The organism is Bradyrhizobium sp. S3.2.6 (genome assembly GCF_040546885.1).
Lineage (GTDB): Bacteria > Pseudomonadota > Alphaproteobacteria > Rhizobiales > Xanthobacteraceae > Bradyrhizobium > Bradyrhizobium cytisi.
On sequence record NZ_JBEPOS010000002.1, the window covers coordinates 1 to 57671 of the forward strand.

The window sequence follows — 57671 nt, forward strand, 5'->3', positions numbered from 1 at the left end:
TTCTTCGACGTACCGATCGGCATCATCGACCAGAAAACACACAAGCTCCGGCGCTGCGCTAGCGCAGCGCCGGAGCCGACCAAATCATGAACAGTGTCACCCATCCATCCGGTCTGTTCTGTTACCAATCCATCCGCTGGACAAGGCACCTGCGTTCGTCACTTTGTCCTCCTCACGATGGCAATTGGCCGCGAGATGCGGTTAGATGCCCGCGCGTCAGGCCGGGAGGATGCAAATGACCGTGATTTCCAGCAATGAGCCGAAGGACGCAACGCCGGCAGTGATTGCGCAGCAAACGGCGATGCTGAATGCGCTGCCGTTTTCCGACACGCGGGATTTCGACGACGCTGCGCGCGGCTTTCTCGGCACCATCGAGCAGGCGAGGATTGCGAACCCGCAGGGGCGGACGGTCTGGAGCCTCGAGCCCTATGGCTTTCTGTCCACTGATGAGGCGCCACCGACGGTCAATCCGAGCCTGTGGCGGCAGTCGCGGCTCAACATGCAGCACGGCCTGTTCGAGGTCGTGCCCGGTGTCTACCAGGTGCGCGGGCTCGACATCGCCAACATGACGCTGATCGAGGGCGACAGCGGCGTCATCGTGGTGGATACCCTGACCTCGATCGAAGGCGCGCGCGCCGCGCTCGATCTCTACTTCAGTCATCGTGGCCAGCGGCCGGTCGCGGCCGTGATCTTCACCCACACGCATACCGACCACTGGGGTGGCGCGCGCGGCGTGCTGGAGGAGGATGCACTGGCGACGGGGCGCGTGCCGATCATCGCGCCGAACCTGTTCATGGAGCATGCCGTCTCCGAGAACATCATCGCGGGACCGGCGATGCTGCGCCGGGCGCAATACCAGTTCGGCCCGTTCCTGGCCAAAGGCGTGCGCGGGCAGGTCGACTGCGGCCTCGGCAAGACCATGGCGGCGGGATCGGTGGCGCTGCTGCGTCCGACCGACCTGATCATGGCGACCGGCGACACGCGCATCATCGACGGCGTCGAGTTCGAATTCCAGATGGCGCCGAACAGCGAAGCGCCGGCGGAGATGCACTTCTTCCTTCCGCGCTACAAGCTTCTCAACCTCGCCGAGAACTGCACACATAATTTTCACAATCTGCTGCCGTTCCGCGGCGCCGACGTGCGCGATGCGCTGGCCTGGTCGAAATATCTGGGCGAGGCGCTGCATCTGTGGGGCGGCAAGGCCGAGGCGATGTGCGGCCAGCATCACTGGCCGGTGTGGGGGCGTGAGCGCATCGACACTATGATCCGCGAGCAGCGCGACCTCTACAAGTTCGCGCATGACCAGACCATCCGCCTGATGAACCACGGGCTGACTGCGGCCGAGATCGCCGAGACGATCCAGCTGCCGAAGAGCCTGGAGGGCGCCTGGCACGGGCGCGGCTATTACGGCCATATCCGCCACAATGTGAAAGCGATCTACCAAAAATATCTCGGCTGGTACGACGCCAACCCGGTCAATCTCGATCCGCTGCCGCCGGTGGAATCGGGCAAGAAATATGTCGAGTACATGGGCGGCGCCGATGCGATCCTCGCTCGTGCGCGCGCGGATTTTGACAAGGGCGAATTCCGCTTCGTGGCGCAGGCGCTCGGCCATCTCGTCTTCGCCGAGCCTGATAATCAGGCTGCGCGCGCGCTGCTGGCGGATACACTGGAGCAGCTCGGCTATGCCGCCGAGAGCTCGACCTGGCGCAATGCCTATCTGTTCGGCGCCCAGGAATTGCGTCACGGCATGCCGAAGACGCCGCCACGTCCACCGATGCCGCGCGAGACGCTGGCAGCGCTGCGCACCGAGCAGCTCTGGGACGTGCTCGGCATCCGCCTCAATGGCCCGAAGGCGGAAGGCAAGCACATCGTGCTGAACTGGAGCTTTTCCGATACCGGCGAGACGTTCGTGCTCAATCTGGAGAACTGCGCGCTGACTTATACGGAAGGCGTGCAGGCCGACAATGCCGATGCCAGCTTCACGCTGGCGCGCGCGACGCTGGATGAGGTGATCGCCAAGCTGACGAGCTTTCCGGAGGCCGTCGCCGCCGGCAAGGTCAAGCTGTCAGGCAACCCGATGCGGCTTGCCGAGCTGATGGGACTGATGGACGAATTCCCGCGGATGTTCGAGATTGTGGAGCCGAAGCGGGCGGTGGTGAGGTAGGTCTCTCGTCGTAATCATCTCTCGTGCCCCGGACGCAGCGCAGCGCTTCTTCAGCGGTGCGCTGCAGAGCCGGGGCCCATGTTTCCGAGAGTGTGCCTTGCCGCGTGGGTCCCGGCTCTGCGCCGCAACGCTAAGGGCGTTGCAGCGCGTCCGGGACACGAGAGCCGAGTTACTCCGCGCTGCTCACCAGCTTGATCCGTGGCGCGGTCGCTTCGGTCAGGCCGCGATAGGCCGCGAGATAATCCAGCGCCATCCGCCGCGCGGTAAAGCGCTTCTCGAACTGCCTGCGGATGGCGGTGCGGTCGAGTTGCGCGAGGCGGTTGACGACGCCGGCTGCGCTGAGGATGTCCTCGACGACGAAGCCGGTGAGGCCTTCGTCGATGATTTCCGGCACCGAGCCGCGGTTGAAGGCGACCACTGGCGTGCCGCACGCCATGGCCTCGATCATGACGAGGCCGAACGGCTCCGGCCAGTCGATCGGCAGCAGCAGGCCGAGCGCGCCGCTCAAGAAGTCCGACTTCTCGTGATCGCTGATCTCGCCGATGAAATCCACCAGCGGATTGTTCACGATCATCGGCTTGATCAGCTCGTCGTAATAGTCCTGGTCGGCGCGATCGACCTTGGCCGCAATCTTCAGCGGAATGCCGCAATGCATCGCGATCTTGATGGCGCGGTCGACCCCTTTCTCCGGCGCGATGCGGCCGAGCACGGCGAGGTATTCCTGCTTCGCCGGCCTCGGCGTCAGCAGATGCTCCGGCAGGCCGTGATGGATCGTGGTCACCCAACTCGCCTGCGGCACAGGCCGCCGCTGTGCGTTCGAGATCGAGATGACAGGCATCTTGGAGAAGGTGTTGAAGACAGGCTGATGCTCCGGCAGATCGAGCCGGCCATGCAGCGTCGTCAGGAACGGTGTCGGCTGCCGGTGGAACAGCGACCACGGATAATAGTCGAGATGAAAGTGGAGGAAGTCGAACTCCTCGTCGTCACATTTCTGCCGCACGCGCTCCAGGAGCACCATGTGCAGCGCGTTGGGATCGCGCACGGAACCATCGAGGCGCAGTGCCCGCGGCCATAAGGCATCCAGCTTTGCCGACGTCTGCGAATCGCCGCTGGCAAATAGCGTGACGTCGTGACCAAGGGCAACCAACTCTTCCGTCAACCAGTGCACCACCCGCTCGGTGCCGCCATACAGCTTGGGTGGAACAGCCTCCGTCAACGGAGCTACCTGCGCGATGCGCATCTCAGCTTCTCCTCTGCGTGATCATGGAAATTAAAGCCCCTACCGAGTTCGGCACCGGCACGCCAGGGAGGGAACGTTCTCGCATTTGCGAAGTTCCTCTCAACTAACGTTACTTCTTCGTCACACTGCAGCGTGGCCGCGATGCTGCCATCACCCCTTCTCAGTTCGTCCGTATCCGCATGTCGTGATGGCTTTGCCCGGGAACCGAGGCGAAGCGGTCGATGTTCACTCGATCAGTAAGAAAAATGGAAATCATGACGGGGTCGCAGAGAATGGATCATCTTTCTGGATATGCGCGCAGGCCATTTGCCTTTGTTCTGCGCTATCTGCGGCGTCGTTTGGCGTCGCACCTGGTGATCCTGGGTGCCGTTGTTGCGGCAGTTGCCTGCTCGGTAGGCACGCAATACGGCGTCAAATCCCTTGTCGACAGCCTGTCGGCGGGAACTTCGCATGGCGGTAGCGTATGGCTGGCATTCATTCTGCTCATGTCGCTGATTGCCGCCGACAACTTTCTGTGGCGCATCGCGAGCTGGACAGCGAGCTTCACCTTTGTTCGTGTCACGGGCGATTTACGCCGTGACATATTTCGTCATCTGACCGGTCATGCGCCGAGCTACTTCTCGGACCGGATGCCGGGCATGCTGACCAGTCGCATTACGGCCACATCCAATGCAGTGTTCACCGTCGAGAACATGTTCATCTGGAATGTGTTGCCGCCATGCATCGCCACAATTGCGGCAATCGCGTTGATTGGAACCGTGAGCCCCTATATGGCGGTCGGCCTGATCGTGATCGCCGGCGGCATGGTGGTCGCGATGTTCCATCTGGCCGCGGCCGGCAAACCGTTGCATGACGACTTTGCCGACAAGGCGGCCGCCGTCGACGGCGAGATGATTGACGTCATCAGCAACATGCCGCTGGTCCGCGCCTTCTGCGGCATTGGCCACGAGCATGAGCGGTTCGATGCCACGGTGAACCGGGAAGTCAATGCGCGCGGACGCAGCCTGCGCTATCTGGAGAAGCTGCGGTTGTTGCATGCGGCGGTGACCGTGATTTTGACGATTGCGCTGATGGCCTGGGCGGTCACGCTTTGGCAGCGGGGAGAGGCGACCACCGGCGACGTGGTGCTGGTCTGTACCCTCGGCATCTCCATCCTGAGCGCGACTCGCGATCTTGCGGTGGCGCTGGTCGACGTCACCCAGCATGTCGCGCGCCTGACCGAGGCGATCGCCACGCTGCTTGTGCCGCATGATTTGCGCGATCACCCCGAGGCCGAGCCGCTGGTCAAGAGCGGTGCCGCGATTGCGTTCAACAACGTCACTTTCGGCTATCCCGGGGCCGAGAAGATCTTCGAGCGGTTCAGCCTGCGGCTGCAGCCCGGCCAGCGCGTCGGCCTGGTCGGCCAGTCCGGCGGCGGCAAGTCGACCCTGTTCACGCTGCTGCAGCGCTTCTATGATGTCGACGAGGGCAGTGTGACGGTCGACGGCCAGGACATCTCGAAGGTGACGCAGCAGAGCCTGCGCGAAGCGATCTCGGTGGTGCCGCAGGACATTTCCCTGTTCCATCGCTCGATCCGCGAGAATATCCGTTACGGCCGTCCCAACGCGACGGACGACGAGGTGCTGCGCGCGGCGATCGCGGCGCGCTGCGATTTCATCGACAGCCTGCCGGACGGTCTCGACACCATGGTCGGCGACCGCGGGGTGAAGATGTCCGGTGGCCAGCGCCAGCGGATCGCGATCGCGCGCGCCTTCGTCAAGGACGCGCCGATCCTGCTGCTCGACGAGGCGACCGCCGCGCTCGACAGCGAATCCGAGGAGGCGATCCGCGAGGCGCTGGGGCGCCTGATGCGCGGCCGCACCGTGATCGCGATCGCGCACCGTCTCGCGACGCTGCGCAATTTCGACCGGGTGATCGTGCTGAAGCATGGCAAGATCATCGAGGACGGCGCGCCCGACCGCCTGATGCAGGGCCACGGCCCATACCGTGAGCTGGTGACGCAGGAAATGAGCCGGCTCGCGAAGTTCGCCGCCTAAGACCCGGCAGTTGCGTTTGCGTGGCCGCGTTCGAACAACAAGCCGCAGGGGAGCAGCTTATGGGAGCCGAAGCCGCAACCAAGATCATTTCGGTATCGCAGACGGTCGAGACCGTCGCGGAGCAGGCCTTCTACATTCCGATGACGGGGCCCGCCGCGCGGCCCCGCCGCTCGCTCAAGCACGATGACACTTTTATCGTGCTGGACAGCCACGGCGACATCGGAGCGTCGGCCGGCGGGCCGGACGGCTTGTTCAACCATGACACGCGCTATCTGGCGCGGCTGGAGCTCGTGCTCGACGATCTCCAGCCGTTGCTGCTCGGCTCGAACCTGCGCGACGACAATTCGGGATTAACGGTCGACCTCACCAATCCCGACATTTATCGTCAGGGCCGCATCGTCCTGCAAAAGGACCTGCTGCACATCGTGCGCACGATCTTCCTGTGGCGCGGCACGGCGTATCAGCGCATCGGGCTGCAGAACCACGGCGAGCAGCGCGCCAGCTTCGAGCTGACGCTGCTGTTCGACAACGATTTTGCCGATCTGTTCGAAGTGCGCGGCGAGCGGCGTCCGCGCCGCGGCGCCGGCACCAGCAAGCTGCTCGGGCCGACAGACGTGCTGTTCGAATATCGTGGTCTCGACGATGTCGAGCGGACCACCGGGCTGCATTTCGATCCGCGTCCGACCAGGCTTTCGGTGAATGCCGCAACGTGGCAGCTCGAGCTCGATCCACATGAGGCGAGATCGCTGTTCGTGGCCGTGTCCTGCAACCGGCCGATCGCGGAGAAGCCGGCGCGCTTCTTCAGGAGCCTCTTGGCGCATCGCCGCGAGATGCGGCAGTCGACGATCGGCGCGACCAGCATCGAGACCTCCAACAACATTTTCAACGAGGTGCTGTGCCAGGCCATGGCCGACCTCAACATGCTGATGACGGAGACGCCGCAGGGGCGCTATCCCTATGCCGGCATTCCCTGGTATTCGACGACGTTCGGCCGCGACGGCCTGATCACCGCGCTGCAGATGCTCTGGGTCGATCCGCGGGTCGCCAGGGGCGTGCTGCGGCGGCTCGCGCATTTCCAGGCCAAGGCGGTCGATCCGCTCGCTGACGCCGCACCCGGAAAGATCCTGCATGAGATGCGCGGCGGCGAGATGGCGGCACTGCGCGAGGTGCCGTTCTCGCAATATTACGGCAGCGTGGATTCGACCGCTCTGTTCGTCCTGCTCGCGGGGCGCTATTTCGAGCGCACCGGCGACCAGACAACGCTGGTCGAGCTGTGGCCCGCGATCGAGGCGGGGCTTGCCTGGATCGACGGTCCCGGCGACCCCGACCAGGACGGCTTTGTCGAATACCAGCGCGCCACCGAAAAGGGGCTCGCCAACCAGGGTTGGAAGGACTCTTTCGACGCCATCTTCCATGCCGACGGCAAGCTCGCGGAGGGCAACATCGCGCTCGCCGAGGTCCAGGGCTATGTCTACGCCGCAAAACAGCTCGCCGCGCGATGCGCGCTGCAGCTCGGCAAGCCTGAGGTCGCGAAGAGGCTTGAGGCGGAGGCCAAGACGCTCGCCGAGCGCTTCGAAGAGGCATTCTGGTGCGAGGAGCTCAGGACCTACGCGCTTGCGCTCGACGGCAACAAGCGGCGATGCGAGGTGCGGACCTCGAATGCCGGGCAGGTGCTGTTCAGCGGCATGATCCGGGAGGATCGCGCCCGTCTTGTGGCTGCCGATCTGATGCGGCCGCACTTCTTCTCCGGCTGGGGCATTCGCACCGTCGCGCGCGGCGAGGTGCGCTACAACCCGATGTCGTATCACGACGGCTCGATCTGGCCGCACGACAATGCGCTGATCGCGCTCGGGCTCGCCCATTACGGGCTGAAACACTCGGTGGCCCATGTGTTCAAGGGCCTGTTCGACGCCGCGGCCTACATGGATCTGAGGCGGCTGCCGGAATTGTTCTGCGGCTTCCGCCGCGAGAAGCGGCGCGGCCCGACGCTCTATCCGGTCGCCTGTGCCCCGCAGGCCTGGGCCAGCGCCACGCCGTTCACGCTGCTGGAGGCGGCGCTCGGCATCGAGTTCGACGTCGCGCGCTGCGAGATCCGGCTGCGCAATCCGCAATTGCCGACGTTCTTGAACGAGGTCATCTTGCGCGATCTGCGGCTGGGCGAATCCAGCGTCGACCTGCGCGTCAGCCGCCACGGCCACGACGTGGCGCTGGAGGTGCTGCGCACGCGCGGCCAGATCCAGGTGTCGATCGTGCTGGCGCGCTAGCGGCGCGCGGCAAGGAGGGATCATGCGTAACGCCGGATGGTTGGTCGTGAGCGTGGCGATCGTCGCGGGATTGACGGTTGCCGTATCGCGAGCCGCGGAAGAGCAACCCGCAGCCGCAACCGAGGCGAACGCACCGCCGACGGTGCAGTCGCCGGCTTCGGTGGTGCCGATCACGCCGAAGGATGCCGCGCCGCCGCCCTCGGTGACCATCATCGGCGCCAGCGACGCCCATGGCGTGCTCGGACGGGACGTGCGCAGCGCAGCGGACGAGGACATGGGTCATATCGTCGACGTCATCGTCGATCTCACCGGCCATGTGCGCGCCGCCGTGATCGATTTCGGCGGCTTCCTCGGCGTCGGCAGCCGCAAGATCGTGGTCGACTGGAATGCGCTTCGTTTCGGCAAGATCACCAACAAGAAGGACAGTATCACGCTGGAATTGACCAAGGCGCAGGTCGCGGCCGCGCCGGAATACAAGGAAGACACCCCGATGGTCGTGCTCGGCGCGTCCGGTAGCCTGCAACCGCTGCAAGCGATTCAGTGAGGCGCGGGGAGGGATGGCCGCCGGTGCTTTCATCGTCGAAGAAGCCGAACCATGGAGCCCAGGATCGCGACGGCCGCGTTGAGCAGGACAGTTTTGCCGGCGTGCCATCGATCGCGGGCATTCCGGCGCCGTCGCGCCGGAGCCTGCGCGGCCTCGACTGGTTCATCTTCTTCCTCGCGGACGTGCAGACCGGCTTCGGCCCCTTCATCGCGGTCTATCTGACCACGCAGAAATGGACCCAGGTCGAGATCGGGTTCGTGCTGTCGATCGGCGGCATTATCGCGCTGATCGGTCAGATGCCAGGCGGCGCCATCATCGACGCCGCGAAATCCGAGCGGCTGGTTGCGGCGCTTGCGATCGCGACCATCGGCTGCTGCGCGCTCGCCTATGCGGCGATGCCGATCTTCCCCGTCGTGGTGGCGGCGGCCACCTTGCATGCGGCGGCGAGCTGCGTGCTGGGACCGGCGATCGCGGCGATCAGCCTGGGCCTAGTCGGTCCGCTCAAGATCGGCGAACGGCTCGGCCGCAACGCCCGTTTTGCCTCGCTCGGCAATGGCGTCGCCGCCGCGGTGATGGGAACGGCCGGTTATCTTCTCTCGAGCCGTTCGGTATTCCTCGTCAGCTTCCTGCTCGCGATCCCGACCCTGATCGCGCTGTCGCGGATCCGCGAGGAGGAGGTCGACATTGCGCGCTGCCACGGCGAGATGCCACGCGAGGCGCCGGTTCCCGGGGACACCAATGTCTGGCATCTGATCCGGCAGAAACCGCTCATCGTCTTTGCGCTGAGCGTGCTGCTGTTGCAGCTCGCAAACGCCTCGATGATGCCGCTGATGGCAAGCGCCGTGACGGCGCGGTCGAGCCAGTGGGCGACGGTGCTGGTGGCCTTTTGCATCGTCGTGCCGCAGGCGATCGTCGCGCTGCTGTCGCCGACCGTCGGGCGCAAGGCGCAGCTTTGGGGCCGGCGCCCGTTGCTGCTGATCGGTTTCGCCGCGCTGGCGATCCGCGGCGTGCTGTTCGCGACCGTGCGCGATCCCTATCTGCTGGTGCTGGTGCAGGTGTTCGACGGCTTCACGGCCGCTGTGTTCGCGGTGATGATCCCGTTGATCGTGGCCGACGTCGCCTTCGGCAGCGGGCATTTCAATCTGGCGCAAGGCATCGTCGGCACCGCGACCGGCCTCGGTGCGTCCTTGAGCACCGCGCTTGGCGGCTATGTCAGCGACAAGTTCGGCAATGCCACCGCGTTCCTCGGGCTGGCGAGCATCGCAGCGATCGGGCTGTTGCTGATCCTGTTCGTGATGCCGGAGACCCGGCGCACTGGCATGCTCGCGACAAAAGAAATGGCCGGCTGAACCAGATCAGCCGGCCACAAGTGGGGAAGACAAAATCAGGCGTGAAGATTGTGCAGGCGCTGACTGTTGCGCAGCAAAGCTTGCGAAACGTCAACGCTCTGTCCGCCCTGCGGTCATATGCAGCTCCCTCCCGGACGATCGTCGCTGGACGGCCGACGGTCGCCGGGCGTAACAATGCCGGAGGATTTGCGAAGATAGAGACAGGCTCTCTGGAGCAGGAGCGTGATGAGCATGCAGGGCAATGCCGAGGCGGGCAGGTGCAGGGACCTGCCGGGACAAATCGTGCTGGTGCTGCAAGGCGGCGGTGCGCTCGGCTCCTATCAGGCGGGCGTGTACCAGGCCTTGCACGAGGCGGGCATCGAGCCGGACTGGGTCATCGGCACCTCGATCGGGGCCATCAATGCGAGCCTGATCGCAGGCAACGCGCCGGAAAACAGGCTCGCGCGCCTGAAGGAGTTCTGGAAACGGATGGAGCAGACTCCTCTGCGCACCGGCGTTCCGGGCTTCGACGACAAGCTGGCCTATTGGTCGACTGTCACTGGCGGCATTCCCGGCTTCTTCCGGCCCAATCCACTTGCGCATGCCGGCGAGTCCTATCCGCTCGGCGCCGATCGCGCCGGCTATTATACGACTGCGCCGCTGGAGACCACGCTGCGCGAGCTCGTCGATTTCGGCCTCGCCAATCGCGGCGCGCCGCGTCTCACGGTCGGGGCGGCCCATGTCGGCACTAGCCGGATGCGCTATTTCGACAGCCGCGACGGTGAGCTGACGGTGAAGCACGTCATGGCCTCGGGCGCGCTGCCGCCGGCCTTCCCGGCGGTGCGTATCGACGGCGAGCTTTATTGGGACGGCGGCATTCTCTCGAACTCGCCGACGGAGGCCGTATTCGACGACAATCCTCGCAGGGACTCGCTGATCTTCTCCGTGCATCTGTGGAATCCCGCCGGCGCCGAGCCGACCACGATGGGGGAGGTGCTGACCCGCCACAAGGACGTGCAATATTCCAGCCGGATCGCGAGCCAGATCGAGCGCCAGCAGCAGGCCCATCGGCTGCGCCACGTCATCAACCAGCTTGCGGCCCGATTGCCCGCGAGCGAGCGCGATGATCCCGCGGTGAGGGATCTGATCGGCTATGGCTGCTCGACGCGCATGCATGTGGTGCGGTTGCTGGCACCGCAGCTCGATCGCGAGACCCACACCAAGGACATCGACTTCAGCCCGTCCGGCATCATGCGGCGCTGGGACGCCGGTTACGCGCATACAAGGTCGGTGCTGATGCGCGCGCCGTGGACCGGCGAATTCGATCCGCTGTCGGGCGTGGTGCTGCACGAGCATATCGACGAGATGCCGCTGGCCGCGGAATAGCGCCATAAGCGGCCGTTGGCTTCATCGAATTGCCACAGGCCTTGCGGATCGTCGGCTTTCGTCCGCAATCGAAAGACCCTGCAAGTGGTGACCGGGAACGATCTGGAATTGGCTCTCGATCAGGTCCGCGCCAATGCGCCGGGACCGGTGTCCGGCGTGTTCGGTCCTGACACGGTGACCTGGCGGATCGATCGGGAGGCGGTCATCTTTCTTGGCGCCGGCCGTGCGCTGCTGCTTCAACTCGCGCATCCCTGGGTCGCGGCCGCCATCGCAGAGCATTCCAACACCCTTGCCGATCCGATCGGGCGCTTCCACCGCACCTTCGACATCGTGTTCGCCATGGTGTTCGGCTCGCTCGACCGCGCCATGCTGTCATCCCGGCAACTGCATCGGCGCCACAGCATGATCGTCGGCCAGATGCCCGAGACCGTCGGTCCCTTCGCTGTGGGTTCGCGCTATTGCGCCAACGACATCCCGTCGCTGCGTTGGGTTCACGCCACGCTGGTCGAGACCGCGCTGATGGCGCACGATCTGGTCCTGCCGCCGCTCTCGGTGGAGGAGCGCGAGCGCTACTGGACCGAGAGCCGGACCTTTGGCGCGCTGTTCGGGCTGACGGGCGATGATCTGCCGGCGGATTGGTCCGGCTTCGCAGCCTACGCCGCAGCGATGGCGCAGTCAGACACGTTGACTGTCAGTCCTGCCGCGCGCGAGATCGCCGCGCAGATCTTTGGCGGCGCGCGCCCGTGGCTGCGGCCGCCGCGATGGTATCGCGCACTCACGGCAAGCCTGCTGCCGGAGCGTCTGCGCGCAGGCTTCGGGTTTGAGCTTGATGAGCAGCACGCCAAATCCGCCGACAACGCGCTGCGATGGATCAAGCGGGTCTATCCGAAATTGCCGGACAGGCTGCGCTATGTCGGTCCCTATCAGGAAGCGCAGGCCCGGCTGCGCGGCGAGCCGCAGCCCGACTGGGTGACCCGCTGCCTCAACCGCGCCTGGATCGGCCGGCCGCAGATGGACGTGCGCGGGAAGGGGTGAGCGCTCGGTGCTCGCCACAAGCACCGTCATTGCGAGGAGCTCTTGCGACGAAGCAATCCAGACTGCTTCCGCAGAGGGATTCTGGATTGCTTCGCTTCGCTCGCAATGACGGAGAATGTGGTAGCGGCCGTCGTGCCCTCACGCCGCCGCGAGCTTCCGATACAGCGCGCTGTAACTTCCGGCCGAGATGCTCCAGGAGAACGACCGGCCCATCGCGCTGCGGCGCATGGTGTCGAGCTGGTCCTGGGCCATGAACGCCTCGAAGGCGCGGCGGACGCCGCCGAGGAAGGACTCGTGCGAGGGTCTTGAGAACAAAAAGCCGGTCTCGCCGTCTGTGATGGTTTCGGCGAGGCCGCCGGTCTGGTGACCGATCGGCAGCGAGCCAAAACGCTGGGCATACATCTGGCTAAGCCCGCACGGCTCGAAGCGCGACGGCATCAGCGTAAAATCGCTGCCGGCAAAGATGCGCCGCGCCTGGGCGTCGTTGAAGCCGATGGTGACGCCGATGGCGTCGGGGCGGCGGCGATGGGCATCGATCAGCGCCTGCTCGAGCGCGGGCTCGCCGGAGCCGGTGACCACGATCTGCCCGCCGGCATCGACGATCTCGTCGGCGGCCGACAGCACGAGGTCGATGCCTTTCTGGTGCACGAGCCGCGCGACGATCGCAAACATCGGCCCGCGCGAGACCGCGAGGCCGAACTGCTTGCGTACGTAGTCCGCGTTGGCCTTCTTGCCGACCCAGTCGCCGGCGCCGAATTGCTGCGCGAGCTGGGCGCAGGAGAGCGGGTCCCAGCTCTCGTCGATGCCGTTGAGGATGCCGGTGAGCTCGGACGCTTCGGAGCGGACGCGCAGCAGTCCTTCGAGGCCGCAGCCGAATTCCTCCGTCGTGATCTCGCGCGCATAGGTGCCGCTGACGGTGGTGAGATGCGAAGCATAGACGAGGCCAGCCTTGAGGAAGGAGAGCTGGTCGTAGAACTCGACGCCGTCGATGTGGAAGGAGCTTTCGGGGACGCCGATCCGCCGCAACGAGTCCTTCGGGAAGAGACCCTGATAGGCGAGGTTGTGGATGGTCAGGATCGACGGCAGCTTGGCGCCGCGCCAGGCGAGGTAGGCCGGCACGAGCGAGGCCTGCCAGTCATTGGCATGGACCAGATCTGCTGCCCAATTCTTGTCCAGCTTGCCCATGGCAAGCTCAGCGGCCGCCGAGGCGAGCCGCGCGAAGCGAATGTCGTTGTCCGGCCAGTCGCGCCCGGACTCGTCGCCATAGGGATTGCCGGGACGGTCGTAGAGTTGTGAGCACAACAGCACATAAACCGGCAGGCCGTCCTTGGTGGCGGCCCGGCCGAGCGAGCAGGCCGGCATCTCCGCAAATGCCGGGCAGCGGCCAACGACCTGAATATGCGTGAGTTGCTCGATGATGTCGCGATAGCCGGGCAGCATGATCCGGATATCGGCGAAGGGGCGGAGCGCTCGAGGGAGGGCAGCGGAAACAGCACCAAGTCCGCCGACGCGGACGAAGTCGTCCATCTCCGTGGTGACGAATAAGACCCTCAAGAACGACTGCCCTCTTCCGATCCCGATTGCTGCTATGCAAGATCGGGTCCAGTTGTCCCGGAAACGCTCAAGCCCCCCACGAGACGCATCGGTTCGGTAAAGACTTTCCTACTCAGCCGCCGCCCTCTAGGGTCGGCGCAGCAACAAGAGAGAACATCGATAGTTCCTAAGGGGCGGCAAGGAGACGTGGCCGGCATGCAGCTAGCAGATAAGCACGAAGACACGACGACAAAGGCCTTCGCGGGTCTGCGGGTCCTGGATTTTTCGACCACGATTGCCGGCCCGCATTGCGCGCGGATGCTGGCCGACATGGGCGCCGAGGTTATCAAGATCGAAACCGAGGGCGGCGAGACGATGCGGACGCGGCCGCCGCTGCGTAAAGGCTGCAGCACCGTGTTCGGCCAGCTCAATGTCGGCAAGAAGAGCGTGGTGCTCGACCTCAAGTCCGAGGACGGCAGGGAGGCGGTCCGCCGGCTGGTCGCCGCCGCTGACATCCTGGTCGAGAATTTTCGCCCGGGCGTGATGCGCCGGCTGCGGCTCGACTATGACAGCCTCCGCCCGGTCAACCCCAGGCTGATCTATTGCTCGATCTCGGGCTATGGCCAGACCGGTCCCTCGGCCGAGCTGCCGGCCTACGCGCCGGTGATCCATGCCGCCTCCGGCTATGACATGGCGCATCTCGCCTACCAGCCGGGCCGCAACCGTCCGGACTATTGCGGCATCTACCATGCCGATGTCGTCACCGGTACCTATGGCTTTGGCGCGATTGCGTCCGCGCTCTATCAGCGCACCGTGACCGGGCTCGGCCAGCACATCGACGTCTCCATGCTGGAATCGATGCTGACCTTGACGGTGATCGAATTGCAGAGCTCGCAATTCGCGGTGAAGCCGCCGCCGCGTCCGATGTTCGGCCCGACCGAGACCGCCAACGGCTATGTCATGATCACGGTCGCCAGCGAGAAGACGTTTCAGTGCCTGATGGGTGTGATCGGGCGGCCCGAATGGATCTCCGATCCGCGCTTCTCCTCCTATGCTCCGCGGCGCGAGAACTGGGCCGACATGATGGACGGCGTCGAGGCCTGGTCGAAGCGGCTCACGACCGATGCATGCCTTGTGGCTTTAAGCGCTGCCGGCGTGCCGGCCTCGGCCTATCGCACCATCAAGGAAGCTCTGGCCGATCCGCAGCTCGCGCACCGGCAGGCGCTCTCGTCGGTGGAGGACGGAGGCGGCGCGTTCCAGGTGCTCAATCTGCCGTTCCGGATGACGGGCGCTGACACGACGCCGGGCAAGACGATCTCTGTGCTCGGCGAGCACACGGATGCGCTGTGCGACGAATTCGGCCTCGGCGACGACGCGCCAATTCCGTCCGGCAAAACGACCGTGCAAGGCTGACGAAGGGCCAGGTTTGTCTCGTCCCGCCGCCCGTGCCATGGTGGCGCGACGAAGAAATATGCCGGGAGGACGCCATGAAGAGTTTCAAGGTCGCTGATTTCAAGGCGCCGCTGCAGGAGTTCGACGAGGCCACGCCGCAACCGTCAGGCACGCAGGTGCTGATCAAGGTCAAGGCCGCCGGCGTCTGCCACAGCGATCTCCATATCTGGGAAGGCGGCTATGATCTCGGCCATGGCCGCAAGCCGCTGTCACTGAAGGATCGCGGCATCAATCTGCCGCTGACCATGGGCCACGAGACGGTCGGCGAAGTGCTGGCGTTCGGGCCCGACGTGAAGCCGACCGACCAGGGCGGCCTCAAGCATGGCGATGTCGGCCTGGTCTATCCCTGGATCGGCTGCGGCAAATGCGCCACCTGCCTCGGCGGTGACGAGAACATGTGCCTGACGCCGCGCTCGCTCGGCGTCTATTGCGACGGCGGCTATTCCGATCACATGCTGGTGCCGCATCCGCGCTATCTGCTCAACCTGAACGGGCTCGATCCCGCGTCGGCCGCACCCTATGCCTGCTCGGGCGTCACCACCTACAGCGCGCTGAAGAAGGTCGAGCAGCACTTTGACACGCCGATCGTGATGTTCGGCGCCGGCGGTCTCGGCCTGATGGCACTGTCGCTCTTGAAGGCGATGGGCGGCAAGGGCGCGATCATGGTCGATATCGATGCCAGGAAGCGCGAGGCGGCGGAAAAGGCCGGCGCGCTTGCCACCATCGATCCCAAGGCGCCGGATGCGCTGGAGCAGCTGGCGAAGAAGGCGGGCGGCCCGATCCGCGCCGTGATCGACCTCGTCGGCAATGCCGCAACGACGCAGCTCGGCTTCGACTGCCTGACCAAGGGCGGCAAGCTCGTTATCGTCGGCCTGTTCGGCGGTGGCGCGACCTGGGCCTTGCCGCTGATCCCGATCAAGGCGGTGACGATCCAGGGCAGCTATGTCGGAAACCTGCGCGAGACGCAGGAGCTGCTCGATCTCGTCCGCGCCAAGAACGTAGCGCCGATCCCGGCGACGAAGGCGCCGCTCAACAAGGCCAACGACGCGCTGGTGCAATTGCAGCAGGGCGCGGTGGTCGGGCGCACGGTGCTGACGCCGTAGCGGCTCTCTCCTCCGTCATTGCGAGCGGAGCGAAGCAATCCAGAAATCCCTCCGCGGACACAGTCTGGATTGCTTCGCTTCGCTCGCAATGACGGGCCTTTCTTTTGTTCGCCCAGGAATCACCCATGTCCGCAAACAACGCCTTCCACATTGCCGTGCTCGCCGGTGACGGCATCGGCCCCGAAGTCATGACGCCCGCGATTGAGGTGCTGCGCAAGATCGAGACGAAGTCGGATTTGCGCTTCCGCTTCACCGAGGCGCCCGCGGGCGCCAACAACTATCTCGCGACCGGCAAGTCGATGCCGGATTCCACCATCAAATTGTGCGAGGAAGCCGACGCGATCCTGCTCGGTGCCTGCGGCCTGCCGTCGGTGCGCTATCCCGACAATACCGAGATCGCACCGCAGATCGAGCTGCGCTTCATCTTCGATCTCTACGCGGGCGTGCGCCCGGCGCGGCTCATTCCGGGCGTGCCGAGCCCGATCGTCGGCGCTGACAAGCGCGGCATCGATCTCGTCGTGATCCGCGAGTCCACCGAAGGCCTGTTCGCCTCGATGGGCAAGGGCGTGGTCACCCATGAAGATGCGCGCGAGACCATGGTGATCACGCGCAGGACCTCCGAACGCCTGTTCGACTTCTCGTTTCGCCTCGCCGAGCGGCGCAAGGCGCGCGGCAAGCCGGGTGCGCTCGCCTGCGTCGACAAGGCGAACGTGTTCAAGGCGTTTGCGTTCTTCCGCGGCATTTTCGACGAGATCGCGAAGAAGCACCCCGAGGTGAAAACCGATCGCCTCTATGTCGACGCCTGCTCGGCCATGCTGGTCAAGCGTCCCTGGGATTTCGACGTGATGGTGATGGAGAACATGTTCGGCGACATCGTCTCCGACATCACCGCGAGCCTGATCGGCGGCCTCGGCATGGCACCGTCGGCCGACATCGGCGACAAATACGCCGTGTTCCAGCCGTGTCACGGCACCGCGCCCGACATCATGGGGCAGGGCAAGGCCAATCCCACCGGCATGATCCTGTCTGCGGCGATGATGCTGGACTGGCTCGCCGACAAGCACGGCGTCGAGAGCGCGGCGGAAGCCGGCGAGCAGATCGAGAGCGCGGTGGATCAGGTCTATGCCGCCGGCCTCAAGCCGATCGAGTTTGGCGGCAGCAACGGCACGGCGGATATTACCAGGGCGGTGCTCGCGGCGCTGTAGGAGTAATCGGACCGCGGGGCGCTTTCACCTCGCCCGCTTGCGGGGAGAGGTCGAATTTCGAGCGAAGCGCGAATTCGGGTGAGAGGGACTCTCCGCGAGTCGAACTCTTACCGTTGTTTTCGGCGACGGTCCCGTGCTCGCAGACGAATTGCTCGAATTTGTCATCAAGGTCGTCAAGACGCGTCGATCTCGAACGCGATGGGGCATAAGCCGATGTCCGGCTGCATGGGCGTATTGGCAGCCAAGGTTTTCCGTATTTTGTGAAAAGGGTATCTACCTACCAAAGACGCCGCTCCGGCGCATCTTTGATCCGCTCGCCGTGAACGCCAATGGTGTTGAAGGCTTCGAAGACGGTTTATCGGCGCTGCACCAGACCAACTTGCCAAAATATCCGGACCTCTTGGCCTCAATCAGGTACATTCAGTAAGGGGTGGCTTTTGATCAACGGCCGCGAAGGCCGGCAACTACGATCGGAGCTGGCATGTCGAGAGGATTGAACCCTGCGTCTATAAACGAAAGCGTGCTGACGCAGCGCTTGAGCGAGCTTGAGTCCGCTGCGAACTGGCCGCCGTCTGTGCTCCAGGACCTCGAGCGCTTTATTCACACCGGCGACGACTATGATCTCTTTCGGGTCAACCCGATCAAGTACGCGACCGTCAACGGGTTGAGTGAGGCCGATGGAATCGACCTGTTTGTGCACGCCGCCAAGGTCGGCCTGTTCGAGATGCAGTGGCTACTCATCTGCGCCTATTGCCCACAGGTCGCAGGCAGTTTTCGTGAGCTGGACCAGGTCCATCCACGCTTCCAGTGCGAGTTCTGCAACGCACTCAACGATGTGGCGTTGGATGACTATATCCAGGTTGCCTTTACAGTCTCGGATGCCGTCCGCGACATCGTGTTCCGCCATCCTGAGAAGCTGTCCGTGCAGGACTACTATCTGCGCTACAATTTCTCCGGAGATTTCAGGCCTCCACTTGGAATGACGCACGAACAACTCGTCGCGGCGCTCTCACGCGGATTTGCCGACATTGAAGCTGAGCAATGCAGAAGCTTCGAGTTTGACGTGACGGCCGGCCGTTTCGAGGTGCTTGACCTCAGCCATAAGCTGCTCCTGGTCTTCTTCGCCAACGGTGAGGTGGCGGGACCCCAAGGGACGCAAATTCAACTCGACTCGGGTCGGTTCGTGGTTCCGGACCGATCGATCGGGCCGAGAGAAATGGTCCTGGGCGATGGACTCTTTGCCTTTCGACGGACGACCGACGTCAGCCCAGGCAAGCATACCGTCGTGATTGAGAACCGCACGAGCGAGCGCGGCCGCTTCTGGTTCCTCCAGTATCCTCCCCAGTTCGTGCCTCATCTGGTCGAATACGAGCCCTTTCTGTCTGGCAAGCGGTTACTGCTCACCCCGTGCTTCGGCGAACTCTACAAGACGCAGTTGGTGGACGAGCGCGAGAGCCTCGCCGTCTCCGACATGACTTACCTGTTCACGGATCTGAAAGATTCGACTCCGCTGTATGAAAGCGTTGGCGACGTGAATGCCTATTTTCTCGTTCGTCAGCACTTCGACATCTTGAACAAGATCATTCGAGAACGATCTGGCACCATCATCAAGACGATCGGCGATGCGGTCATGGCCGGATTTGAGCGCCCACAGGATGCTGTCCGTGCCTCCATCGAGATGATCGAAGAACTGTTGCACTTCAACCAAACCGCTTCACGGCCGCTAGGCCTCAAGGTCGGTGTGCACAGAGGCAGGGCGGTTGCCGTACGGCTAAACGACCGGATTGATTACTTCGGGCAGGACGTGAATATTGCTGCACGCGTGCAAGGGCTTGCCGCCGTCAACGAGGTGTGCCTGACCGAAGCTGTCATGGAAGCCCCCGGCGTCAGTGACATCGTCGAAGGACGCCCGGCATCGCGCGACTACGAGAACTTGAAGGGCGTCGGCCAGAAGATGGAAATTCATCGGATTGGAGTTTCTCCGACACGGAGGTGAGCCCCGCTGATGCCGCCAGCGTCGTTCGCACATTTCAGCCATGGAGCAGCGCCGCTCGGCAGAAGCAAAAAGAGGCGAGGGCAATATCGAGTCTGCACACTGGGTCAAAAGGCCGCCGATAACGGCCGAACTGATGACAGTGTCCGCTCCACTCCGACCAGCAGCGCTTTCGCCTGATTGAGGTTTTGAGCGATTGACCGCCCGCGGGCCTTCCAGGAAAAAGGGGCCTCACGGCCCCTTCGTCATTTACCAGCGGTGCCAGTGGCGATGGCCCCAGCCCCATGGACGCGGGCCGTAACCGTAGAAGCGTCGCGGGCCGCCATAGTAGCCGTAGGCGCCGTAATAGTTCGGACGCCACCAGCAGCGGCCCCAGGCGTTGCAGACCATCCGCACCTGATCGACCTGCGCGGCCGGACCGCCTGCGATTTGATCGGCCTGCGGTATGCCGTTCGGCATCGCCGCGAGCGCTTGTCCCGACGCCAGCGCGGCGCTGCCCAGGGCAGCCAGACCAAGAACAGCAAATCTAAGTTTCATCGCGATCTCCCTCATTGGTGGCGGGAGAACTTGCGCCAGATCAATTGGTTGCTATCGCAGCGCAAGGCGGCGAGGAATTTAATCTTGGTGAACGGGTGTTCACGGGAGCGACGTCGTCGCAATCCTGGCCCGCGGGGCGTCGATCAAGCACGCATCCCGATCGCGGGCCGAAATGGAGGATCGTTCTCGGGCGAGGGTGCCGGCGCATAGTGATCGAATTGCATTGTGAAGGTCGCGCGACCTTGGCTCATCGAGCGCAGGTCATTCGCGTAACCGAACATGTCGATGAGCGGCACCATCGCGCTGATGACGGTGGCGCTGCGCCTCTTTTGCCCCCGGATCTGGCCGCGTCGCAAATTCAAGTCTCCGATGACGGGGCCGATACAGTCCTCCGGGATCGCCACCTCCACCGTCATGATCGGCTCGAACAGCAACGGCCCTGCCTTCTGAAGCGCCTCTCGGAACGCCGCACGTGTGGCGATCTCGAAGGCCAGCGCCGAGGAGTCGATGTCATGATATTTTCCGTCAATCAGTTCGACCTTGATGTCGATCACCGGGAAACCGGCGACAACGCCCGCGCAAAGCACGCTCTCGATCCCCTTTTCGATGCCGGGGATATATTCCTTCGGCACCGCGCTGCCGACGATCTTGGACTCGAACCAGTAGCCCTTGCCGAGCTCGTTCGGCTCGACGCGCAGCTTGACGGCAGCGAACTGGCCTGAACCGCCCGACTGTTTCTTGTAGGTATATTCCACCTCGGCCGGCCGAGTGATGCGCTCGAGGAACGCCACCTGCGGTGCCCCAACCCTGAGATCGACGTCATGGCTACGCCTGATGGTTTCGAGGATGGCGTCGAGATGGAGTTCGCTCACGCCCTTCAAGACGGTCTGTCTGGGCTCCTGATCGATCGAAAATTCGAAGGCAGGGTCTTCGTCCGCGAGCTTTGCCAGCGCAATGCCGAGCTTCTCCTCATCGGCCTTTGACTTCGGCTCGATTGCGATCTCGATCAGCCGCGGCTGGGAGGACATTTCGTTCGCCGCGACATACGGATTGATTCTGGGAGGGCCGGACTTCCAGTTCACCCATTCTTCAGCGTCGCGGAGCGAAACAAAGTCGGCGATCGGCAGATCAGTGAGGTCGGCCCGGCGGTGAACGACGCGCCAGCCGCCTTCTTGAAGGCGCTGGATGATGAAGCATTCAACGGGCAAGTAGATCATTTTGACGTATCAGCCCTCAAGCCGGCCTGTTCCGGAGCCTTATGCCGTCGGCTTCGCGTGCTCGGCAAAAAACGTGGTCTCCCGCGTGATCGTGATTTTGTGCCCTGTGATGCCGCGCAGGATCGCTGTCAGCGCAAACCATCTGTCGAATGGCGCGCATTCCTTGTTCTCGTTGGTCAGCTTCGCAAAACTGCAGCCTGCCGCCTCCCGCGCCAACTCGCCGATCGTGAGGATGCGACGCGGAACGATCCGGGAGACCAGCCACCTCTCGTAACCAAAGCCAAAGCAGAGTGCCGCCGCCAGGAAGAGTACAAGCAGATTGTCCAACGAGGTCCCAACGGCGTGCCACAGGCAGCCGAGCAGCCCCAATACGAATAGGGCCGGCCAACGGAAAGGTCTCGGCCATCTCGCTGACATCCGGAAAGAGGCTTCCAGACTCGGAAGATCAAGGCCTGAACCCTGCGCAAGCCGTCGCCACTTCGGAGCCATCGAGCGAGGCTCGAGTCGTTCAAGAACTGAAATGGGCGTTTGGGGCGTGATCTCGCTCGCGATTCCCATGGTTTTGAGTGCTCGACGCAGGCGGTAGAACGCCATTTGAGAAAGGCAAACCTGCGTTCTGCTTCCGGCGTTCGGATGTTTCACTTCGATCAGATCGTAAAGCTGGCCGACGGTCCGCGTCTGCTCGGCTTCCGCGTCGGTCAGCTTGATCCCAAAGGTTCGCTCAACGTCGTGGATGACGTCCACATCATCGCCGTCGCCGACGAAGTTCAACGTGTCTTTCATGTTTTTCGCCAACGGACGGGTTGCCGTGATCGGAGCATTCGTTGCACTCGGTCCAATCGTAACGCCGCGGCGTTATGCCCGTCTTCATCGGCCGTGGTGCGTCATGATGTTATTCTGCCGGTGTTTTGCCCGACGTGTCAAATCTCATGGCCGCACGGCTCAAATCAGCTCGAGCCAAATTGTTGAGCAATTTCTACTGTGCATAGGGTTGTTTTCGAGGTTCTTTGTGGCGCGTCCGGCGTCGAGGCTACTTCCCCTGGAACTGCGGCTTGCGCTTGTCCATGAAGGCCTGCCGGCCTTCGCGAAAATCGGCGCTGTCCATGCAGGCTGTGCCGATCGCCTTGATTGCGGTCATGTCGCGTGCGCTTTCATCCTTCAGCACCTCCGCGATGGTGATCTTGGCGGCCTTGATCGCAAGCGGCGCGTTCTGCGAGATCGTCGCGGCAATCGCCATGGTCTCGCCCCAGAGCTGGTCGTCGGGGATCACGCGCTCGACGAGGCCGATGCGCAAGGCTTCGGTGGAATCGATGCGCATGCCCGTGTACATCAAGAGCCGCGCCCAGGACGGGCCGACGAGCGACACCAGGTGCCGCAGGCCGTCAAAGCCATAGGCGATGCCGAGCTTCGCCGCGGGAATGCCGAACTGGCTGTCGTGCGCGGCGATGCGGATGTCGGCCAGCATCGCGACCTGCATGCCGCCGCCGAGGCAAAAACCCTGGATGCAGGCAATGGTCGGCTTCGGGTAGTCGGCGAGCAGCGCGCGCTGGGCGGCGCTGCGCTTGCCGTACTCCTCGGAGGCCGCCGCATTATGGCGGTTTTTCTCGAACTGGCTGATGTCGGCGCCGGAGACGAACGCCTTGCCGCCGGCGCCGCGCATGATCACGACGCGGACTGAATCGTCGTCGCGCAACGCTGTCAGCGCTTCGCCAAATCCCTCCCACATCTCCAGCGACATCGCGTTGCGCTTGTCGGGATTGTTGAAGGTGATCACACCGACGCCGTCGGCGACCTCCGTGATGATCTTGCCGTCGGCGTAGGGAGCTTCATGGGAGAGATCGGGCATCGCGCGCTCGCTTGTCGTTGACGAGGCGCAATGTGCGACCGGGCCGAGGCCCAGGTCAACCGCGGCAGGGCGAGGGGATTTGCATCCGCCCGTGCCGCGATTGCATGCCTACTGCGCCATATGCGCGGTCAGCGGATGATTGCCGGCATTGCTGAAGAACGCGGCTTCTTCGGCGGTCGCCTCCAGCAACTGCTCGTCCTGGTTATAGACGTCGCTGCGGAACTGGATGGACTGGTCCCTGGTCATCCACGCGGTGAGATAGATCCAGGCCACCGGCACCTTCCTGGCCATCGCGACCTCCTGATGCTGACCGGTGGCGATTTCCGCATCGATCGCGGCGCGGCTCCATTTCGGCTGGTCCTTGAGCAGCCAGGCGGCGAGATCGCGCACATTGTCGACGCGGGAGCAGCCGTGGGAATCGAAGCGGTAGTCGTCGCTGAACAGATTGCGCTGGTTGGTGTCGTGCATGTAGACCGAATAGGAGTTCGGCATGTCGATCTTCACCGCGCCGAGCGCGTTGAAGGTGCCATTCTGCTGGCGCACGGTGAAATTCGGCGTGTGCGTGCCCGACCAATCGACCGAATGCGGATCGATCGGATTGTCGTGGCCGTCGAGCACCTCCATGTGCATGCGCGACAGATAGGTCGGGTCCTTGCGCATATGTGCGGAGATCTCGGTCTTGGCGATCGAGGAGGGCACCGTCCAGGTCGGGTTCAGCACCACTCCGGTGATCTGGGCCGTCAGCGTCGGCGACGGCTTTTCGGTCTTGCCGACGATGACGCGATAGCGCCGCACCACGACGTCGTTCTCGACCGCCTCGGCGAAGGCGGCGGGGATGTTGACCACGACATAGCGCGGGCCGAAGCTGAAATTGGTGTTCTCGAGCCGCTCGAGCGACGCTTCCAGTTGCCGGATGCGCTTTTGCACCGTGACGTTCATGGCCGCGAGCGTGCGCGGCGTCATCGTGCCCGTCGGCGCAAGACCGTGGCGGGCCTGAAAGCGCTTCACACCGTCCGCGAGATCCTGGTCGAAAGCACCGCTCGCCTTCTCGGCAGCGAGGTCGCCCGAAAGAATCAGCCGCTTGCGCAGGAGGTCGTCGTTGGCGCCTTGCACGCCGGGCGCGAACCTGGCGTCCGCAGGGATCGTCGGCCAGCCGCCGCGCACCGCAAGATCGGAATAGCTCAGCGCCGCGTCCTTGATGCGCTGGGCGGTGCCTTCGTCATAGGTCGGCTCATGCGTCAGCGCGAGCGCTGCGGCCGAGCGGCTCTCGGCGGTCGAAGCCGGTGCCGCAATGGCGGCTTTGGGGACGGCGGCGTGAGCCGGGTTGGCGACCGCCGGCACGGTGCCGGAGGTGCCGGGCTTGGGCCCGGCCTGGCCCGTGGTCTCGGTCTGCGCAAGCGCAGAGGCGCTGACGATGAGGCCCATGGCAATGATCACGGCATGGCGTTTCGACATCTGTCTGGTTTTCCCCAAGAGGCAATTCCCGGCCGCTGTGCTGCGTGCGCCGATCGGCGAAATCGGCGGGAAGCTAGGGCATCAGGGTTGCGGTCCCATTAAGCGCATCGAGGCCCCCGCGCGTCCAACGCGGAGGCTCTCGAGTAGGTCGCAACAAGGTTGGGACGGGTTCGCGTAAACTGCGACGAATACCAAAAAAAGGGGCGGTCATGCCGCCCCAAAAATCGAAGGCCGCGCGCATAAGGTGCGCACGCCTTTCTCCTGCCAATCAGGCTTCATCCTGCCAATCGGGCCTCGCCCAATCCAGCCGCGCCCCCGCGACGCGGCGGATTGAACATTGGCCGTGAAGGCCAGGCCGTCGATCGATCAGGCTTCGTTCGCCGCGATCGATTCCATCAGCGAGACGAGCTGACGCTGCACCGTCTGATCCTTGATCTTGCTGTAGGCGCGCAGCAGGCGGAGGCTGAAAGCCGAGTCCAGGAACAGGAGGCTTTCGACTTCGCGGGCCTTGTTGTCGCCGTCATAGAAGAAGGTCACGGGCACATCGAGGGCGGTGGCGATCTGCTGAAGCCGAGCCGCGCCGACGCGGTTGACGCCCTTCTCGTATTTCTGGACCTGCTGGAAGCTCACGCCGAGCTTTTCGCCGAGCTCAGCCTGCGAGATCTTCATCTCGACGCGCCGCAGACGGATCCGCTTGCCAAGCTCGATGTCCGGCTTGCCGGCACTGCGCTGCTTCATCCTTTTCGCCGCTGCTTTCATTTTGGTTTTCACCTTTGTTCTTCGGTTGAAAATCCCCCGAAGAGCTGGGTCAGGGGTTCGCCCATATACGAGTCCTTGAATTCATGCGGATGCACGAACTCTTCCTTAAACCACGGGAAGCGAGCCGGATTGAAAGCTTCGATCAGCCAATCAATCATGTGCCGCACGCGGGGAATCCGGCCGCTACCAGGGTGGTAGGACAACCAGATATCCAGCGGTCGGTTCAACTCGACCTCCAGTGGAATCAACTTCCCGCCAAGCGCAATGGCATAGCTCGGGAATACGCCGATTCCGGCTCCATTCGCGACAGCCCAGTAATTGGCGCTTGAGACGTTGGTCTTCATGACCAGAAGGTCACGCTCCGGAACGCCCGGGAAGAAGCTCTCGAAAGTTTCCTTGGCGGCGAGCTGGTCGGCGAATTGCAGCACCAGGCGGTGCTTGATCAATTCGAGCGCCGAGTGCGGCGTGCCATATTTCTCAAGGTATTTTTCCGAAGCCCAGAACATCAAATGCATGCGGCCGAGCCGCACCAGCTTGACGTCGAGCGCCGATGGCCGCGACAGATGGATGGCGACGTCGGCCTCGTGGCGGGAAACGTCCGCCGAGCGCATCGCGCAATGCAGGTCGACCAGGATATTCGGATAGGCTTGCTGGAATTCCACCAGCCGGGGGGCGAGCCAGAAGGTGCCCAATCCCTCGGTGACGGCGACGCGAACCTCGCCGGTGAGGGCGTTGGCGGTTGAATCACTGGTGCGCAACACGTCGAAGGCCGCCGCCTCCATGCGCTCGACAGCGGAGACCACCAGCGCGCCTTCATCGGTGAGATGGGTGCCGTGGACATCGCGTGTGAACAGGGTGGTGCCGGTCTGGCGCTCAAAATCATCGATCCGGCGGCGGACAGCGTTGATCGACAGAGACAAGCGTTCGGCCGCCGAGCGGAAGCTGCCGCATCGAACGACTTCCAAGAAGATGCGGGCCGCATCCCAATCGGAGAGGCCGCTGATGTTTGTCTTTAGGCGTTCCTCCAGTGGAACGCCCCTTTCCGCCAAGGAGTGCATACAAGTCCCTTCGGGGCGCTAAACTGGCAGAATCTAGCGCAAACCACAACCACGACGGGTTGGGGAACGGTGAGTTTTAAACGCCATACTTACCGCGCCCGAAGTGGTATTTTAGTGTGCTTGGGGTTGGGAATCGGGCTAGTTGTTGCCCGGAAGAGGGGTACACGTGCGTTCCGTTGCGAGCCTTACCATGGCTGCGGGATTGCCGGGTCCAATTGGACCTGAGGGTGGCGTGCGAAATGCCGCGCGCGCTCGCGGGATGGATCGATCGCGCGGGCCGAGGCGTTTCAGCTCCAGGCGTTTCAGCTCCAAGCGTTTCAGCTTCAAGCGTTTCAGCTCTCGCCATTCCGACTTGCGCCGCTTTGCAAAGCCATCTGGAACTGCGGTTTCGACGCAGAAACACATTGAAATCATCTTCGAGGGCGCGGACTCCTCATGCTATCCTTGGCTCGCTTTGGGGGCCAAGGGGATCGTTTCAAGCACGTCTCGCAGCCCGAATTAACGGAAAGAACGCCGTGTCGCATTCAGACGAACAGTTGCAGTCGGTGCTCGAGACGCTCGAGGGGTGCCGCAAGGTTCTCAACGAGAGCAACAGCCGTGAGTCGGCTGAGCTGCTCTCGATCGTCATCCTCGATGTCAGGATGAAGCTCAAAGGAATTGACAGTGCGGACCTCAAGGCGCTGTGCGACGAAATGCTGCGGAGCGCTGCCAGCGAGCCGCTGCCCCCCTCCAAGCAGACGCAGGACCAGCCCCGGCGTCCGCTGCTCCGCGTGGTGAAGTAGCCGCGCCGCTGAATCTCGCTTTTTGGCGAGATTTGTGCGCGTCCCGATGCCGCATCTGTGATCGCAGACGGCATCGGGAGGAGCCTTGGTTTGATCGCGCCTCTGTTGCGCATTCCCCGGCATCGGCTACACCAGAGCCGGTTTGGCTCCGGCCATGCGCCCATTCCCGGCGCGCTGCCCGAGGGCCCGGGATGGCTCCGACTGCATCATGCAAAATGTCTCGATTACGGCGGCGCTGATTGCCGGCCTCGTCAGCTTCCTCTCGCCTTGCGTCCTGCCCCTGGTTCCGCCCTATCTGATCTATCTCACCGGCGCCACGATCGAGCATGTCGAAAGCGACGAGCCGGCGACCTCCAAGCGCGCGATCATGATGGCGGCGCTGCTGTTCGTGCTCGGATTCTCGACGGTGTTCGTGGCTCTCGGTGCCAGCGCCTCGCTGGTCGGCGGGCTGATCCGCGCCTGGTCGGCGGAACTGTCGATCCTGGCCGGCATCGTCATCATCATCATGGGCCTGCACTTCCTCGGGCTGACGCGGATCGGCCTGTTGATGCGCGAGGGGCGCCTGACTGCACCAAGACCCGTCGGTCTCTGGGGCGCCTATGTGATGGGCCTCGCCTTCGCCTTCGGCTGGACGCCCTGCATCGGCCCGATCCTCGCCGCGATCCTCTCGATCGCCGCGGCGGAGGCGACGGTGACGAAGGGGGCGGGGCTGCTCGCGGTCTATTCCGCGGGCCTCGGCATACCCTTCCTGATCGCGGCGCTGATGATCGAGCAGTTCTCAAAGCTGTTCGCGCGCATGAAGGGCCAGCTCGTCAATGTCGAGCGCGCCATGGGCGTGTTGATGGTCATCACCGGCATCGGCTTCCTCACCGGCGCCGTCTCCAATGTGAGCATCTGGCTGCTGGAGACATTTCCGGCGCTGCAGACGATCGGGTAGGCGTTCACCGCTCCTCGTCCAGCGCGCAGATGACCGTGCAGACCACGCCGCGCGGCAGGAAGTCGACCGTTGCCTCGCCGCCGAGCTGGTCGCGCGCGCTGCGCTCGATCAGGCGCGAGCCGAAGCCGCGCTGCACCGGCGCGGTCACCGGCGGGCCGCCAGTCTCGGTCCAGATCAGCCGGAGCCGCGGCTTGGGCGCATCTTCCATGATCTCCCAGTCCAGGGTCACACGGCCGGTCTCGTTGGACAGCGCGCCGTATTTCGCGGCGTTGGTCGCGATTTCATGCACGATCATCGACAGCACCACGGCAAGCCGCGGTGACAGTGGCACGGTGGGGCCGGCCATCCTGATGCGATCGGGATTGGCGAGCAGGAACGGCTGTAGCGCGCGTGCGATCACGTCTCGCAGCTCCGAGCCCGCCCACTTCTCCTGGCTGAGGAGATTGTGCGCCTCGGCCAGCGCGCAGAGGCGCCCCTCGAATTTGGTCCGCTCGTCGCGGCTGGCGCTGCGAAAAGTCTGCACTGCGATGGCCTGCATCAGCGCCAGCGTATTCTTGACGCGGTGGTTGAGCTCCTCGATCAGCAGATTGTGCAGCATGTCGCCGCGCGCGATCGTGGTCGCCATCCTGACCGCAAAGGTGAGGCCGACCAGCAGCAGCACGCCGCCGATCAGGCTGGTGATCGCGATGTCGCGCCAGAGCGGCGCGATCAGCGAGCTCTCGGTGACGCCGGCGGCGACGGTCCAGCCGGTCAGCCGCGATCGCGCATAGGCCGAGGCGAGGGCCACGCCGTCGAGCGACACGCTCGACAGAACCGCCTCGGGTGCGCGGAACATCGCCTCATAGAGCGACGGCGAAGCCTGCTTGCCGAAGGTCTCGTTCGGATTGGGGGCGCGCGCGAACACGACGCCCTTGCTGTCGAGCAGCGATACCGTCCACTGCTCGTCGGGGCGCTGCCGTTCGACCAGGTGCTGGAAGATGTCGATCGGCGGGCTGAAGGAGAGCGTGTAGACGACTTCGCCGTCACGCAGCACCGGGACCTCGACCGTGACGATCGGGCGCTTCTTGGACGAGCCGGTGAACAGATCGGAAAATTGCGGCGCCTTGCTCGCGAAGACTCGTTCGACGATATCGCGATTGTTGCGCGGCGGCAGGCTCGCCGTGTCGGTCGTCAGCGTCGAGAACAGCTGGTGCCCGGACTTGTCGGCCAGCAGCAGGACGCTGTCCTCGCCATACTGGCTGATGAACCCGACTGCCGAGCGGCGGAAACTGTCGAAGTCGCCCCTGTGCAAGGACTCGCTAAGCGCGAGCACCTGCAGGCCGCCCGTCATCCGCTGCACCTCGGAATCGAGCACGAGGCGCATGCTTCGCACCGTCTCGAGCACCCGGCGCGTCGCGTCGCTCCGGTCCTGGCGATAGTTGGAATAGGCGAGGCCGACGGCGAAAACGATCAACGGCAACATCGTTCCCGTCACCAGGAGAGCGAGCCGGACCGGCAAAGAGAGCTTTGACAACGCAGGCGTCCCGGTTCCAGCGCTGCGACGCCGGATTATGATTTTGTCAAACCATACGGGCAGGATTTGCGCTGCGCCATGATTTTCACATCCGGCGACCAGGCCAGACTGGATTTTTGCGGCGCAATCGCCGCCGCCTCAACTCATGCACGATGCGATGTCGCGGGCTCCGCGATGATGCGCGAAGCCCGTTGCAACAAATGTTGGGAAGGTCAGAGATTGCTCTCGGTGATCGCGGCGTAGATCATGCTGCGCAGCTCGCGGCGGAGCGGATAGGCGCTCGACGGCAGCACCTGCGTCATGAAGATCGTGATCAGCTCCTCGGCCGGATCGATCCAGAACGAGGTCGTGGCCGCGCCGCCCCAATTATATTCGCCGGGGCTGCCGGCGATCAGTGTCTCCGCCGGGCGGATGGTGACGGCGAAGCCGAGGCCGAAACCGATGCCGTTATAGGTCGCCTCGGAGAACAGCGAGCGCGATACCTCGGGAAGGAAGCGGCCGCCCGGAATGTGGTTGGTCGTCATCAGTGCCAGTGTCTTCGGCCCGATCAGCCTGACCCCTCCGAGCTCGCCGCCGTTGAGCAGCGCGCGGCAGAAGGTGAGATAGTCGGCGACCGTCGAGCAGAGGCCGCCGCCGCCGGAGATGAAGGAGGGCGGCGAGAGGAACGAGCTTTTGGTCGGATCGTCCTGGAGCGTCAGGCCCTCGCGTCGCTGGCCGGCATGGAAGGTCATGCCGCCACCGGGATCGGCGGAATAGCAGGCGGCGAAACGATGCGCTTTCGAGGCCGGCACGTGGAAATCGGTGTCGGTCATGCCGAGCGGATCAAGGATGCGTGTTTTCAGGAACTGCTCGAACGGCATGCCCGAGATCTTGCCGACGAGATAGCCGAGCACGTCGGTCGCGACCGAGTAATTCCAGGCCTCGCCCGGCGAGAACTCCAGCGGGATCTTGGCCAGCGCCTCGATCATGGTCTGGAGCGTGCCTGACTTCTCGACCTCGCCGATCTTCTCGGCGCGATAGGCGGCATCGACATTGGAGCGCTGCTGGAAGCCGTAAGTCAGCCCGGAGGTGTGGCGCAGGAGGTCGACGATCAGCATCGGCCGGGACGGCGGCCGGGTCAGGAAGGCGGGTGAGGTGCCCGCGACGAAGACGCCGAGATCCTTCCATTCCGGAATGTACTTTGCGACGGGCTCGTCGATCGCGACCAGGCCTTGCTCGACCAGCATCATGAAGGCGACGCTGGTGAGCGGCTTGGTCATGGAATAGATGCGGTAGATGGTGTCGTCCTTGACCGGCGCCTTGCGCTCGATATCGGCAAAGCCCTGGACCGAACTGTGCGCGACCTTGCCGCGGCGATAGACCAGCAGATGCGTGCCCGGGAAACGGCCGGCATCGATGTAGCGGTTCTTCAGGTGTGCATCGACGCGGTCGAGCGCGGCCTTGGACATGCCGACGGATTCGGGTGAGGCGGGGGTAGGGGCGAGCATCAGTTCCTCCGGGCAGTTTCTGCAGGAGGTAATAGCCGAAATTGGGACCCCATTCCAAGCGGGTCGCGCTTAACGCAAGCCCACCGACTGGTGTAGGCTCCAGTCTGGAACGCCTCCAGGGAGCCCCCAGGACTTTTCATGGGCCCAACGAGAAAAATGCAAGGCAAACGCATCATGACCCAGTTCAACGAGACCGAACTCACCGAAGCCGTCGTCCGGAGCTTTGACCAGACACCGAATCCGCGTGCGAAATTCCTGCTCCAGGAATTGATGAAGTCGCTGCACGATTACGTAAGCAAGACCGGTCTCACTTTCGAGGAATGGGAATACGCCATCGATTTCCTGACCCGCACCGGCCAGAAATGCACCGACACCCGTCAGGAGTTCATCCTGCTGTCCGACGTGCTCGGCGTCTCCATGCTGGTCGATGCCGTCAACCACCGCGACCGCGATGGTGCGACCGAGACCACGGTGCTCGGCCCGTTCTATGTCGGCGAGCACAAGATCACCGCTCATGGCACCGATATCTCGCCGAATAATCTCACCGGCGAGCGGATGTTCGTGCAGAGCCGCGTCACCGATCTCAAGGGCGAGCCGCTCGCCAATGTCCCCGTCGACGTCTGGCATGCCGACGATGACGGGTTCTACGATTCACAGAAGGCGAATTACGACGAGGTCGGCGCCTCGGCGCGGGCGCGTTTCATCACCGACGCCGACGGCCGCTTCTTCTTCCGCACCATTCTGCCGTGCAGCTATCCGATCCCGACGGATGGGCCGGTCGGCGAGATGATCGTGCAGACCAAGCGCCACCCGATGCGCCCGGCGCATGTGCACTTCCTGGTCAACGCCAAGGGCTACGAGCCGCTGATCACCCACGTCTTCATGGACGGCGACAAATATCTCGATTCCGACGTGGTGTTCGGGGTCAAGGACGACCTCGTCGCCAAGGTCGAGCCGCGCAACGACCTTGAGATGCCCGACGGCAGCAAGGCAAGCGGACAGTGGCACCTGATGACCTACGAATTCCATCTCAAGCCGGGCGGCGGCATGGCGCCGAAGCCGCTTGGGACGAAGGCGGCGGAGCCGGCCTGACGGCCCTGCCGGGCGCGCCGCTTCTCACCTCCCGATATAGGCCGCCAGCTCGTCGGGCGTCCCCATCGGAAAGGCCTCCTTCATAAAGTCGAGGAAGGCGGATACGCGCGCGCTCAAGAGCCGGCGCGATGGATAGAGCGTCCACAGCGCGATCTCTGGTCCGTCGACGTCGCCCCAATGCACCAGCGTGCCGGCGGCGAGGTCGTGACTGACCAGTGACACTGGAAGGCGTGCGGCGCCGACGCCCGCCCGGACCGCATCGCGGACCATGACGAGCGATGACAGGCGAAGCACCGGATCAACCGCGATGCGCGATTTTCCTTTTGGCACCGTCACTTCCCAGGTTGTCTTGCGGTCGCCCGCCCCGCGCATGATAGCCGGCACAGCGTGATCGCCCCTCGGCCGTTTCAGGCTTGGGCTCGCCACGACCACCAGCCGATCGCGCAGAAAGATTCGTCCGACAAGGCTTTCATCTGGATCCGGATTGACCCGAATGACCAGGTCGTAGCCTTCCTCCACCATGTCGACGCTCCGGTCTTCCGTCGTGACCTCAAGCCGGATCTCCGGATATCTGAGCGCGAAACCGGCGGCGAGCTTCCCCATCGCGGTTTGCGAGAACAGCAACGGTGCGCTGATCCGCAGCCTGCCGCGCGGCCTGTCGCCACCCGAAGCGATCGCCGCCGTGGTTTCGTCGAGTTCAGTCAGCAGCGCGCCAGTTCGCTCGTAAAGTGCCCGTCCCTCTTGTGTGAGCTTCAATACGCGCGATCCGCGCTCGAACAGGCGCAGGTCGAGGCTGCTCTCCAGTTCCGCGACCCGGCGGGACAGGGTCGCTTTCGGACGTCCTGCGGCGCGGGCTGCTCGTCCGAACCCTCCGTGTCGGGCGACGAGATTGAAGTCAGCGAGGGCGAGGAGATCCATGTGTTCCACCAGTGGGACGGTATGTCCAAATATAGCGTCTATCGGGCCAAATGTGGATCGCTAGTTTCCGGAGTGTCTTTTGACCCCAACCGGAGTGACCCCCATGACCATCCTCGTTACCGGCGCAACCGGCACTGTCGGCCGCCAAGTTGTCGAACAACTGGTGAAGCGCGGCGCCGATGTTCGTGCTCTCGTCCGCGATTCCGCGAAGGCCAATTTCCCGACAGGCGTCACCGTCGCGCAGGGCGACCTGCTCGATGTCGACTCCTTGCGCGGTGCGTTGTCAGGCGTATCCACCCTGTTCCTGCTCAACGCAGTGGTGGCAGATGAATTCACGCAGGCGCTGATCGCGCTCAACCTGGCGCGCGAGGCGGGCGTCGAGCGGATCGTCTACCTGTCAGTGATCCACAGCGATCTCTACGTGAACGTGCCGCACTTCGCGGGCAAGTTCGGTGTCGAGCGGATGATCGAACAGATGGGCTTCAACGCCACCATCCTGCGGCCGGCCTACTTCATGAACAACGATCTCACGATCAAGGACGTCGTGCTCGGACATGGTGTCTATCCGATGCCGATCGGTAGCAAGGGGCTCGCCATGATCGATGCGCGCGACATCGGCGAGATCGCAGCCATCGAGCTGATCCGCCGCGAGCGGGCCACCGGGCCGCTCCCGCTTGACCGGATCAATCTCGTCGGTCCGGACACGCTGACCGGCGCGGATATCGCCGCCATCTGGTCGGAGGTGCTGGGCCGCACGATCGCCTATGGCGGCGACGACGCCGGCAGATTCGAGCAGAATCTCAGACAGTTCATGCCGGGCTGGATGGCCTACGACATGCGGCTGATGTGCGAGCGCTTCCTGACGGACGGCATGATTCCCGACGCTGGCGACGTCGAGCGTCTGACCGCGCTCCTGGGCCGTCCCCTGCGTTCCTATCGAGAGTTCGCCTCCGAGATCGCGGCGTCGGCCTGAGGGCAGGGGCGATACCCGACAACGACAACAAGGATGCAATCGCCAGCGCAGGCGTCCCGCCTTACGAGGTAGCTACCATGCAAAATTCTGAAACCGACGACATCCGGACTGCCCCACCGAAGATACTGGTTCTTGGAGCGACCGGCGGTACTGGCCGTCTGATCGTCAGCCAGGCGGTGGCGCGAGGGTACGACGTCAGCGTGCTCGTGCGTTCTGCCGAGAAGGCGCGTGATCTCAAGGGGGCGAAACTCATTGTCGGAGACGCCCGTGACGAAAAAGTGCTGCGCCAGGCGCTCAAAGGCCGTGACGCCGTCGTGAGTGCGCTGGGCACACGGGCAAGCCCGTTTCGAGAGGTGACGCTTCTCTCGACAGCGACGCGCGCGCTCACGAGCGCAATGCAGATCGAGCAAGTCTCACGTCTGGTCTGCATCACGGGAATGGGAGCCGGTGACAGTGTCGGGCACGGCGGTTTTCTTTTCGACAAGCTGATTTTCCCGCTGCTCCTGCGCAGAGTGTACGCCGACAAGGATCGTCAGGAAGCGATCGTGAGAGACAGCGGCCTCGATTGGGTTCTGGTTCGCCCCTCCGTCCTGAACAACAAGCCGAGCCGCGATACGATCCGGGCGCTCACGGATCTATCCAACTTCCATGGCGGAGGCATATCGCGAGAAGACGTTGCGAGGTTCGTCTTGGACCAGCTGCGCGCTGATGCCTGGCTGCATCGTTCTCCGTTGATCACATGGTGAAGGCGGCCGACCCGGCCTGACCCAGACCGGCCCTGCTAGCGCGCGTGCAGCAGGGCGAGCAGGACGACGACGGCGCAGGCCAGGACCACCGTGGTCAGTTTCCAGAACAGAAGCGGATTGCGCTCGATCAGGGGCGTGGTCCGCGTGCTGAGGTAAGCGGGGTTCGGGATCCTGAGCTCGTAGGTGAATTCGGACACATCTTCGTGGCGCTTGTTGGGATCCGGATGCAGCGCCTTGCGTAGCGCGCCGTCGATCCAGACCGGGACGGCGCGGTCGTCATGGCTGGCCGGACGATATCTGAGCTTCCACGCGTCCGATCGTCCTCTGATACGGCCGACCTGGGCGCCGTAAGGCAGCTCTCCGGTCAGCATCTGGTAGCAGATGGTCGCCAGCGAGAACATGTCCGATCGGGGAGAGCCGCCTTCGCCAAGGAAGTATTCTGGCGCGGTGTACTGCACCGTGCCGAGGATTTCGGTGTTGTCCGGTGCCGCCTCGGCGACGCCGGCGACCTTGACCGCACCAAAGTCGATGATCTTCGCGGTGCCGGTCCTGTCGATCAGGACGTTGTCTGGTCGCAGATCCTGATGCAGCATTTCCATGCGATGGAAGGCGCGCAGGCCCGCGGCGATCTGGTCCACGATGCCGCGCACGGTCTCGAGGTCGGGGCGAGGATTGTCCAGCATCCACTGCCGTAGCGTCTGCCCCTCGATGAACTCGGTCGCGACATAGAGATAGTTGCGTCGTTTGGACCGCGAGCGGGGCTTCAGGACGTGCGGGCTGTCAATCCGTCGCGCGATCCATTCCTCCATCAGGAACCGCTTCAAATAGGCGGGATCGTCGCGAAGATCGATCGAGGGGATCTTCAGCGCGACCGTCTCCTCAGTCTCGGTGTCGACCGCGAGATAGATGTGGCTGCGGCTGCTGGCGTGAATCTCGCGGACGATACGATAGCCGTCAAACAGCGCCCGCGGCTCCGGCAGCGGTGGCGGCGGTAGCTCGGCCGTGCCGCCAAAAATGTCGGATGAGCCGGTCGGCGGCACTTCGTCGATGCGCAGGATCTGGACGGTGATGTTGTCGTCGCTGCCGCGCCGATAGGCTTCCTCGACGATGGATTTCGCCGCTCCATCGAGATCGTCCGCGTGCGTCGCGAGCGCGGTCCGGACGAAGCGATGATCGACGAACTCGTAGGCACCGTCGGTGGCCAGCAGGAAGATGTCGCCCTGCTCGATCTGGAGCGCCTGGTAGTCGATTTCGATTTGCGGGTTGATGCCGAGCGCGCGGCCGAGATAGGTCTGTTCCGACGAGACGATGACGCGGTGATCGTCGGTGAGCTGCTCGAGCGCCTTGCCGGCGACGCGGTAGATCCGGCAATCGCCGACGTGAAAGATATGGGCCATGGTCGATTTGACCACCATGGCTGTGAAGGTGCAGACATAGCCCTTGTCGCGATCATAGGCGTATTGGCTACGGCGCGTCTCGGCGTGGAGCCATGAATTCGTGGCTTCCAGCACGCGTCGCGCCGAGGTCTTCACCGTCCAGGACTCGGGCGTGCAGTAATAGTCGGTCAGGAAGCTCTTGACCGCGGATTCGCTCGCCACCTGGCTCACGGCGCTGCTCGAGATGCCGTCGGCCAGGACGACGGCAATCCCCTTCAGGCCTAACAGCGGCTCCGCCGGGATGAGGGCGCCGTGAAAGTCCTGATTGACCGGCTTGCGCCCCCTGTCGGAGTGCTGCCCGATCGAAATTCGCAAGCCCCGGCCCATTATCGCCACCAATGCAAAGGGAGCCTCACCTTATCAGGCGAGGCTCCCTTTGTTGACGATCAGGCCGCGGCGCGGGTCTGCGCCTTCGCACCCGGTTCGCGCTTCGGCTTCGTCAGCACATGCGTCGCGTAGAGCGTCAGTCCGGTGAAGGCGAGGCCGCCCACGAGGTTACCCAGCACGGTCGGGATCTCGTTCCAGATGAAATAATCCATGATCGAGAACTTGGCATGGAGCATCAGGCCCGACGGGAACAGGAACATGTTCACCACGGAATGCTCGAACACCATGTAGAAGAACACCAGGATCGGCATCCACATCGCGATGACCTTGCCCGGCACAGTCGTGGAGATCATGGCGCCCACGACGCCGGTCGAGACCATCCAGTTGCAGAGCATGCCGCGGATGAACAGCGTCGCCATGCCGGCGGCGCCATGTGCCGCGTAGCCGAGCGTTCGGCCTTCACCGATATTGCCGATGGCCGCGCCGACCTTGTCCGGGTCCTGCGTGAATCCGAACGTCGTCACGAAAGCCATCATGAAGGCCACCGTGAGGGCGCCGGCGAAATTGCCGATGAAGACAAGGCCCCAGTTCCGCAAGACGCCGCCGAGCGTGACCCCGGGCCGCTTGTCGATCAGCGCGAGCGGCGCGAGCACGAACACGCCGGTCAGAAGGTCGAAGCCCAACAGATAGAGCATCGAGAATCCGACCGGAAACAGCAGTGCGCCGATGATCGGCTGGCCGGTGTTGACGTTGATCGTGACGGCGAACCAGGCGGCGAGTGCCAGGATGGCACCGGCCATGTAGGCGCGGATGACCGTATCCCTGGTGGACATGAAGATCTTGGATTCGCCTGCGTCCACCATCTTGGTGACGAATTCCGAAGGTGCGAGATACGACATCAACAGCTCCTTTGCTCATGTGCATGATCGACCCGGTCCGTGCCGGATCGACGCCTTTGTCAGACCAGTGAGCTTTCGCGCCCCGTGGGATTGGGGCGCGTACCGGAAAGCGACATCGACATGCGCAAGGGATAGCGTCACGATGACCGCGCCTTGGCGGACCAGCGAATAGGCTTCCCAGTGGCCTTCGGTGGCTTCGCGCTCCGGCTCACTGTCAGTCATCGTTGACTAGGCAGAGTGGAAGCAATCGATGTGCCAGATGATCCGGCACGGCAGGCAGCATTCCGAGCCCAAATTTGCTCGTGCTGGAAGGGGATAGCCCTTCTGGAGAACATCGCGTCCGACCGCCGCCGCGGCGGGCTGGCGCGAAAACGGGCTCCTGCCCAACTCTTGTGCGACGCACAATCAACGGGCGAATCCGCATTCAAGAAATGAGCGGCCAGCAAGTTTTTGATGCAATTATAGGCGTGATTATTTTTTCATCATAGACACAAGTGGCTGTAGTTACTTATTTTTCTCTCATTTGCCGACTTGGCATGGAGCTTGAATTAAGCGTCTCGACGCCATCGACGCCGTCACCGAGCAATCATTCAAATCGTGACACCGCCGAAAACGGGGGCTTCCCCGAGCGTGCATCTTTGCGCCCCGCGTCAGTCGGTGTCCCGCTTCCTAGTGAAAGGGACTTTTCCAATGAAGGAAGGCAATCCGAAGTGGATTTCTGACTGGCGCCCCGAAGATGAGGCGTTCTGGAATGCGAGCGGCAAAGTCGTCGCCCGGCGTAATCTGATCTGGTCGATCGTCGCTGAGCACATCGGCTTCTCGGTCTGGCTGATCTGGAGCATCGTCGCGACCAAGCTGCCGCAGGCGGGCTTCCATTACTCGACCGACGAACTGTTCCAGCTCGTGGCTGTGCCGGGCCTGATCGGCGCCTTGATGCGCTTTCCCTATACGTTCGCGGTCACCACGTTCGGCGGGCGCAACTGGACGATTTTCAGCGCAGCCGTGCTGTTCATCCCGACTCTGGCGCTTGCGTATTTCGTCGGTCAGCCCGAAACGCCGTTCTGGCTGATGCTGCTGATCGCGTCGACGGCCGGTCTCGGCGGTGGCAATTTCGCCTCCAGCATGACCAACATCTCCTTCTTCTTTCCTGACCGGATGAAGGGTTGGGCACTCGGCCTGAACGCGGCCGGCGGCAATATCGGCGTCTCCAGCGTGCAGCTGCTGACGCCGATCCTGATGACGCTCGCCGTCATCAACCTGTTCCAGGCAGCGCCGGTCGGCGGCGTCTATCTCCAGAACGCGGGCCTGATGTGGGTGTTGCCGATCGCGATCGCGGTGATCGGCGCGGTGTTCTTCATGAATAACCTGACCTCGGCCAAGTCGTCGATCAAGAACCAGCTTGCGATCGTCAAGCGCAAGCACACCTGGATCATGGCCATCATCTACATCGGGACGTTCGGCTCGTTCATCGGCTACTCCGCGGCGTTTCCGCTGCTGATCAAGACGCAGTTTCCGACTGTCACGATCTCGATCGCGTTCCTCGGTCCGCTGGTCGGCTCGTTGTCGCGTCCGTTCGGCGGCTGGCTCGCCGACAAGGTCGGCGGCTCCATCATCACCTTCTGGAATTTCATCGCGATGGCGGCGGCCACGATCGGCGTGCTGTACTTCGTCGGAGAGAAGGACTTCACCGGCTTCCTCGCGATGTTCCTGATCCTGTTCCTGACGACGGGCATCGGCAACGGCTCGACCTACCGCATGATCCCCTCGATCTTCCGCGAGGAGAACCTGTTCAAGGTGCGCGGCAAGGGCGATGGGGCGCGCGCTCTCGCGCTGAAGACCGCGAGCATCGAGAGCGGTGCGGCTGTCGGCTTCATCGGCGCGGTCGGTGCGGTTGGCGGTTATCTGATCCCGAGCAGCTTCGGCAAGTCGATCGCGATGACGGGCGGACCGCAGGTCGCGCTCGCCATCTTCCTCGCGTTCTACGCGATCTGCCTCGGAATGACCTGGTGGTTCTACCTGCGTCGCAGCCCGCAGGCGGAAGGCGCGCCAAGCCTCGCCGAAGCGCGCGTGTAATCGCGCGTTACGAAACTCGCTTCTCCCCGCACGCGGGGAGAAGCCGCTCTGATGACGTTTGATCCATGAGCTTTCTCCGCAACGGCGCGGACAAAGGCAGACCGAAACAGACAGGAAACCATCATGACACCTCAGCAGATCGCCCTCGTGCAGCAAAGCTTTTCCAAGGTCGCGCCGATTTCCGAAGCAGCTTCGCAGCTGTTCTACGACCGCTTGTTCGAAGTGGCGCCGTCCGTGCGTGCGATGTTTCCCGAGGACATGACCGAGCAGCGCAAGAAGCTGATGGGCATGCTGGCTGCTGTCGTCAGCGGCCTGTCGAATCTCGAGACGATTCTTCCCGCGGCCTCGGCGCTCGCCAAGCGTCACGTCGCCTATGGCGCCAAGGCCGAGCACTATCCCGTGGTCGGCGCGACCTTGCTCTGGACCCTGGAGAAGGGCCTCGCCGAGGCCTGGACGGGCGAACTCGCAACCGCCTGGACCGACGCCTATGGCGTGCTGTCCGGCTACATGATTTCCGAAGCCTACGGCGCACAGTCGCAGGCCGCCGAATAGGAGATGCCTTGTGAGTGAACCGCTGGTCATCGTCGGTAACGGTATGGCGGCCGCGCGTCTGGTCGATGAACTCGCCAAGACTGCGCTCGGCCGCTACGCGGTTGCCGTTATCGGCGATGAGCCGCGGCTCGCTTACAATCGCGTGCTGCTCTCCTCCGTGCTGGCCGGCGAGACCGGCTCGCACGAGATTGAGCTCCGCCCGGCGGACTGGTGGCGCCATCGCGGTGTCACCGTGCGCTATGGCTATCGCGTCACCGAGATCGACACTGGCCGCCGCGAGCTCAAGATCGCCGGCGAAGAGAGCATGGAATATTCCAAGCTTGTGCTCGCCACGGGATCGACGCCGCTGCGGCTCAACGTGCCGGGCGCCGATCTCGCCGGTGTCCATACCTTTCGCGACACGCGCGATGTCGACCTGTTGCTGACGCTGGCGGCCGCGAAGAAGCGCGTCGTAGTGGTCGGCGGCGGCCTGCTCGGGCTTGAGGCAGCCTACGGCCTTGCGAAGGCCGGCGCGCCCGTGACGCTTCTCCATCTGATGGACCGGCTGATGGAGCGCCAGCTCGATGGGCCGGCCGCCGATCTGCTCAAGACGCTGGTCGAGCGCAAGGGCATCCACATTATGCTCAATGCCTCGACCGCCCGCATCCATGGCGAGCGCCATGTCGAGGCCGTCGAGCTTGCCGATGGTAGCCGCATCGAGGCCGACGCCGTGATCTTCGCCGCCGGCATCAGGCCCAACATTGCGCTGGCCAAGGAGGCCGGCATTGCGGTCAACCGCGGCGTCGTCGTCAATGACGAGATGCAAACCGCATCGCCCGACATTTACGCGCTCGGCGAGTGCGCGGAGCATCGCGGCACCTGCTACGGCCTGGTCGAGCCGGCTTATGAGCAGGCGCGCGTCTTGGCGCGGCATCTCGGCGGCCGACCCGCCGCCTATCAGGGCAGCGTGGTCTCGACCAACCTCAAGGTCTCCGGCGTCAGCGTGTTTTCCGCCGGCGACTTCATGGGCGGCGAGGGCAGCGAGAGCCTCGTGCTGACCGACCGCAGGCGCGGTACCTACAAGAAGCTTGTCATTGCCGACGGATGCCTCACCGGCGCCGTCCTGATCGGCGATACCACGGATGCGCTCTGGTATCTCGAGCTGATCCGCACTCGCGAGAAGATCGCCGGGATTCGCGCGGACATGATGTTCGGCCGCGCGCTCGCGTTTCCGTCCAAGGCGGCGTGAAGGAGACGGCTTGACATGACGGCGATCGACCCCAGCCTCCGCACCACCAAGACGACCTGTCCCTATTGCGGCGTCGGCTGCGGCGTGCTCGCAACGCCCGACGGCGCGGGTGGCGCTGCGATTGCGGGTGATCCCGATCATCCCGCGAATTTCGGCCGGCTGTGCTCGAAAGGCTCTGCGCTCGGTGAGACCGTCGGGCTCGAGAGCCGGCTGCTGTATCCGATGATCCGCTGCAAGGGCGTGCTGGAGCGCGTTGCCTGGAGCGATGCGCTCGATCACGTCGCCCATCGGATGCAGCACATCGTCGCGCGCGACGGTGCCGATGCGGTCGCGTTCTATCTTTCGGGCCAGCTCCTCACCGAGGATTATTACGTCGCCAACAAGCTGATGAAGGGCTTTGTCGGCACCGCCAATGTCGACACCAATTCGCGGCTCTGCATGTCGTCCTCGGTCGCCGGCCACCGCCGTGCCTTCGGCGCCGACACCGTGCCGGGCTGCTACGAGGATCTCGACCAGGCCGATCTGCTCGTTTTCGTCGGCTCGAATGCCGCCTGGTGCCACCCGGTGCTGTTCCAGCGCATGGTGAAGAACCGGCAGGAGCGCGGCGCGCGCATGATCGTGATTGATCCGCGCCGCACCGATACCGCGAGCGACGTCGATCTGTTCCTCGGCCTCAAGCCCGGCACCGACACCGCGCTGTTCTCGGGCCTGTTCGTCCATCTCGCCGACAGCGGCGCACTGGATCAGGAGTATATCGCTCGGAACACGTCGGGCCTTGATGATGCGCTGGCGCGCGCGCGCAGCATCGCCGGCAGCGTCACCGCGACCGCGCTGGCGACCGGCCTCTCCGAGCAGGACGTCGCAGCCTTCTTCAGGATGTTCCGCGACACCGAGCGTGTCGTCACGCTCTATTCGCAGGGCGTCAACCAGTCGGCGCAGGGCACCGACAAGGTCAACGCGATCCTGAACTGCCATCTCGCGACGGGGCGCATCGGCAAGCTCGGTGCTTCGCCGTTCTCGCTCACCGGCCAGCCCAACGCGATGGGCGGCCGCGAGGTCGGCGGCCTCGCCAACCAGCTCGCGGCGCACATGAACTTCACGCCGCCCGACATCGACCGTGTCAGGCGGTTCTGGAAGGCGCCGCGCATCGCCACCCACGAAGGGCTGAAGGCGGTGCAGCTGTTCGAGGCGATCAACCGCGGCGAGGTCAAGGCGCTCTGGGTGATGGGCACCAATCCCGCGGTGTCGCTGCCCGATGCGGATCTCGTGCGCGAGGCGCTGAAGAAGCTCGAGCTGTTCGTGGTGTCCGAGAACGTGCTCTCCAACGACACGGTCGAGGCCGGCCCGCACGTGCTGCTGCCGGCACTGGCCTGGGGCGAGAAGTCGGGCACGGTGACCAATTCCGAGCGCCGCATCTCCCGCCAGCGCTCGTTCCTCCCCGCACCCGGCGAGGCGCGCCCCGATTGGTGGATCCTCAGCGAGACCGCAAAACGCCTCGGCTTCGGCGACGGATTCAATTACAAATCCGCCGCCGAGATTTTCCGCGAGCATGCCGCGCTCTCGGCGTTCGAGAACAACGGCAGCCGCGATTTCGACATCGGCGCGCTGACGTCGCTGTCCGACGAGGACTTCGACGCCTTGAAGCCCGTGCAATGGCCGGCGCGCGAGGGCGAGGCGCCGGGCGAGCGCTTCTTCGCGACTGGCGGCTTCTTCACCAATGACGGCAAGGGCCGCTTCGTCGCGCCGGAGGTGCCGGCACTGCGCAGCGAGACAGGACCGTCGCGTCCCCTGCGGCTCAACACGGGACGCATCCGCGACCAGTGGCACACCATGACGCGCACGGGGCTGAGCAAGCGGCTCGGCGCGCATCTGCCTGAGCCGTTCGTCGAGATCCATCCCGACGACGCCAACAAATACGGCATCGTCCATGACGGCTATACCCGCATCGCCACCGATTACGGCCAGTGCATTTTGAAGGCCGTCGTCAGCGAGCGGCAGCAGCGCGGCACGCTGTTCGCGCCGATCCACTGGAGCGCGATGAATGCCTCGCACGGCCGCGTCGGTGCGCTGGTCGCGCCGTTCACCGATCCGTTCTCCGGACAGCCGGAGTCGAAGGCGACGCCGGCTGCGATCGCGCCGTATGAATACGTCTTCCGCGGCTTTGTGCTGTCGCGCAAGCAGCTCGATCTGCCGCCGAATCTGTTGTGGACCCGCACGACCGTCGCCGGCGGCTTCGGCTATCTCTTCGCCGACAATGCGGATCTGTCGCGCTGGCCGGCCTGGCTCGATGGCCTCGCCGGCGACGACGTGGCCGAGTACCGCGATTTCGGCGGCGGCGTCTACCGCGCGGCCTCGTTCGCGGGCGATCGCATCGAGGCCTGCCTGTTCGTCGGCCCCGCGCATGATGCCGGCGACTGGGAGGTGGTGAAGAGCGTTTTCGCGGCCGATCATGTCACCGACGATCAGCGCCGCATGCTGTTATCAGGCAAATCCAGCGAAGGAGCCGCGGCGACCGGCCCGATCGTCTGCGCCTGCTTCGGCGTCGGCCGCGGCACCATCTGCGATACCATCGCGAGCGGTGCCCGCACCGCCGCCGAGATCGGAGCCAAGCTCAAGGCCGGCACCAATTGCGGCTCCTGCATCCCCGAGCTGAAGCGGCTGATTGCGACGACCGAGGTGGCCCCGGCGAAGCAGGTAAAGGTCGCGGGCGCGGTGGGGTAGACGGCGCTCTTTCCATCGTCATTGCGAGCACAGCGAAGCAATCCAGGGTCTTCCCGCGGAGGGATTCTGGATTGCTTCGCTGCGCTCGCAATGACGGTGTTGATGCAGCTGTACACGAATTTTTGCGATGACACCCGCAGCAATCGACGGCCGCGCCGTTGTGCCCTATCGTCCTGCCGTCCAACAGTCGTCAGTGAACTGAACTCTTGAGCTCCGTGGTAGTTGCTGGGACGAGAGATCGGCATCGGAGACGAACATGAACGCAAAACCCTTCGGCAGGACCGGCGCCAATGTCTCCGTGATCGGGCAGGGCACCTGGTATCTCGACCATGGCGATCGCAAACGTGCGGTCGCGGCGCTGCAACGCGGGCTCGATCTCGGCATGACCCATATCGACACCGCGGAGATGTATGGCGATGCCGAGCTCGTCATTGCCGATGCGATCGCGGGCCGCCGGGATGACGTGTTCCTCGTGTCGAAGGTGCTGCCGAGCAACGCCTCGCGTCGCGGCACCATCACCGCTTGCGAGCGCTCGCTGAAGCGGCTGAAGACGGACCGTCTCGATTGCTATCTGCTGCACTGGCGTGGCTCGTATGACCTTGAAGACACCGTCGCCGCGTTCGAGGAACTGGTGAAGGCCGGCAAGATCAAGTCCTGGGGCGTCTCGAATTTCGACGCCGCCGATCTCGACGAGATCCTCGACGTTTCCGGCGAAGGCAAGATCGCCTGCAATCAGGTGCTCTATCATCTCAAGGAGCGCGCGATCGAGCACGCGGTGATCCCGTGGTGCGAGCGGCATGGCGTCGCGGTCGTCGCCTATTCGCCGTTCGGACACGATGATTTTCCCGATGAGCGCAGCAAGGGCGGCGCCGTGCTGGCGCGCATTGCGGAGGCGCGTCGCGCGACGCCGCGTCAGGTCGCGCTGAGCTTCCTCACCCGTGCGACTACGGTGTTCGCGATTCCCAAGGCGTCGTCCGCGGAACACGCCAGCGAAGATGCGGCCGCTGGCGATCTCGTGCTGACGAAAGAGGAGATTTCAGCGCTGGATGCGGCGTTTCCGCGCGGTCCGAAGCCACATGGCCTGCCCATGCTGTAGTGCACAAAAGCCTATTATTAATGGAGTATTGACACCCGCGGACGTGAGCGCATATCGGCATCCTGTTTTCGGAAGTTGTGAAAGCGGCGCATTTGTCGTTTTTTACGACCGTTCCCGAATCGTCGTTTTCCCAGGTTCCAGCCGTGACACCGCCGCCCGCCGCAGCCGCAAGGCTCGACAGTATTTCCATGCCCGTGCCGGAGAAGAAGCAGCAGACGCGTCGCGCGCCTGCGCGCGTCGATCATCCCTTCAAGGGCATCGCGCTGGTGTTGCTGTCGACGGTGTTTCTCGGCTGCTCCGACGTCACCGCGAAATATCTCTCGACGAGCCTGCCGTCGATCGAGATCACCTGGATCCGCTTCGTCACCTTCGCGCTGATGTTCACGCCGGTGATGCTGCCGGGCTCGCCGCTACATGCGATGCGCACCGAACGTCTCGGGCTGCAATTGATGCGCGGCGTCGCGCTGCTCGGCTCCTCGCTGTTCTTCATCACCGGCTTGCGTTTCCTCCCCATCGCGGAAGCCTCGGCCACCGGCTTCGTCTCGCCGCTGTTCGTCACCGCGCTGTCGATCATCTTCCTCAGCGAGAAGGTCGGCATGCGTCGCTGGATCGCGACCGCGATCGGGCTGATCGGTGTGATGATCATCCTGCGGCCGGGCTCGAGCGCGTTCCACATCGCTGCGTTCTTCCCGATCGTCTCGGCGTTCTGCTGGGCTGCCGCGCTGATCATGACGCGCTTGATGAGCGGGCGGGAAGCCGTGCTCACCACGATGGCGTACTCGGCTCTCACCGGCGTTGCGATCCTCAGCATCATGGTGCCGTTCGTCTGGGTCACGCCGACCTGGACGGGCATCGGGCTCGGCATCGTGATCGGTCTTGCCTCAACGATCGGCCAGTGGATCGTCGTGCTCGCCTATCGTTATGGCGATGCCTCGGTGCTGGCGCCGTTCTCCTACACGCAGCTGCTGTGGGTCAGCATTCTGGGCTTCTTCCTGTTTGGCGAGCTGCCTGATGTCTGGACCGTCACCGGCGCGGCCTTCATCGTCGCCAGCGGTCTCTACATCGCCCATCGCGAACGCATCCGCCGCGCCCAGCTGCTGGTGCTGGAAGAGCGTTCGCCGAACCCCTGACGCAAGTTCACACGTCCTGCTTCGTGCTATCAACGGCTCCAACGAACAGGGAGGAGCCGGATGCGCGCTGCGATTTTCAGGAATGGTGAGATTGTCGTCGACCGGATGGCCGAACCGAAGCCCGGCCCCGGCCAGGTGCTGGTCAAGACGCTCGCCTGCGGCATCTGCGGCTCCGACCTGCACGCGCGCCAGCACGCGCCGCGGATGGTGGAGATGGCGAAGAAGACCGGGCGAACGCCGATGGATCTGTCGCGCGATGTCGTCTTTGGCCACGAGTTCTGCTGCGAGATCGTCGACTATGGCCCCGGCACCGCGCGCAAGCTCAAGCCCGGCACGCATGTGTGCTCGCTGCCCGCCCTGCTGACGCCGGAAGGCATCAAGGGCATCGGCTATTCCAACGACTTTGTCGGCGGCTATGCGGAAGCGATGCTGCTCAGCGAGCCGTTGCTGCTGGAGGTGCCGAACGGCCTTGCACCGGAACACGCCGCGTTGACCGAGCCGCTCGCGGTCGGCGTTCACGCCGTGGCAAAGGCCAATATCGGTGGCGGCGAAGTGCCGCTCGTGATCGGCTGCGGCCCGGTCGGCCTCGCGGTGATCGCAGCTCTGAAGATCAAAGGCCTGCATCCGATCGTCGCGGCCGACTATTCGCCGGCGCGCCGCGCGCTCGCAGCTCAGCTCGGCGCCGATATCGTCGTCGATCCCCTGACGTCGCAGCCCTATGCGACCTGGGCCGAGCACGCGCAGATGTCGGAGGCGGAGAAGGCGGCGCGGCCGCCGCTCCAGGCCATGCTGCCGGCGCTGAAGCCCGCGGTCATCTTCGAATGCGTCGGTGTGCCCGGCCTGCTGCAGCAGGTGTTCGAAGGCGCGCCGCGCGACGCCAGGATCGTCGTGGTCGGCGTCTGCATGGAGAGCGACAGATGCGAGCCTATGCTCGGCATCATGAAGGAGCTCAACGTCCAGTACGTGCTCGGCTACACGCCGGAGGAGTTTTCGGCGTCGCTGCGCCTGATCGCGGACGGGCAGGTGGATGCCGCGGCGATGGTGACGGCGGAAGTGGGCATCGACGGCGTCGCCAAGGCGTTCGCCGATCTCGCCAATCCCGAGGCGCACACCAAGATCATCGTGCAGCCGTGGCGGTAACGGTGTCGTAGGGTGGGCAAGGGCGCAAAGCGCCGTGCCCACCATGCGTCCACGTCCGTGGTAAGAATGGTGGGCACGCTACGCTTTGCCCACCCTACGAGACCTTCGTCAGTATTTCGAAGGCACGTACATCTCTGGCGGGATCGGACCGCGGTGATAGTCGGGATTGCGCACGCGCGGCGGCAGCACCACCGGAGCGCGACCAACTTCCTGATAGGGGATCTGGCTCAAGAGATGCGCAATGCAGTTGAGGCGCGCGCGCTTCTTGTCGACGGCGTCGACGATCCACCATGGCGAGTCCGGCAGATGCGTGTGCTCCAGCATCGTCTCCTTGGCTTTGGTGTACGCCTCCCAGCGGCTGCGGGCCTCGACGTCCATCGGGCTCAGCTTCCACTGCTTCAAGGGATCCTTGATGCGCATGGTGAAGCGGAACTGCTGCTCGTCGTCAGTGATGGAGAACCAGTATTTGACCAGGATGATGCCGGAGCGGATCAGCATCCGTTCGAACTCCGGCACCGTCTGGAAGAACTCCTGGTACTGCTCGTCGGTGCAGAAGCCCATCACGCGTTCGACGCCGGCGCGATTGTACCAGCTGCGGTCGAACAGCACCATCTCGCCGCCGGCCGGCAGGTGCGACACATAGCGCTGGAAATACCATTGCGTGCGTTCGCGCTCGTTCGGCGCTGGAAGCGCCGCGACGCGGCAGATGCGGGGATTGAGGCGCTGGGTGATGCGCTTGATGACGCCGCCCTTGCCGGCGGAGTCGCGGCCTTCGAACAGCACGACGACCTTCTTCTTCTCGCTCTGCACCCAGTCCTGGAGCTTGACCAGCTCGGCTTGAAGCCGGAGCAGGTCCCGGAAATAGAGCCGGCGATCGACCGTCGGGTTGAGAACGTCGGTCTCGTCCAGCAACTCGTCGAGCCTGGAGTCGTCCAGCTCCATCTCCAGCTCCTCGTCGAGATCGTCGGCCATCTCCTGGATGATGCGCTCGCGCTTGGCGGTCTGGGAGGTGCGGTCGGATGCAGTCATGGGTCTCTCTCTCGGGCCAAGGATGCCTGTCGCCCGCGACCATCGACGGGGTTTATTGCGTCCATGTGACACCGGTGGCCGGCGGGGGCCGTCAGACCGGCAGCGCGATCGAATATTTGACCTGGCTGAGCGCAAAGCTCGACTCGATCGAGGCGATGCCGTCGAGCCGGGTCAGCTTGGTCTTGAGGAAGATCTCGTAGGAGGCAAGGTCGGCCGCCACCACGCGCAGGAGGTAGTCGCGGTTGCCGGTCATCAGATAGCATTCCAGCACCTCGTCCCATTTCGATATTGCGCGGGCAAAGCGGTTGAGGTCTTCCTCCTTCTGCCGCGCGAGCTTGATCGAGATGAAGACGCTGACATGCAGGCCCAGCGCCTTCTGGTCGACGGTTGCGATGTAGCGCGAGATGACCCCGCGCTCCTCCAGGAGCTTGACCCGGCGATGGCAGGGCGAGACCGAGAGCCCGACCTTGTCGGCCAGCTCCTGCATGGTCAGTCGGCTGTCGGTCTGGAGAGAGCTGAGGATTTTGCGGTCGATGGCGTCGAGTTCGGGCATTGGAATGGAACCTATGTTTGGCCGGCGGTCATTGGTAAATTATCCCAATATTTGGGCGTGCGGCGCGAAAAATTGAGAAGTTTGGCGCCGCCCGCAGGCGTATCATCTTCCGAACCTGTTTCCCGGGAGCATTTGCCATGCCCGTTGATACCGCCCGTCTCGACACATTGACCGCGCTGGCCCGCAAGGCGCTGTGGCTGTCGTCATGGACCATCCACCATGCCAACCACGTCCGGTCGAACACGGATGGACTGAAGGTCGGCGGACATCAGGCCTCCTCGGCCTCGCTCGCCACCATCATGTCGGCGCTGTATTTTAGCGTGTTGCGGCCTGAGGACCGCGTCGCGGTGAAGCCGCATGCGAGCCCGGTGTTCCACGCCATCCAGTATCTGTTCGGCCGGCAGAGCCGCGAGAAACTGGAGAATTTTCGCGGCTTCAAGGGCGCGCAGTCCTATCCCTCGCGCACCAAGGACGTCGACGACGTCGATTTCTCGACCGGCTCGGTCGGCCTCGGCGTCGCGCAGACGCTGTTCGCCTCGCTGGTGCAGGACTACGTCAAGGCGCATGGCTGGATGAAGGATCGCCGCGAGGGGCGGATGATCGCGCTGGTCGGCGACGCCGAGATGGACGAGGGCAACATCTTCGAAGCGCTGGCCGAAGGCTGGAAGCACGGCCTGCGCAACACCTGGTGGGTGGTCGACTACAACCGCCAGTCGCTGGATGCCGTGGTGCGCGAAGGTCTCTGGGAAAAGTTCGAGACCATGTTCCGCAATTTCGGCTGGGACGTCGTCATCGTGAAATACGGTCGCCTGATGCGCGAGGCCTTTGCCGAGCCCGGCGGCGAGGCGTTGAAGCGCTGGATCGACAATTGCCCGAACGCGCTCTATGCGGCGCTGTGCTTCCAGGGCGGCGCGTCCTTTCGCAAGCATTTGCATGACGAGATCGGCGACCAGGGGCCGATCACGAAGCTGATCGACAAGCGCAGCGACGACGAGCTCTTGGCGCTGATGTCGAATCTCGGCGGCCACGACATGGCAAGCATGCTGGAGGCGTTCGAACAGATCGATCACGATCGCCCGGTCTGCTTCATCGCCTACACCATCAAGGGTGTCGGCCTGCCGTTCCAGGGCCACAAGGACAATCACGCCGGCCTGATGACAGTCGCGCAGATGGAGAAATATCGCGAGAGCCAGAACATCCGCCCCGGCCACGAATGGGACAAGTACGAAGGCCTCACGCAAAGTGCCGCCGAGCTCGACGCCTTCCTCGCGCGGGTGCCGTTCAACAAGGACGGCCGCCGGCTGACCGCGCCCGTCGTCGAGGTGCCGCAGCAGCTGGCCTTCAAGCCGTCGCCGCAGATGTCGACGCAACAGGGCTTTGGCCTCGTGCTGAACGAGATCGCGCGCGGCGACAGCGAGCTGGCACAACGGATCGTCACGACCTCGCCCGACGTCACCGTCTCGACCAATCTCGGTCCGTGGGTGAACCGGCGCGGCCTGTTCGCGCGCGGTGAGAAGGCGGATTTATTCCGCAGCGAGAAAATTCCGTCCACCTTCAATTGGGACTTCTCGCCCAAGGGACAGCATCTCGAGCTCGGCATCGCCGAGATGAACCTGTTCATCATGCTCTCGGCGCTCGGCCTGTCGCACCAGATCAACGGCGCGCGGCTGTTGCCGGTCGGCACGCTCTACGATCCCTTCATCGAGCGCGGTCTCGATGCGCTGAATTACGCCTGCTACCAGGATGCACGCTTCATGGTGGCGGCGACGCCGTCAGGCATCACGCTCGCGCCGGAGGGCGGTGCGCACCAGTCGATCGCGACGCCGCTGATCGGCATGGCGCAGGACGGGCTCGCCTCGTTCGAGCCGGCCTTTGTCGACGAGCTCGCCGTCATCATGGGCTGGGGTTTTGAGCACATGCAGCGCGATCCCGGCGAGGGCGGCTCGGTCTATTTGCGACTGTCGACGCGCTCGATCGAGCAGGCGCAGCGGATCATGACGCCGGAGCTGCAGCAGGGCATTACCGATGGCGCCTACTGGCTGCGCAAGCCGGGCCCCAATGCCGAACTCGTGATCGCCTATACCGGCGCCGTCGCGCCCGAAGCGATCGAGGCGACCGGCTTCATCGGCGAGAGCCGGCGCGACATCGGCCTGCTTGCGATTACCTCGGCGGACCGCCTGCATTCCGGGTGGACTGCCGCGCGAAAATTGCGGCGCGACCGGCGCGGCGTGCAGCACCTCAGCCACGTCGAAAAACTGCTGGCGCCACTGCCGCGCGATTGCGGCATCGTGACTGTGATCGACGGCCATCCGTCGGCGCTCGGCTGGCTCGGCAGCGTCCGCGGCCATCGCGTCGAGGCGCTCGGCGTCGAGCAGTTCGGCCAGACCGGCTCCATCGCGGACCTTTATCGGCACTATGGCATCGATGCGAATGCGATCATCGATGCGGCGGAAAGCCTCACCACCGGCGCGCCGGTGCTACATCGTAAGATGGCGGTGTAGTCGACGTAACCCGGTTGTCATTCCGGGGCGACGCGTAGCGTCGAGCCCGGAATCCATCAGGCGTCAATCCGAACTGTGCAATGGATTCCGGGCTCACGACTTTGTCGCGCCCCGGAATGACGGCCGGGCCACCTTGCCACGTTCCCGCCATCGGCTCATATAACCTCCGTCCGCCGCAACGCTGGCCCCGCATATGGCGGGTTCAATTGCCGGCGCTTTCGTGCAAGGATGCCTGCCGAAACGCCCCCTCCAAGCCCCAAGAAGAGGTTAACGATGGTCAATCGCATGCAATTCTACATCGACGGCGCCTGGGTCGATCCCGCCGTCAAGAAGTCCACCCCGGTCGTCAATCCGGCGACGGAAGAGGCGATGTACGAGGTTGCGCTGGGCTCCAAGGCTGACGTGGACAAGGCGGTTGCCGCCGCCAAGCGCGCCTTTGCAACGTTCTCCCAGACCAGCCGCGATGAGCGCGTCGCGCTGCTCACGAAGGTCATCGAGGTCTACAAGGGCCGTCTCAAGGAGATCGGGGCCGCCGTCTCCGACGAGATGGGCGCGCCGCTGCCGATGGCTGAAAAACTCCAGGCCGGCGCCGGCCTCGGCCATCTCATGACAACGCTCGACGTGCTTAAGAACTATCATTTCGAGGAGCCGGTCGGCACCGCCATGGTGCTGCGCGAGCCGGTCGGTGTGGTCGGCATGATCACGCCCTGGAACTGGCCGCTCAACCAGATCGCCTGCAAGGTCGCACCCGCGCTCGCCGCCGGCTGCACCATGATCCTGAAGCCGTCGGAGTTCACGCCCACCTCGGCGCTGATCTTCGCGGAAATCCTCCATGAAGCCGGCGTGCCGAAGGGCGTGTTCAACCTCGTCAACGGCCTCGGCCCCGAGGTCGGCGCCGCCATGAGCGAGCATCCCGACATCGACATGATCTCCTTCACCGGCTCGACCCGCGCCGGCATCGACGTCGCCAAGCGCGCGGCGCCGACCGTGAAGCGCGTCAGCCAGGAGCTGGGCGGCAAGTCGCCGAACGTCATCCTCGAAGGCGCCGACCTGCAGAAGGCGGTGACCGGCGGCGTGATGCACATGTTCAACAACTCCGGCCAGTCCTGCAACGCGCCCTCGCGCATGATCGTGCCGCTGTCGAAGATGAAGGAAGTCGCCGCGATCGCGAAGGCTGTCGCCGACAAGACCAAGGCCGGTGATCCCCGCGCCGAAGGCACCACCATTGGTCCGGTCGTCAACCGCGGCCAGTGGGACAAGATCCAGGGCCTCATCAAGAAAGGCATCGACGAGGGCGCAACGCTCGTCGCCGGCGGCCCGGGCCTGCCCGAAGGCGTCAACAAGGGGTTCTACGTCCGCCCGACCATCTTCGCCGACGTCACCCCCGAGATGACGATCGCCCGTGAAGAAATCTTCGGACCGGTGCTGACCATCATCGGCGCCAAGAACGAAGCCGACGCCGTGCACATCGCCAACGACACGCCGTATGGCCTCGCTGGTTACGTCACGGGCGCTTCAGTCGAGGATGCCAAGCGCGTCGGTCGCCAGATCCGCGCCGGCAACGTCAACCTCCAGGGCGTGCCCAACGACCGTAGCGCGCCGTTCGGCGGCTACAAGCAGTCCGGCAACGGCCGCGAGTGGGGCAAGTACGGCCTCGAGGACTTCCTCGAGGTGAAGGCCGTCGCCGGCTTCAACGCGGCGTAGGCTTTAGCGCCTGAACAGAATGACGCCGGAACGGGAAACCGCTCCGGCGTTTTTCGTTTCGTTTCTCTCCGTCATTGCGAGCGAAGCGAAGCAATCCAGGAATCCTTCCGCGGAGGCAGTCTGGATTGCTTCGTCGCAAGGGCTCCTCGCAATGACGAGGAGAGAGTTCGAAAGCCTATCCCCCCACCGCCCCCTGCGTGTTCACATACAGCGCGTAGATCGACTGGCTCGCGGCCATGAACAGGCGGTTGCGCTTGAGGCCGCCGAAGCAGAGATTGGCGCAGCGCTCGGGCAGCGCGATACGGCCGATCATGACGCCGTCGGGCGCGAACACCACGACGCCGTCGAGCTCGGGATCGCCCATGCCCCAGCCGCACCACAGATTGCCGTCGATGTCGCAGCGCATGCCGTCCGGCGTGCCCGGACCCGCATCGATGTGCACGCGCTTGTTGGAGATCGTGGTGCCATCCGCCGAGACGTCATAGGCGAGGATTTTTCGGTTCGGTTGCCCACGCGATTCCACCACGTACAGTACCTTCTCGTCCGGCGAGAAACACAGCCCGTTCGGTCCCAGCACGCCCTCGGCGACGACAGTCGCCTTGCGCGTCGCGGGATCGAGCCGGTAGACGTTCGGGTCGATCTCGGAGTCCGCCTTGTAGCCCTCGTAATTGCCGAGCAGGCCGAAGGTCGGATCGGTGAACCAGATCGAGCCGTCGGACTTGACGACGACGTCGTTCGGCGAGTTCAGCCGCTTGCCGTTGAACGATTCCATCAGCACCGTGATCTCGCCGTCATATTCGGTGCGGGTCACGCGGCGGCCGCCGTGCTCGCAGGTGACCAGCCGTCCCTGGCGGTCGCGCGTGTTGCCGTTGGCGAAATTGGAGGGCTTTCGGAATACCGACACCGCGCCGGTCTCTTCCTCCCATTTGATGATGCGCTGGTTCGGGATGTCGCTGCAGAGCAGATAGCGCCCGTCGCCGAACCAGACCGGGCCCTCGGCCCAGCGCAGGCCGGTCGCCAGCCGCTCCACCGCAGAAAGTTTCAACCAGTATTTTTCGAAGCGGGGGTCCAGTGCTTTTATCGCTGGATCGGGGTAATAGGTCGCCGGCTGCCAGCCTTGAGTGTGGGACGATGCATCGTTCATGTGCAATTCTCGTTGTGACGTTCCCTCTGTCCAAGTCTGCTACCATCAGATATCTACGGCCGCAAATCGGTTGACATAGACGAGGAAAGACATGCCGCGCATCTTGATGACGGGAGCTTCGGGCGGGATCGGAACGCGCCTGCGGAAACTTCTGCCCCCGATCTATCCGGACCTCCTGCTCTCCGACATCCGCCCGCCCGCCGATCTCGGGGCGAACGAGCAGTTCAAGGCGGCGGACCTGTCCGACCTCGCGCAAGTCGAGGCGATCTGCGAGGGCGTCGACGGCATCATCCATTTCGGCGGCTATTCGGTCGAGGGCCCGTGGGACGACATCCTCCAGGCCAACATCATCGGCGGCTATAATCTGTTCGAGGCCGCGTATCGCAAGGGCGTCAAGCGCGTGGTGTTCGCGTCCTCGAACCATGCCGTTGGATTCTATCCGCGCCACCGCAGGATCGATACCGACGTCACCGCGCGCCCGGACGGCCGCTATGGCGTCAGCAAGGTGTTCGGCGAAGCCCTCGGCGCGCTCTACGCCGATAAGCACGGCCTGAAGGTGACTTGCCTCCGCATCGGCAATTTCGGTGACGTGCCGCTGGACCTTCGCCGGATCTCGATCTGGCTGAAGCCGGAAGACCTGGTGCAGCTCTGCCAAATCGGGCTCGAGCATCCCGACATCCATTTCGAAGTTTTTTACGGCGTGTCGCTGAACGAGCGCGCCTGGTGGGACAACCACCGCGCCTACGAGTTCGGCTACCGCCCCACCGGCCGCTCCGAGGATCATGTGGCGCACGCGATGGCCGAGCAGGCCAAGCTGAAGCCGGATCCGGTCGGCGACCACTACCAGGGCGGCGCGTTCTGCAGCAACGAGTTCGACGGCGACACGAGCCGGATCATCGATTGGAACAAGCGGTAGTCTTGAACGGCGGCGCTAGCTCTCCCCCGCAATCCTTGCCAGATAATCCGCTTTGCTGAACTGCATGTGATCCACACAGAGCTGCGCCAGCGCCCAGCTGTCGCGGCCCTTCAACAGCTCGATCATCAACTCGTGCTGGCGCCGTGACTGCGCCAGCCCTTCGCGGTCGGCGAGGTTCTTCGCGCGCATCGGCAGCGTCAGGCTCATATAGTCCTGCAGCGAGCGCACCAGGTAGGGATTGCCGCAAGCCGAAAACAGCGCGACGTGGAAGGCGTCGTTGGCCTCGTGGATGCCGCGCAGATCCTGCACGTCCGCCCTGGCACAATATTGTCGTTGCAAGGCGGTCAGCTCGTCGATCAGGACTTGCGGCGCGGGCAGGGGGATCATCAGCGCGGCCTGCCGCGTCAGCATCTCCCTGACCTCGTAGATCTGCCGGACCTCCTCGGCGGAATAGAACCGCACGGTGGCGCCGACGTTCTTCTCGCGGCGGACGATGCCGCGGCGCTCGGCGTCCACCAGAGCCTGCCGCACGAAATGCCGCGAGGTACCGTAAGCAGACATCAGCGCGTCCTCGGTGAGGCGCGCGCCGGGAGCGAGGCGGCCGAAGATGATGTCCTCCTCCAGCCGCGCGATGACGTCATCGGGATCGTCGCGCCGGATAGTCATGGCGTCTGCGGTGCGAATGTCGGACATGCCCTCAGCCTTCGGCGCCTCGCCGGTCCGCCTTGTGGAGCAGGGCGAACCCCGATTGTCAATAATTTGTGCCCAGGAGCGCCATCAGGAGCAGAAAGCGTTGCGATCCGGCCCTGTCTTATTGACAATCAGGGGGCAGGCTGTACCACAATGGCAAGCAAGGAGTGGCATGATGACGAGTGGTTTGCGCAAGGGTCTGACGAGCTATGGCGATGCCGGCTTCTCGCTGTTCCTGCGCAAGGCGTTCATCAAGGCCATGGGCTATTCCGACGACGCGCTGGAGCGCCCGATCGTCGGCATCACCAACACCTATAGCGACTACAATCCCTGCCACGGCAACGTTCCGCAGATCATCGAAGCCGCCAAGCGCGGCGTGATGCTGTCGGGCGCGATGCCGTTCGTGTTCCCGACCATCTCGATCGCCGAGAGCTTTGCGCATCCGACCTCGATGTATCTGCGCAATCTGATGGCGATGGACACCGAGGAGATGATCCGGGCTCAGCCGATGGATTCGGTGATCGTGATCGGCGGCTGCGACAAGACGCTCCCGGCGCAGGTGATGGCGGCGATCAGCGCCGACCTGCCGACCGTGGTCATTCCAGTCGGTCCGATGGTGGTCGGTCATCACAAGGGCGAGGTGTTAGGGGCCTGCACCGATTGCCGCCGTCTCTGGGGCAAGTATCGCGCCGGCGAGATCGACGATGCCGAGATCGAAGCCGTCAATGGCCGCCTGGCGCCGTCGGTCGGCACCTGCATGGTGATGGGCACGGCCTCGACCATGGCCTGCATGATCGAAGCCATGGGCCTGTCGCTGCCGATGAGCGCGACAATTCCGGCGCCGCATGCCGAGCGTTTCCGTCTGGCCGAGGCGAGCGGCCGGGTTGCGGCCGAGATGGCCAAGACCAAGGGCCCGAAGCCGAGCGAGCTCTTGACGCCGGCCTCCTTCAAGAACGCGCAGGTCGTGCTGCAGGCGATCGGCGGCTCGACCAACGGCCTGATCCATCTGACCGCGATGGCGCATCGCTCGCCGCACCGGCTCGATCTCGAAGTGTTCGACCAGATCGGCCGCGAGGTACCGGTGCTGGTCGATCTCAAGCCGTCCGGCGAGCACTACATGGAGCATTTCCATCACGCCGGCGGCGTGCCGAAACTGCTGGCGCAGCTCGGCGATCTCGTCGATCTCGACGCGAAGACGATCTCGGGCGCGAGCCTGCGCGACGTCGTCGCGAATGCGGAGGACGTGCCGGGTCAGGACGCGATCCGTCCGCGCGACAATCCGATCAAGAAGGAGGGTGGCCTTGCCGTCCTGCACGGCAATCTCGCGCCGCGCGGCGCGGTCATCAAGCAATCTGCTGCGAGCCCCAAGCTCCTGCAGCATACGGGCCGCGCGGTGGTGTTCGAATCCGTCGAGGACATGACCTTGCGGGTCGACGATCCCGATCTCGACGTCACCGCCGACGACGTGCTGGTGCTGCGCAATGCCGGCCCGAAGGGCGCGCCCGGCATGCCCGAGGCGGGCTATCTGCCGATCCCGAAGAAGCTCGCACGGAATGGTACCAAGGACATGGTGCGCATTTCGGATGCGCGCATGAGCGGTACCGCGTTCGGCACCATCGTCCTGCACATCACGCCGGAATCCGCGGTCGGCGGCCCGCTGGCGCTGGTGAAGAACGGCGACAAAATTCAACTCGATGTGGCCAGGCGCAGCATTGAGCTTTTGGTCGATGCCGCCGAGCTGGAGCGTCGGCGCGCCGCGCTGAAGCCGGCCGCAGCGCCGGATGAAGCGCGGCGCGGCTATGCCTGGCTGTTCAACGAGACCATCATGCAGGCCGACGAGGGCTGCGACTTCGATTTCATGCAGAGGGCTGGGAAGAAGACCGAGAAGGGGTGATAACCACCCGAACGAACGCTCAGACCGCTAAA

At 64.1% G+C, this 57671-nt stretch carries 44 protein-coding genes and 1 pseudogene; 27 read left to right on the forward strand and 18 right to left on the reverse strand.

Annotated elements, in window-relative coordinates:
- Nucleotides 1–235 precede the first annotated feature (235 nt).
- Entirely contained in the window at nucleotides 236–2167 is a 1932-nt protein-coding gene (locus ABID58_RS04385) for an alkyl/aryl-sulfatase (protein ID WP_354031681.1), read from the forward strand.
- A gap of 169 nt (nucleotides 2168–2336) precedes the next feature.
- Here the strand turns inward: ABID58_RS04385 and ABID58_RS04390 are convergent, their stop codons facing one another.
- Nucleotides 2337–3407, reverse strand: a complete 1071-nt coding sequence (locus ABID58_RS04390; protein WP_148749018.1) for a glycosyltransferase family 4 protein — start codon at nucleotides 3405–3407, stop codon at nucleotides 2337–2339.
- A 272-nt stretch (nucleotides 3408–3679) separates the two neighbouring features.
- Between ABID58_RS04390 and ABID58_RS04395 the strand changes: the two genes are divergently transcribed.
- The 6 genes from ABID58_RS04395 to ABID58_RS04420 all read left to right on the forward strand — a co-directional run bounded on the left by ABID58_RS04395 (nucleotide 3680) and on the right by ABID58_RS04420 (nucleotide 12000).
- Nucleotides 3680–5443, forward strand: coding sequence for an ABC transporter ATP-binding protein (locus ABID58_RS04395; RefSeq protein ID WP_148749017.1), 1764 nt, complete (start codon nucleotides 3680–3682; stop codon nucleotides 5441–5443).
- 59 nt (nucleotides 5444–5502) lie between these two features.
- On the forward strand, nucleotides 5503–7707 hold the full coding sequence (locus ABID58_RS04400) for an amylo-alpha-1,6-glucosidase (protein ID WP_354031682.1): 2205 nt from the start codon (nucleotides 5503–5505) through the stop codon (nucleotides 7705–7707).
- A 22-nt stretch (nucleotides 7708–7729) separates the two neighbouring features.
- Nucleotides 7730–8251 (forward strand): PRC-barrel domain-containing protein, encoded by a 522-nt coding sequence (locus ABID58_RS04405; protein WP_187434597.1) that lies wholly within the window; start codon nucleotides 7730–7732, stop codon nucleotides 8249–8251.
- Complete coding sequence (locus ABID58_RS04410; RefSeq protein ID WP_148749015.1) at nucleotides 8248–9600, forward strand: MFS transporter; 1353 nt, start codon at nucleotides 8248–8250, stop codon at nucleotides 9598–9600. Before ABID58_RS04405 ends, ABID58_RS04410 begins: the two co-directional genes overlap by 4 nt.
- Nucleotides 9601–9825: 225 nt before the next feature.
- Nucleotides 9826–10965, forward strand: a complete 1140-nt coding sequence (locus ABID58_RS04415) for a patatin-like phospholipase family protein (protein WP_502916385.1) — start codon at nucleotides 9826–9828, stop codon at nucleotides 10963–10965.
- An 84-nt stretch (nucleotides 10966–11049) separates the two neighbouring features.
- Nucleotides 11050–12000 carry an oxygenase MpaB family protein gene (locus tag ABID58_RS04420; protein WP_354031683.1) on the forward strand — a complete coding sequence of 317 codons (951 nt, stop codon included), beginning with the start codon at nucleotides 11050–11052 and terminating at the stop codon, nucleotides 11998–12000.
- Nucleotides 12001–12138: 138 nt separating this feature from the next.
- Here the strand turns inward: ABID58_RS04420 and glgA are convergent, their stop codons facing one another.
- Entirely contained in the window at nucleotides 12139–13554 is a 1416-nt protein-coding gene (gene glgA / locus ABID58_RS04425; protein ID WP_148749012.1) for a glycogen synthase GlgA, read from the reverse strand.
- A gap of 195 nt (nucleotides 13555–13749) precedes the next feature.
- On the opposite strand from glgA, the gene ABID58_RS04430 reads away from it, so the two are divergent.
- The 4 genes from ABID58_RS04430 (at nucleotide 13750) to ABID58_RS04445 (ending at nucleotide 19289) form a co-directional block, all read left to right on the forward strand.
- A complete protein-coding gene (locus ABID58_RS04430) occupies nucleotides 13750–14946 on the forward strand; it encodes a CaiB/BaiF CoA transferase family protein (protein ID WP_354031684.1) in 1197 nt (398 codons plus the stop codon).
- Nucleotides 14947–15020: 74 nt separating this feature from the next.
- Entirely contained in the window at nucleotides 15021–16088 is a 1068-nt protein-coding gene (locus ABID58_RS04435) for an alcohol dehydrogenase (protein ID WP_354031685.1), read from the forward strand.
- 125 nt (nucleotides 16089–16213) lie between these two features.
- Nucleotides 16214–17293 carry an isocitrate/isopropylmalate dehydrogenase family protein gene (locus ABID58_RS04440; protein WP_354031686.1) on the forward strand — a complete coding sequence of 360 codons (1080 nt, stop codon included), beginning with the start codon at nucleotides 16214–16216 and terminating at the stop codon, nucleotides 17291–17293.
- A gap of 481 nt (nucleotides 17294–17774) precedes the next feature.
- A complete protein-coding gene (locus tag ABID58_RS04445) occupies nucleotides 17775–19289 on the forward strand; it encodes a DUF5939 domain-containing protein (RefSeq protein WP_354031687.1) in 1515 nt (504 codons plus the stop codon).
- A 246-nt stretch (nucleotides 19290–19535) separates the two neighbouring features.
- Here the strand turns inward: ABID58_RS04445 and ABID58_RS04450 are convergent, their stop codons facing one another.
- The 7 genes and pseudogenes from ABID58_RS04450 to ABID58_RS04480 form a co-directional block, all read right to left on the reverse strand.
- Nucleotides 19536–19823: a hypothetical protein gene (locus ABID58_RS04450; protein ID WP_354031688.1), complete on the reverse strand. Its 288-nt coding sequence runs from the start codon at nucleotides 19821–19823 to the stop codon at nucleotides 19536–19538.
- A gap of 143 nt (nucleotides 19824–19966) precedes the next feature.
- A pseudogene (locus tag ABID58_RS04455) lies at nucleotides 19967–20974 on the reverse strand (translation factor GTPase family protein); the annotation flags it as partial.
- Nucleotides 20975–21079: 105 nt separating this feature from the next.
- A complete protein-coding gene (locus ABID58_RS04460; protein WP_148749005.1) occupies nucleotides 21080–21823 on the reverse strand; it encodes an acyl carrier protein in 744 nt (247 codons plus the stop codon).
- Nucleotides 21824–22070: 247 nt separating this feature from the next.
- On the reverse strand, nucleotides 22071–22886 hold the full coding sequence (locus ABID58_RS04465) for an enoyl-CoA hydratase (RefSeq protein WP_354031689.1): 816 nt from the start codon (nucleotides 22884–22886) through the stop codon (nucleotides 22071–22073).
- 108 nt (nucleotides 22887–22994) lie between these two features.
- Nucleotides 22995–24341 carry a L,D-transpeptidase family protein gene (locus ABID58_RS04470; RefSeq protein WP_354031690.1) on the reverse strand — a complete coding sequence of 449 codons (1347 nt, stop codon included), beginning with the start codon at nucleotides 24339–24341 and terminating at the stop codon, nucleotides 22995–22997.
- Between the two features lie 366 nt (nucleotides 24342–24707).
- Nucleotides 24708–25079 carry a helix-turn-helix domain-containing protein gene (locus ABID58_RS04475; RefSeq protein WP_014497036.1) on the reverse strand — a complete coding sequence of 124 codons (372 nt, stop codon included), beginning with the start codon at nucleotides 25077–25079 and terminating at the stop codon, nucleotides 24708–24710.
- A gap of 29 nt (nucleotides 25080–25108) precedes the next feature.
- Complete coding sequence (locus ABID58_RS04480; RefSeq protein WP_148749002.1) at nucleotides 25109–26158, reverse strand: LysR family transcriptional regulator; 1050 nt, start codon at nucleotides 26156–26158, stop codon at nucleotides 25109–25111.
- 515 nt (nucleotides 26159–26673) lie between these two features.
- Between ABID58_RS04480 and ABID58_RS04485 the strand changes: the two genes are divergently transcribed.
- Nucleotides 26674–26940: a hypothetical protein gene (locus ABID58_RS04485; RefSeq protein ID WP_354031691.1), complete on the forward strand. Its 267-nt coding sequence runs from the start codon at nucleotides 26674–26676 to the stop codon at nucleotides 26938–26940.
- 208 nt (nucleotides 26941–27148) lie between these two features.
- Nucleotides 27149–27877 carry a cytochrome c biogenesis CcdA family protein gene (locus ABID58_RS04490; RefSeq protein WP_354031692.1) on the forward strand — a complete coding sequence of 243 codons (729 nt, stop codon included), beginning with the start codon at nucleotides 27149–27151 and terminating at the stop codon, nucleotides 27875–27877.
- A 4-nt stretch (nucleotides 27878–27881) separates the two neighbouring features.
- Here the strand turns inward: ABID58_RS04490 and ABID58_RS04495 are convergent, their stop codons facing one another.
- Together ABID58_RS04495 and ABID58_RS04500 are read right to left on the reverse strand one after the other, a co-directional pair.
- Nucleotides 27882–29339, reverse strand: coding sequence for a sensor histidine kinase (locus ABID58_RS04495; RefSeq protein WP_354032166.1), 1458 nt, complete (start codon nucleotides 29337–29339; stop codon nucleotides 27882–27884).
- A gap of 263 nt (nucleotides 29340–29602) precedes the next feature.
- Entirely contained in the window at nucleotides 29603–30877 is a 1275-nt protein-coding gene (locus ABID58_RS04500; protein WP_354031693.1) for a serine hydrolase domain-containing protein, read from the reverse strand.
- Between the two features lie 174 nt (nucleotides 30878–31051).
- Here ABID58_RS04500 and ABID58_RS04505 point away from each other — a divergent pair, with 174 nt between their 5' ends.
- The gene (locus ABID58_RS04505) at nucleotides 31052–31969 is read left to right on the forward strand and encodes an intradiol ring-cleavage dioxygenase (protein ID WP_354031694.1); all 918 of its coding nucleotides are present in this window, start codon (nucleotides 31052–31054) and stop codon (nucleotides 31967–31969) included.
- A 24-nt stretch (nucleotides 31970–31993) separates the two neighbouring features.
- On the opposite strand, the gene ABID58_RS04510 is transcribed toward ABID58_RS04505, so the two are convergent.
- Nucleotides 31994–32887 carry a LysR family transcriptional regulator gene (locus ABID58_RS04510; protein ID WP_354031695.1) on the reverse strand — a complete coding sequence of 298 codons (894 nt, stop codon included), beginning with the start codon at nucleotides 32885–32887 and terminating at the stop codon, nucleotides 31994–31996.
- A gap of 103 nt (nucleotides 32888–32990) precedes the next feature.
- On the opposite strand from ABID58_RS04510, the gene ABID58_RS04515 reads away from it, so the two are divergent.
- Nucleotides 32991–33860 carry an SDR family oxidoreductase gene (locus ABID58_RS04515; RefSeq protein WP_354031696.1) on the forward strand — a complete coding sequence of 290 codons (870 nt, stop codon included), beginning with the start codon at nucleotides 32991–32993 and terminating at the stop codon, nucleotides 33858–33860.
- Nucleotides 33861–33937: 77 nt separating this feature from the next.
- Nucleotides 33938–34606: an NAD(P)-dependent oxidoreductase gene (locus tag ABID58_RS04520; protein ID WP_354031697.1), complete on the forward strand. Its 669-nt coding sequence runs from the start codon at nucleotides 33938–33940 to the stop codon at nucleotides 34604–34606.
- 35 nt (nucleotides 34607–34641) lie between these two features.
- On the opposite strand, the gene ABID58_RS04525 is transcribed toward ABID58_RS04520, so the two are convergent.
- Both ABID58_RS04525 and ABID58_RS04530 read right to left on the reverse strand, forming a co-directional pair.
- Entirely contained in the window at nucleotides 34642–36369 is a 1728-nt protein-coding gene (locus ABID58_RS04525; RefSeq protein ID WP_354031698.1) for a bifunctional protein-serine/threonine kinase/phosphatase, read from the reverse strand.
- A gap of 59 nt (nucleotides 36370–36428) precedes the next feature.
- Complete coding sequence (locus ABID58_RS04530) at nucleotides 36429–37268, reverse strand: formate/nitrite transporter family protein (protein ID WP_148748995.1); 840 nt, start codon at nucleotides 37266–37268, stop codon at nucleotides 36429–36431.
- Nucleotides 37269–37958: 690 nt separating this feature from the next.
- Here ABID58_RS04530 and ABID58_RS04535 point away from each other — a divergent pair.
- The 7 genes from ABID58_RS04535 to ABID58_RS04565 all read left to right on the forward strand — a co-directional run bounded on the left by ABID58_RS04535 (nucleotide 37959) and on the right by ABID58_RS04565 (nucleotide 47208).
- A complete protein-coding gene (locus tag ABID58_RS04535; RefSeq protein ID WP_148748994.1) occupies nucleotides 37959–39341 on the forward strand; it encodes an MFS transporter in 1383 nt (460 codons plus the stop codon).
- A gap of 123 nt (nucleotides 39342–39464) precedes the next feature.
- The gene (locus tag ABID58_RS04540) at nucleotides 39465–39893 is read left to right on the forward strand and encodes a globin family protein (RefSeq protein WP_354031699.1); all 429 of its coding nucleotides are present in this window, start codon (nucleotides 39465–39467) and stop codon (nucleotides 39891–39893) included.
- A gap of 10 nt (nucleotides 39894–39903) precedes the next feature.
- Nucleotides 39904–41121 (forward strand): NAD(P)/FAD-dependent oxidoreductase, encoded by a 1218-nt coding sequence (locus ABID58_RS04545; protein ID WP_354031700.1) that lies wholly within the window; start codon nucleotides 39904–39906, stop codon nucleotides 41119–41121.
- Between the two features lie 15 nt (nucleotides 41122–41136).
- Nucleotides 41137–43842 (forward strand): molybdopterin-dependent oxidoreductase, encoded by a 2706-nt coding sequence (locus ABID58_RS04550; protein ID WP_354031701.1) that lies wholly within the window; start codon nucleotides 41137–41139, stop codon nucleotides 43840–43842.
- A gap of 256 nt (nucleotides 43843–44098) precedes the next feature.
- On the forward strand, nucleotides 44099–44938 hold the full coding sequence (locus tag ABID58_RS04555; protein WP_354031702.1) for an aldo/keto reductase: 840 nt from the start codon (nucleotides 44099–44101) through the stop codon (nucleotides 44936–44938).
- A gap of 188 nt (nucleotides 44939–45126) precedes the next feature.
- Nucleotides 45127–46068, forward strand: a complete 942-nt coding sequence (locus ABID58_RS04560) for a DMT family transporter (protein WP_187434601.1) — start codon at nucleotides 45127–45129, stop codon at nucleotides 46066–46068.
- Between the two features lie 60 nt (nucleotides 46069–46128).
- Nucleotides 46129–47208, forward strand: a complete 1080-nt coding sequence (locus ABID58_RS04565; RefSeq protein WP_354031703.1) for a zinc-binding dehydrogenase — start codon at nucleotides 46129–46131, stop codon at nucleotides 47206–47208.
- Between the two features lie 108 nt (nucleotides 47209–47316).
- On the opposite strand, the gene ppk2 is transcribed toward ABID58_RS04565, so the two are convergent.
- Both ppk2 and ABID58_RS04575 read right to left on the reverse strand, forming a co-directional pair.
- A complete protein-coding gene (gene ppk2, locus ABID58_RS04570; protein ID WP_354031704.1) occupies nucleotides 47317–48237 on the reverse strand; it encodes a polyphosphate kinase 2 in 921 nt (306 codons plus the stop codon).
- A 91-nt stretch (nucleotides 48238–48328) separates the two neighbouring features.
- Nucleotides 48329–48790: an Lrp/AsnC family transcriptional regulator gene (locus ABID58_RS04575; protein ID WP_148748985.1), complete on the reverse strand. Its 462-nt coding sequence runs from the start codon at nucleotides 48788–48790 to the stop codon at nucleotides 48329–48331.
- A 137-nt stretch (nucleotides 48791–48927) separates the two neighbouring features.
- On the opposite strand from ABID58_RS04575, the gene ABID58_RS04580 reads away from it, so the two are divergent.
- Both ABID58_RS04580 and ABID58_RS04585 read left to right on the forward strand, forming a co-directional pair.
- A complete protein-coding gene (locus ABID58_RS04580; protein WP_354031705.1) occupies nucleotides 48928–51291 on the forward strand; it encodes a thiamine pyrophosphate-binding protein in 2364 nt (787 codons plus the stop codon).
- Between the two features lie 273 nt (nucleotides 51292–51564).
- Nucleotides 51565–52995: an aldehyde dehydrogenase family protein gene (locus tag ABID58_RS04585; protein WP_148748983.1), complete on the forward strand. Its 1431-nt coding sequence runs from the start codon at nucleotides 51565–51567 to the stop codon at nucleotides 52993–52995.
- Nucleotides 52996–53170: 175 nt separating this feature from the next.
- On the opposite strand, the gene ABID58_RS04590 is transcribed toward ABID58_RS04585, so the two are convergent.
- Nucleotides 53171–54139, reverse strand: a complete 969-nt coding sequence (locus ABID58_RS04590) for an SMP-30/gluconolactonase/LRE family protein (RefSeq protein WP_354031706.1) — start codon at nucleotides 54137–54139, stop codon at nucleotides 53171–53173.
- A gap of 91 nt (nucleotides 54140–54230) precedes the next feature.
- Between ABID58_RS04590 and ABID58_RS04595 the strand changes: the two genes are divergently transcribed.
- A complete protein-coding gene (locus ABID58_RS04595) occupies nucleotides 54231–55055 on the forward strand; it encodes an NAD-dependent epimerase/dehydratase family protein (RefSeq protein ID WP_354031707.1) in 825 nt (274 codons plus the stop codon).
- Between the two features lie 15 nt (nucleotides 55056–55070).
- On the opposite strand, the gene ABID58_RS04600 is transcribed toward ABID58_RS04595, so the two are convergent.
- On the reverse strand, nucleotides 55071–55748 hold the full coding sequence (locus tag ABID58_RS04600; RefSeq protein WP_354031708.1) for a GntR family transcriptional regulator: 678 nt from the start codon (nucleotides 55746–55748) through the stop codon (nucleotides 55071–55073).
- A 172-nt stretch (nucleotides 55749–55920) separates the two neighbouring features.
- Here ABID58_RS04600 and ABID58_RS04605 point away from each other — a divergent pair, with 172 nt between their 5' ends.
- Nucleotides 55921–57639, forward strand: a complete 1719-nt coding sequence (locus ABID58_RS04605; protein ID WP_354032167.1) for an IlvD/Edd family dehydratase — start codon at nucleotides 55921–55923, stop codon at nucleotides 57637–57639.
- Nucleotides 57640–57671: the final 32 nt, after the last annotated feature.

Coding starts and splice junctions, on each gene's coding strand:
- ABID58_RS04385 (WP_354031681.1), top strand. CDS start 236: ATGACCGTGATTTCCAGCAATGAGCCGAAGGACGCAACGCCGGCAGTG.
- ABID58_RS04390 (WP_148749018.1), bottom strand. CDS start 3,407: ATGCGCATCGCGCAGGTAGCTCCGTTGACGGAGGCTGTTCCACCCAAG.
- ABID58_RS04395 (WP_148749017.1), top strand. CDS start 3,680: ATGGATCATCTTTCTGGATATGCGCGCAGGCCATTTGCCTTTGTTCTG.
- ABID58_RS04400 (WP_354031682.1), top strand. CDS start 5,503: ATGGGAGCCGAAGCCGCAACCAAGATCATTTCGGTATCGCAGACGGTC.
- ABID58_RS04405 (WP_187434597.1), top strand. CDS start 7,730: ATGCGTAACGCCGGATGGTTGGTCGTGAGCGTGGCGATCGTCGCGGGA.
- ABID58_RS04415 (WP_502916385.1), top strand. CDS start 9,826: ATGAGCATGCAGGGCAATGCCGAGGCGGGCAGGTGCAGGGACCTGCCG.
- ABID58_RS04430 (WP_354031684.1), top strand. CDS start 13,750: ATGCAGCTAGCAGATAAGCACGAAGACACGACGACAAAGGCCTTCGCG.
- ABID58_RS04435 (WP_354031685.1), top strand. CDS start 15,021: ATGAAGAGTTTCAAGGTCGCTGATTTCAAGGCGCCGCTGCAGGAGTTC.
- ABID58_RS04440 (WP_354031686.1), top strand. CDS start 16,214: ATGTCCGCAAACAACGCCTTCCACATTGCCGTGCTCGCCGGTGACGGC.
- ABID58_RS04445 (WP_354031687.1), top strand. CDS start 17,775: ATGTCGAGAGGATTGAACCCTGCGTCTATAAACGAAAGCGTGCTGACG.
- ABID58_RS04450 (WP_354031688.1), bottom strand. CDS start 19,823: ATGAAACTTAGATTTGCTGTTCTTGGTCTGGCTGCCCTGGGCAGCGCC.
- ABID58_RS04460 (WP_148749005.1), bottom strand. CDS start 21,823: ATGAAAGACACGTTGAACTTCGTCGGCGACGGCGATGATGTGGACGTC.
- ABID58_RS04465 (WP_354031689.1), bottom strand. CDS start 22,886: ATGCCCGATCTCTCCCATGAAGCTCCCTACGCCGACGGCAAGATCATC.
- ABID58_RS04470 (WP_354031690.1), bottom strand. CDS start 24,341: ATGTCGAAACGCCATGCCGTGATCATTGCCATGGGCCTCATCGTCAGC.
- ABID58_RS04475 (WP_014497036.1), bottom strand. CDS start 25,079: ATGAAGCAGCGCAGTGCCGGCAAGCCGGACATCGAGCTTGGCAAGCGG.
- ABID58_RS04480 (WP_148749002.1), bottom strand. CDS start 26,158: ATGCACTCCTTGGCGGAAAGGGGCGTTCCACTGGAGGAACGCCTAAAG.
- ABID58_RS04490 (WP_354031692.1), top strand. CDS start 27,149: ATGCAAAATGTCTCGATTACGGCGGCGCTGATTGCCGGCCTCGTCAGC.
- ABID58_RS04495 (WP_354032166.1), bottom strand. CDS start 29,339: ATGTTGCCGTTGATCGTTTTCGCCGTCGGCCTCGCCTATTCCAACTAT.
- ABID58_RS04500 (WP_354031693.1), bottom strand. CDS start 30,877: ATGCTCGCCCCTACCCCCGCCTCACCCGAATCCGTCGGCATGTCCAAG.
- ABID58_RS04505 (WP_354031694.1), top strand. CDS start 31,052: ATGACCCAGTTCAACGAGACCGAACTCACCGAAGCCGTCGTCCGGAGC.
- ABID58_RS04510 (WP_354031695.1), bottom strand. CDS start 32,887: ATGGATCTCCTCGCCCTCGCTGACTTCAATCTCGTCGCCCGACACGGA.
- ABID58_RS04515 (WP_354031696.1), top strand. CDS start 32,991: ATGACCATCCTCGTTACCGGCGCAACCGGCACTGTCGGCCGCCAAGTT.
- ABID58_RS04520 (WP_354031697.1), top strand. CDS start 33,938: ATGCAAAATTCTGAAACCGACGACATCCGGACTGCCCCACCGAAGATA.
- ABID58_RS04525 (WP_354031698.1), bottom strand. CDS start 36,369: ATGGGCCGGGGCTTGCGAATTTCGATCGGGCAGCACTCCGACAGGGGG.
- ABID58_RS04530 (WP_148748995.1), bottom strand. CDS start 37,268: ATGTCGTATCTCGCACCTTCGGAATTCGTCACCAAGATGGTGGACGCA.
- ABID58_RS04535 (WP_148748994.1), top strand. CDS start 37,959: ATGAAGGAAGGCAATCCGAAGTGGATTTCTGACTGGCGCCCCGAAGAT.
- ABID58_RS04540 (WP_354031699.1), top strand. CDS start 39,465: ATGACACCTCAGCAGATCGCCCTCGTGCAGCAAAGCTTTTCCAAGGTC.
- ABID58_RS04550 (WP_354031701.1), top strand. CDS start 41,137: ATGACGGCGATCGACCCCAGCCTCCGCACCACCAAGACGACCTGTCCC.
- ABID58_RS04555 (WP_354031702.1), top strand. CDS start 44,099: ATGAACGCAAAACCCTTCGGCAGGACCGGCGCCAATGTCTCCGTGATC.
- ABID58_RS04560 (WP_187434601.1), top strand. CDS start 45,127: ATGCCCGTGCCGGAGAAGAAGCAGCAGACGCGTCGCGCGCCTGCGCGC.
- ABID58_RS04565 (WP_354031703.1), top strand. CDS start 46,129: ATGCGCGCTGCGATTTTCAGGAATGGTGAGATTGTCGTCGACCGGATG.
- ppk2 (WP_354031704.1), bottom strand. CDS start 48,237: ATGACTGCATCCGACCGCACCTCCCAGACCGCCAAGCGCGAGCGCATC.
- ABID58_RS04575 (WP_148748985.1), bottom strand. CDS start 48,790: ATGCCCGAACTCGACGCCATCGACCGCAAAATCCTCAGCTCTCTCCAG.
- ABID58_RS04580 (WP_354031705.1), top strand. CDS start 48,928: ATGCCCGTTGATACCGCCCGTCTCGACACATTGACCGCGCTGGCCCGC.
- ABID58_RS04585 (WP_148748983.1), top strand. CDS start 51,565: ATGGTCAATCGCATGCAATTCTACATCGACGGCGCCTGGGTCGATCCC.
- ABID58_RS04590 (WP_354031706.1), bottom strand. CDS start 54,139: ATGAACGATGCATCGTCCCACACTCAAGGCTGGCAGCCGGCGACCTAT.
- ABID58_RS04595 (WP_354031707.1), top strand. CDS start 54,231: ATGCCGCGCATCTTGATGACGGGAGCTTCGGGCGGGATCGGAACGCGC.
- ABID58_RS04600 (WP_354031708.1), bottom strand. CDS start 55,748: ATGTCCGACATTCGCACCGCAGACGCCATGACTATCCGGCGCGACGAT.
- ABID58_RS04605 (WP_354032167.1), top strand. CDS start 55,921: ATGACGAGTGGTTTGCGCAAGGGTCTGACGAGCTATGGCGATGCCGGC.